Annotated in this window: 57 protein-coding genes, 1 pseudogene and 1 riboswitch (1 of these 59 only partly in view); of the genes and pseudogenes, 23 read left to right on the top strand and 35 right to left on the bottom strand. The window is 64.6% G+C overall.

Going from position 1 to position 54,348, the window contains the following annotated elements; genetic code table 11:
- A protein-coding gene (locus tag JQ604_RS37375) for a sigma factor-like helix-turn-helix DNA-binding protein (RefSeq protein ID WP_349631185.1) crosses the window boundary here: on the top strand, positions 1-203 show its 3' portion. 163 nt of this gene lie to the left of the window's left edge; the window shows 203 of its 366 coding nt (coding positions 164-366); its start codon lies off the left edge, out of view; it ends in the stop codon at positions 201-203.
- Positions 204-422: 219 nt separating this feature from the next.
- The gene (locus tag JQ604_RS37370) at positions 423-713 is read left to right on the top strand and encodes a hypothetical protein (RefSeq protein WP_212365748.1); all 291 of its coding nucleotides are present in this window, start codon (positions 423-425) and stop codon (positions 711-713) included.
- A gap of 54 nt (positions 714-767) precedes the next feature.
- Here the strand turns inward: JQ604_RS37370 and arfB are convergent, their stop codons facing one another.
- The 7 genes from arfB to ileS all read right to left on the bottom strand — a co-directional run bounded on the left by arfB (position 768) and on the right by ileS (position 10,987).
- On the bottom strand, positions 768-1,187 hold the full coding sequence (gene arfB / locus JQ604_RS37365; RefSeq protein ID WP_212365747.1) for an alternative ribosome rescue aminoacyl-tRNA hydrolase ArfB: 420 nt from the start codon (positions 1,185-1,187) through the stop codon (positions 768-770).
- Between the two features lie 108 nt (positions 1,188-1,295).
- A complete protein-coding gene (locus tag JQ604_RS37360; RefSeq protein WP_212365746.1) occupies positions 1,296-3,452 on the bottom strand; it encodes an FG-GAP-like repeat-containing protein in 2,157 nt (718 codons plus the stop codon).
- Between the two features lie 202 nt (positions 3,453-3,654).
- Complete coding sequence (locus JQ604_RS37355) at positions 3,655-4,968, bottom strand: M16 family metallopeptidase (protein ID WP_249159228.1); 1,314 nt, start codon at positions 4,966-4,968, stop codon at positions 3,655-3,657.
- Between the two features lie 50 nt (positions 4,969-5,018).
- Complete coding sequence (locus tag JQ604_RS37350) at positions 5,019-6,410, bottom strand: M16 family metallopeptidase (protein WP_212365744.1); 1,392 nt, start codon at positions 6,408-6,410, stop codon at positions 5,019-5,021.
- Between the two features lie 267 nt (positions 6,411-6,677).
- Positions 6,678-7,388: a hypothetical protein gene (locus JQ604_RS37345; RefSeq protein WP_212365743.1), complete on the bottom strand. Its 711-nt coding sequence runs from the start codon at positions 7,386-7,388 to the stop codon at positions 6,678-6,680.
- 117 nt (positions 7,389-7,505) lie between these two features.
- Entirely contained in the window at positions 7,506-8,000 is a 495-nt protein-coding gene (lspA, locus tag JQ604_RS37340; RefSeq protein WP_212365742.1) for a signal peptidase II, read from the bottom strand.
- Positions 7,997-10,987, bottom strand: a complete 2,991-nt coding sequence (gene ileS, locus JQ604_RS37335; protein WP_212365741.1) for an isoleucine--tRNA ligase — start codon at positions 10,985-10,987, stop codon at positions 7,997-7,999. Before ileS ends, lspA begins: the two co-directional genes overlap by 4 nt.
- 252 nt (positions 10,988-11,239) lie before the next feature.
- On the opposite strand from ileS, the pseudogene JQ604_RS41790 reads away from it, so the two are divergent.
- The 3 genes and pseudogenes from JQ604_RS41790 to JQ604_RS37325 all read left to right on the top strand — a co-directional run.
- Positions 11,240-11,407 (top strand): annotated as a pseudogene (locus tag JQ604_RS41790) (NepR family anti-sigma factor); the annotation flags it as partial.
- Positions 11,402-11,608 carry an MbcA/ParS/Xre antitoxin family protein gene (locus JQ604_RS41785; protein WP_249159224.1) on the top strand — a complete coding sequence of 69 codons (207 nt, stop codon included), beginning with the start codon at positions 11,402-11,404 and terminating at the stop codon, positions 11,606-11,608. The pseudogene JQ604_RS41790 and the gene JQ604_RS41785, both read left to right, overlap by 6 nt.
- Positions 11,609-11,616: 8 nt before the next feature.
- The gene (locus JQ604_RS37325; protein WP_212365739.1) at positions 11,617-12,057 is read left to right on the top strand and encodes an RES family NAD+ phosphorylase; all 441 of its coding nucleotides are present in this window, start codon (positions 11,617-11,619) and stop codon (positions 12,055-12,057) included.
- Positions 12,058-12,072: 15 nt separating this feature from the next.
- Here the strand turns inward: JQ604_RS37325 and JQ604_RS37320 are convergent, their stop codons facing one another.
- Both JQ604_RS37320 and JQ604_RS37315 read right to left on the bottom strand, forming a co-directional pair.
- Positions 12,073-12,612: a sugar O-acetyltransferase gene (locus JQ604_RS37320; protein WP_212365738.1), complete on the bottom strand. Its 540-nt coding sequence runs from the start codon at positions 12,610-12,612 to the stop codon at positions 12,073-12,075.
- Entirely contained in the window at positions 12,609-13,589 is a 981-nt protein-coding gene (locus JQ604_RS37315) for a bifunctional riboflavin kinase/FAD synthetase (RefSeq protein WP_212365737.1), read from the bottom strand. Before JQ604_RS37315 ends, JQ604_RS37320 begins: the two co-directional genes overlap by 4 nt.
- A gap of 223 nt (positions 13,590-13,812) precedes the next feature.
- Between JQ604_RS37315 and JQ604_RS37310 the strand changes: the two genes are divergently transcribed.
- The gene (locus tag JQ604_RS37310) at positions 13,813-14,208 is read left to right on the top strand and encodes a response regulator (protein WP_016844467.1); all 396 of its coding nucleotides are present in this window, start codon (positions 13,813-13,815) and stop codon (positions 14,206-14,208) included.
- 120 nt (positions 14,209-14,328) lie between these two features.
- On the opposite strand, the gene JQ604_RS37305 is transcribed toward JQ604_RS37310, so the two are convergent.
- The 7 genes from JQ604_RS37305 to uvrC all read right to left on the bottom strand — a co-directional run bounded on the left by JQ604_RS37305 (position 14,329) and on the right by uvrC (position 21,424).
- Positions 14,329-15,183, bottom strand: coding sequence for a TIGR01459 family HAD-type hydrolase (locus JQ604_RS37305; RefSeq protein WP_212365736.1), 855 nt, complete (start codon positions 15,181-15,183; stop codon positions 14,329-14,331).
- Between the two features lie 15 nt (positions 15,184-15,198).
- Positions 15,199-16,671: an EAL domain-containing protein gene (locus tag JQ604_RS37300; protein WP_212365735.1), complete on the bottom strand. Its 1,473-nt coding sequence runs from the start codon at positions 16,669-16,671 to the stop codon at positions 15,199-15,201.
- Positions 16,672-16,867: 196 nt separating this feature from the next.
- Positions 16,868-17,827 carry a 50S ribosomal protein L3 N(5)-glutamine methyltransferase gene (prmB, locus tag JQ604_RS37295; RefSeq protein ID WP_212365734.1) on the bottom strand — a complete coding sequence of 320 codons (960 nt, stop codon included), beginning with the start codon at positions 17,825-17,827 and terminating at the stop codon, positions 16,868-16,870.
- A complete protein-coding gene (locus tag JQ604_RS37290) occupies positions 17,827-18,294 on the bottom strand; it encodes a molybdenum cofactor biosynthesis protein MoaE (protein WP_212365733.1) in 468 nt (155 codons plus the stop codon). The genes prmB and JQ604_RS37290 overlap by 1 nt, the downstream gene beginning before the upstream one ends.
- Before the next feature lie 62 nt (positions 18,295-18,356).
- Complete coding sequence (gene moaD / locus JQ604_RS37285; protein ID WP_212365732.1) at positions 18,357-18,608, bottom strand: molybdopterin converting factor subunit 1; 252 nt, start codon at positions 18,606-18,608, stop codon at positions 18,357-18,359.
- A complete protein-coding gene (pgsA, locus tag JQ604_RS37280; RefSeq protein ID WP_212365731.1) occupies positions 18,605-19,243 on the bottom strand; it encodes a CDP-diacylglycerol--glycerol-3-phosphate 3-phosphatidyltransferase in 639 nt (212 codons plus the stop codon). Before pgsA ends, moaD begins: the two co-directional genes overlap by 4 nt.
- A 90-nt stretch (positions 19,244-19,333) precedes the next feature.
- Positions 19,334-21,424 (bottom strand): excinuclease ABC subunit UvrC, encoded by a 2,091-nt coding sequence (gene uvrC, locus JQ604_RS37275; protein ID WP_212365730.1) that lies wholly within the window; start codon positions 21,422-21,424, stop codon positions 19,334-19,336.
- Positions 21,425-21,694: 270 nt separating this feature from the next.
- Here uvrC and JQ604_RS37270 point away from each other — a divergent pair, with 270 nt between their 5' ends.
- Positions 21,695-22,309, top strand: coding sequence for an outer membrane protein (locus JQ604_RS37270; RefSeq protein ID WP_212365729.1), 615 nt, complete (start codon positions 21,695-21,697; stop codon positions 22,307-22,309).
- Positions 22,310-22,375: 66 nt separating this feature from the next.
- Here JQ604_RS37270 and JQ604_RS37265 read toward each other — a convergent pair whose 3' ends face one another.
- The 5 genes from JQ604_RS37265 to JQ604_RS37245 form a co-directional block, all read right to left on the bottom strand.
- Complete coding sequence (locus tag JQ604_RS37265; RefSeq protein WP_212365728.1) at positions 22,376-23,350, bottom strand: tripartite tricarboxylate transporter substrate binding protein; 975 nt, start codon at positions 23,348-23,350, stop codon at positions 22,376-22,378.
- Between the two features lie 215 nt (positions 23,351-23,565).
- Positions 23,566-23,778, bottom strand: a complete 213-nt coding sequence (locus tag JQ604_RS37260; protein WP_212365727.1) for a cold-shock protein — start codon at positions 23,776-23,778, stop codon at positions 23,566-23,568.
- Positions 23,779-24,068: 290 nt separating this feature from the next.
- The gene (locus JQ604_RS37255; protein WP_212365726.1) at positions 24,069-24,929 is read right to left on the bottom strand and encodes a 23S rRNA (adenine(2030)-N(6))-methyltransferase RlmJ; all 861 of its coding nucleotides are present in this window, start codon (positions 24,927-24,929) and stop codon (positions 24,069-24,071) included.
- Between the two features lie 144 nt (positions 24,930-25,073).
- Positions 25,074-25,763, bottom strand: coding sequence for a ribonuclease T2 family protein (locus JQ604_RS37250; protein WP_212365725.1), 690 nt, complete (start codon positions 25,761-25,763; stop codon positions 25,074-25,076).
- Positions 25,764-25,866: 103 nt separating this feature from the next.
- On the bottom strand, positions 25,867-26,331 hold the full coding sequence (locus JQ604_RS37245) for a hypothetical protein (RefSeq protein WP_212365724.1): 465 nt from the start codon (positions 26,329-26,331) through the stop codon (positions 25,867-25,869).
- Positions 26,332-26,497: 166 nt separating this feature from the next.
- Here JQ604_RS37245 and JQ604_RS37240 point away from each other — a divergent pair, with 166 nt between their 5' ends.
- Both JQ604_RS37240 and JQ604_RS37235 read left to right on the top strand, forming a co-directional pair.
- Entirely contained in the window at positions 26,498-26,788 is a 291-nt protein-coding gene (locus tag JQ604_RS37240) for a hypothetical protein (protein ID WP_212365723.1), read from the top strand.
- Positions 26,789-26,833: 45 nt separating this feature from the next.
- Positions 26,834-27,361 (top strand): DUF3617 domain-containing protein, encoded by a 528-nt coding sequence (locus JQ604_RS37235; RefSeq protein ID WP_212365722.1) that lies wholly within the window; start codon positions 26,834-26,836, stop codon positions 27,359-27,361.
- 897 nt (positions 27,362-28,258) lie between these two features.
- Here the strand turns inward: JQ604_RS37235 and JQ604_RS37230 are convergent.
- Positions 28,259-28,975: a hypothetical protein gene (locus tag JQ604_RS37230; protein ID WP_212365721.1), complete on the bottom strand. Its 717-nt coding sequence runs from the start codon at positions 28,973-28,975 to the stop codon at positions 28,259-28,261.
- The gene (locus tag JQ604_RS42245) at positions 28,972-29,361 is read right to left on the bottom strand and encodes a DUF4189 domain-containing protein (protein WP_212365720.1); all 390 of its coding nucleotides are present in this window, start codon (positions 29,359-29,361) and stop codon (positions 28,972-28,974) included. Before JQ604_RS42245 ends, JQ604_RS37230 begins: the two co-directional genes overlap by 4 nt.
- 264 nt (positions 29,362-29,625) lie before the next feature.
- Here JQ604_RS42245 and JQ604_RS37220 point away from each other — a divergent pair, with 264 nt between their 5' ends.
- The gene (locus JQ604_RS37220; protein ID WP_212365719.1) at positions 29,626-30,759 is read left to right on the top strand and encodes a helix-turn-helix transcriptional regulator; all 1,134 of its coding nucleotides are present in this window, start codon (positions 29,626-29,628) and stop codon (positions 30,757-30,759) included.
- Between the two features lie 363 nt (positions 30,760-31,122).
- Here JQ604_RS37220 and JQ604_RS37215 read toward each other — a convergent pair whose 3' ends face one another.
- From JQ604_RS37215 to JQ604_RS37205, 3 genes are all read right to left on the bottom strand, one after another.
- Positions 31,123-32,508: an ATP-binding protein gene (locus JQ604_RS37215; RefSeq protein WP_212365718.1), complete on the bottom strand. Its 1,386-nt coding sequence runs from the start codon at positions 32,506-32,508 to the stop codon at positions 31,123-31,125.
- 181 nt (positions 32,509-32,689) lie between these two features.
- Positions 32,690-33,418, bottom strand: coding sequence for a response regulator transcription factor (locus JQ604_RS37210; RefSeq protein WP_212365717.1), 729 nt, complete (start codon positions 33,416-33,418; stop codon positions 32,690-32,692).
- Positions 33,415-33,957: a MarR family winged helix-turn-helix transcriptional regulator gene (locus JQ604_RS37205; RefSeq protein ID WP_433996322.1), complete on the bottom strand. Its 543-nt coding sequence runs from the start codon at positions 33,955-33,957 to the stop codon at positions 33,415-33,417. The genes JQ604_RS37210 and JQ604_RS37205 overlap by 4 nt, the downstream gene beginning before the upstream one ends.
- 329 nt (positions 33,958-34,286) lie before the next feature.
- Here JQ604_RS37205 and JQ604_RS37200 point away from each other — a divergent pair, with 329 nt between their 5' ends.
- The 6 genes from JQ604_RS37200 to JQ604_RS37175 all read left to right on the top strand — a co-directional run bounded on the left by JQ604_RS37200 (position 34,287) and on the right by JQ604_RS37175 (position 39,437).
- Positions 34,287-35,369 carry a branched-chain amino acid aminotransferase gene (locus tag JQ604_RS37200; protein WP_212365716.1) on the top strand — a complete coding sequence of 361 codons (1,083 nt, stop codon included), beginning with the start codon at positions 34,287-34,289 and terminating at the stop codon, positions 35,367-35,369.
- A gap of 125 nt (positions 35,370-35,494) precedes the next feature.
- Positions 35,495-36,385 (top strand): branched-chain amino acid aminotransferase, encoded by an 891-nt coding sequence (locus JQ604_RS37195; protein ID WP_212365715.1) that lies wholly within the window; start codon positions 35,495-35,497, stop codon positions 36,383-36,385.
- 250 nt (positions 36,386-36,635) lie between these two features.
- Positions 36,636-37,163, top strand: a complete 528-nt coding sequence (locus tag JQ604_RS37190; protein WP_212365714.1) for a YegJ family protein — start codon at positions 36,636-36,638, stop codon at positions 37,161-37,163.
- Positions 37,164-37,213: 50 nt separating this feature from the next.
- The gene (gene hisS / locus JQ604_RS37185) at positions 37,214-38,713 is read left to right on the top strand and encodes a histidine--tRNA ligase (RefSeq protein ID WP_212365713.1); all 1,500 of its coding nucleotides are present in this window, start codon (positions 37,214-37,216) and stop codon (positions 38,711-38,713) included.
- Positions 38,714-38,831: 118 nt separating this feature from the next.
- Positions 38,832-39,032: a tautomerase family protein gene (locus JQ604_RS37180; protein WP_212365712.1), complete on the top strand. Its 201-nt coding sequence runs from the start codon at positions 38,832-38,834 to the stop codon at positions 39,030-39,032.
- Between the two features lie 12 nt (positions 39,033-39,044).
- The gene (locus tag JQ604_RS37175; RefSeq protein WP_212365711.1) at positions 39,045-39,437 is read left to right on the top strand and encodes a thioesterase family protein; all 393 of its coding nucleotides are present in this window, start codon (positions 39,045-39,047) and stop codon (positions 39,435-39,437) included.
- A gap of 111 nt (positions 39,438-39,548) precedes the next feature.
- Here the strand turns inward: JQ604_RS37175 and proC are convergent, their stop codons facing one another.
- Together proC and JQ604_RS37165 are read right to left on the bottom strand one after the other, a co-directional pair.
- Complete coding sequence (gene proC, locus JQ604_RS37170) at positions 39,549-40,313, bottom strand: pyrroline-5-carboxylate reductase (protein ID WP_249159222.1); 765 nt, start codon at positions 40,311-40,313, stop codon at positions 39,549-39,551.
- A gap of 241 nt (positions 40,314-40,554) precedes the next feature.
- A complete protein-coding gene (locus tag JQ604_RS37165) occupies positions 40,555-41,055 on the bottom strand; it encodes a YbjN domain-containing protein (RefSeq protein WP_212365709.1) in 501 nt (166 codons plus the stop codon).
- A 415-nt stretch (positions 41,056-41,470) separates the two neighbouring features.
- Positions 41,471-41,622: riboswitch (FMN riboswitch) on the top strand.
- 78 nt (positions 41,623-41,700) lie between these two features.
- Here JQ604_RS37165 and JQ604_RS37160 point away from each other — a divergent pair.
- The 3 genes from JQ604_RS37160 (at position 41,701) to JQ604_RS37150 (ending at position 44,617) form a co-directional block, all read left to right on the top strand.
- Entirely contained in the window at positions 41,701-42,267 is a 567-nt protein-coding gene (locus JQ604_RS37160) for a 6,7-dimethyl-8-ribityllumazine synthase (RefSeq protein WP_212365708.1), read from the top strand.
- 239 nt (positions 42,268-42,506) lie between these two features.
- Complete coding sequence (locus JQ604_RS37155; protein ID WP_212365707.1) at positions 42,507-43,598, top strand: serine hydrolase domain-containing protein; 1,092 nt, start codon at positions 42,507-42,509, stop codon at positions 43,596-43,598.
- A 212-nt stretch (positions 43,599-43,810) separates the two neighbouring features.
- A complete protein-coding gene (locus JQ604_RS37150; RefSeq protein ID WP_212365706.1) occupies positions 43,811-44,617 on the top strand; it encodes an SDR family NAD(P)-dependent oxidoreductase in 807 nt (268 codons plus the stop codon).
- Between the two features lie 129 nt (positions 44,618-44,746).
- On the opposite strand, the gene JQ604_RS37145 is transcribed toward JQ604_RS37150, so the two are convergent.
- The 7 genes from JQ604_RS37145 to JQ604_RS37115 all read right to left on the bottom strand — a co-directional run bounded on the left by JQ604_RS37145 (position 44,747) and on the right by JQ604_RS37115 (position 51,090).
- Positions 44,747-45,700, bottom strand: a complete 954-nt coding sequence (locus tag JQ604_RS37145; RefSeq protein ID WP_212365705.1) for a ribose-phosphate pyrophosphokinase — start codon at positions 45,698-45,700, stop codon at positions 44,747-44,749.
- Positions 45,701-45,868: 168 nt separating this feature from the next.
- Positions 45,869-46,483: a hypothetical protein gene (locus JQ604_RS37140; RefSeq protein WP_212365704.1), complete on the bottom strand. Its 615-nt coding sequence runs from the start codon at positions 46,481-46,483 to the stop codon at positions 45,869-45,871.
- A 100-nt stretch (positions 46,484-46,583) separates the two neighbouring features.
- Positions 46,584-47,516: a MerR family transcriptional regulator gene (locus JQ604_RS37135; protein ID WP_212365703.1), complete on the bottom strand. Its 933-nt coding sequence runs from the start codon at positions 47,514-47,516 to the stop codon at positions 46,584-46,586.
- 73 nt (positions 47,517-47,589) lie between these two features.
- Entirely contained in the window at positions 47,590-48,357 is a 768-nt protein-coding gene (gene pgeF, locus JQ604_RS37130; protein ID WP_212365702.1) for a peptidoglycan editing factor PgeF, read from the bottom strand.
- Between the two features lie 3 nt (positions 48,358-48,360).
- Positions 48,361-49,479: a class I SAM-dependent methyltransferase gene (locus JQ604_RS37125; protein ID WP_212365701.1), complete on the bottom strand. Its 1,119-nt coding sequence runs from the start codon at positions 49,477-49,479 to the stop codon at positions 48,361-48,363.
- Positions 49,480-49,481: 2 nt separating this feature from the next.
- A complete protein-coding gene (gene lgt, locus JQ604_RS37120; RefSeq protein WP_212365770.1) occupies positions 49,482-50,342 on the bottom strand; it encodes a prolipoprotein diacylglyceryl transferase in 861 nt (286 codons plus the stop codon).
- A gap of 16 nt (positions 50,343-50,358) precedes the next feature.
- Positions 50,359-51,090 carry a dienelactone hydrolase family protein gene (locus JQ604_RS37115; protein WP_212365700.1) on the bottom strand — a complete coding sequence of 244 codons (732 nt, stop codon included), beginning with the start codon at positions 51,088-51,090 and terminating at the stop codon, positions 50,359-50,361.
- A gap of 184 nt (positions 51,091-51,274) precedes the next feature.
- Between JQ604_RS37115 and JQ604_RS37110 the strand changes: the two genes are divergently transcribed.
- From JQ604_RS37110 to ychF, 4 genes are all read left to right on the top strand, one after another.
- Complete coding sequence (locus tag JQ604_RS37110; protein WP_212365699.1) at positions 51,275-51,535, top strand: accessory factor UbiK family protein; 261 nt, start codon at positions 51,275-51,277, stop codon at positions 51,533-51,535.
- 184 nt (positions 51,536-51,719) lie between these two features.
- Positions 51,720-52,439 carry a 50S ribosomal protein L25/general stress protein Ctc gene (locus JQ604_RS37105; protein ID WP_212365698.1) on the top strand — a complete coding sequence of 240 codons (720 nt, stop codon included), beginning with the start codon at positions 51,720-51,722 and terminating at the stop codon, positions 52,437-52,439.
- Positions 52,440-52,497: 58 nt separating this feature from the next.
- Positions 52,498-53,091 carry an aminoacyl-tRNA hydrolase gene (pth, locus tag JQ604_RS37100; RefSeq protein WP_212365697.1) on the top strand — a complete coding sequence of 198 codons (594 nt, stop codon included), beginning with the start codon at positions 52,498-52,500 and terminating at the stop codon, positions 53,089-53,091.
- A 55-nt stretch (positions 53,092-53,146) separates the two neighbouring features.
- A complete protein-coding gene (gene ychF, locus JQ604_RS37095) occupies positions 53,147-54,244 on the top strand; it encodes a redox-regulated ATPase YchF (protein WP_212365696.1) in 1,098 nt (365 codons plus the stop codon).
- Positions 54,245-54,348: the final 104 nt, after the last annotated feature.

Raw genomic sequence — 54,348 nt, 5'->3', positions numbered from 1 at the left:
CGCGAACCGAAAGCGCGTCGGGATGGCTCTATGGCGCGATCCAGTCACTGCCGGAGCATTATCGTGAGGTCATCCTGCTGCGGGACATCGAGGAATTGTCGATCGACGAGACCACTGAGGTGCTCAGCCTCACCCGCGAGAGCGTGAAGGCGCGCATCCATCGCGCGCGGCTGATGATCCGGGAATATCTGGTGCGCGATTAACCTTCGAGGCGAGCGGAACTCGCGCTGCCAAATATGCGGACGACAATTCCGCGAAATGACCGCGAAAACCCTGCACGATCACCACACGGCGTCGTTTGCATGGCCTGCGCGCCGTTTGCGAACAAACTTGAAATCCGCACGATGGGCAGTCCCGGCGCAGCAAGCGGCGCGCCCGCGCCGAGCGACTGATCTCGTGACTTAGATATCTGGGAGTAATGGATGAAGCTGGCGAAAACCACTGTGCTCGCACTCGCCGTCTCGGCTGCAATGGCCGGTCCCGTCCTGGCGCAGGGCCTGTCGACGGACACGCAGACGCGCGGCGCGCAGGGCAGAACCACGACACAGCCCAGCGGAATGTCCGGCAGCGGCGACGAGGACATGGAGGCGACGACGCCGACATCGCAGCAGAAGGGCGTCAACGCCAAGCCGAGCCCGAAGGGAACGGTCGGGGCGGGGCACGGTTCCACGAAGGGCACCGGTGCCGACACCACCGGCAGCAAGCGCTATTGATCGGATCAGGCGGAGGCGGCCCTTGTGGTCGCCTCCGCTTCTCTCAGTCATCTCTTAATCGTCAAAACCACGCGAGCCGCGGCCGGCCTTGACGTCGCTGCGGCGTTTCTTGCCTTCCAGCCGGCGCTGCTTGGAGCCGAAGGTCGGCTTGGTCGCCCGCCGCGGCGTCGGACGCACCATCGCCTCCTGCAGCATCGCGAGCAGCCGCTCGATTCCATCCGCACGGTTGCGCTCCTGGGTGCGGAAGCGAAACGCCTGGATCACGATCACGCCGTCCTTGGTCATGCGGCTGCCGGCCAGCCGCGCCAGCCGCTCGGCGGCATCCGGCGGCAGCGCGATCTTGCTGGTGTCGAAACGGAGCTGGGCCGCGGTCGAGACCTTGTTGACGTTCTGCCCGCCTGGACCCGAGGCGCGGACGAATACGATCTCGATATCGTCCTCGTCGATTGTAAGGTCGCGGGAGACCCGCAGCATGGCGTCACCAGGAAAGAAATGCGCGGAAGGCGCGCTCAGGCGTCATTCACGCCCGGAACGGACGCGTATGTAGCACGTTCGCGGCGCGGATGCATCGCGACGATGCGCTCAGACAGTCAAATGCCAGTTGACGTTGTCATAGATGACAAATTGCGCGTTGCTCGTCACCTGCGTGCCGTCCATCACCCATGAGGCGACGCCGCCGGTGCTGCCGTTCTCGAACACCAGATCGGATTTTCCGTCTCCGCTGAGGTCGCGCACGGCATCAAAATGCCAGCCGGCGGCGGCGTTGATGACGCCGATCTGCGGGTTCGCCGCGACCTGGGTGCCGTTCATCTGCCAGATCGCCACGCCGTGAGTGGTGTCGTTCAAGAACAACAGATCGGTCTTGCCGTCGCCGTTGAAGTCGCCGGTGTCCTGAAAATGCCAGCCGGTTGCGATCGTGCCGATCTGCGGGTTGGCGGTGACCTGGGTGCCGTCCATCTGCCAGATCGCGACCCCGTGGGTCGTATCGTTGAGCATCAGCAGGTCGGTCTTGCCGTCGCCGTTGAAATCGCCCGTTGTGGCGAAGTGCCAGCCGGCGGCGATGGTGCCGATCTGCGGGCTCGCGGTGACCTGGGTGCCGTCCATCTGCCAGATCGCAACTCCGTTGGTCGTGGAGTTCAGAAACAGCAGGTCGGTTTTTCCGTCGCCGTTGAAATCACCGTTGCCGGCATAGCCCCATCCGGCGGTCGCATTGATGGTCCCGATTTGCGGGTTGGCCGTGACCTGGGTGCCGTCGATCTGCCAGACCGCGACGCCATGGGTCATGGAGTTCAGGAACAGCAGGTCGGTCTTGCCGTCGCCATTGAAATCGCCGGTGCCGGTATAGCTCCAGCCGCCGGCGGCGTTGTAGGTGCCGATCTGCGGATTCGCCGTAACCTGGCCACCGTCCAATAGCCATTCGGCAACGCCGTGGGTCGTGGAATTGATGAACAGCATGTCGGTCTTGCCGTCGCCGTTGAAATCGCCGTTCCCGATGTAGTTCCAGCCGGCGGCTGCATTGATGGTGCCGACCGTCACGCTCGCCGATATCTGGGTGCCGTTCATCTGCCATTCGAAGACGGTGTGGGCGGCGTTGCTGATCGTCATCAAGTCGGATCTGGCGTCGCCGTTGAAGTCGTTCACCGCCTTGTTCGGAACACCGATGAAGTCGTCGAGATTCAAATTGGCCTTGGTGACGCTCTGCAGCGTCAGGGTATCGCCGTTGCCGAAGTTGAAGACGGTGTCGGCGCCGGATTGGCTGGCGTGTCCCAGTGCGTGGGCGAGGGTGGTATGAAATGCGCTCAGATCGATCCGGTCGTCGGTGTGAGCGCCAGCGACGAAATCGGTGATGATGTCGGAGCCGTCGCTCGGACCGAACACGAAGAGATCATCGCCCACGCCGCCGGTGAGCGTGTCGTTGCCGGCACCTCCCGCCAGCGTATCGTTGCCAAGCTCGCCCCGCAGGTGATCGTCACCGCCGCCGCCGTAGATCACGTCTTTGAGCTCGGTGCCAAGAATCCATTCGCTTGCGCCGGTGCCGTTGAAAGTGACCGTCAGGGTCGCGGCGTTGAAGCTGTGGGGGATGTCGGCCGTACCGTAATAGTATTGCGATGCGGCGACATCGACGGTGCCGAGCGAAACCGTCGTGTTCGGACGATTGTACGACATGACGGTGTAGGTGGCGTTGTCGTGCGCCGGATCGATCGTCGGCGTGCCTTCGAAAGGATGCTTGAACCCGAGCGCGTGGCCGATTTCGTGGAGCGTCACCGAATAGCCGCCGTGCGTGGGCGACATCGCGACGTCGTTGCCGGCATAGAGCGCGGCGTTCAGGAAAACATCGCCACCCAGCGTGTTGTAGCTCAGGCTGTAGACTTTCGTGCCGTTGACTGTGGTCCACTGAACATACGGATTGTAGCCCAGTCCTGCGGCCTGCTGACCGTTGGCGGCGAGCTGGCCGGTCATGTCATACATGTTGAAGCGGATCTGCCCGCCGACCGCTTCCGGGACTTCGATGAATGAAATCCCGCTCGCCGCCGCCCACACGTCCAGGGCCTGGCGAATATCGTTCTTCTGGGCCTCGGAAAATGCCGTGAAGCTTGGCCGGGCCGTGCTGTCATAGGACGCCGGCGCGGAGTTGAAGCTGTAGGTGACGACGACCGGCGTGCCGAGCGGCGCGTCGGTATTCCACCGCGCCGTCTGTACCGTTCCGGTAATCGAGAGAATGTCGTTGTCGACGGCCATGCCAGCCCCATTTCCGGAGCCGGACACAATTTCCCACGGCCAGCGGTCACCCTGCCGTGTACAATCCCCAACGCCCCGGCGGGACGATATTAAGGCTCATTTGCGGAGTCAATCAGAGCGCGAACGCTGCCGCGCCTGCACGGGACGGTTCAAGTCGTTGTGCGATCGGGCGTGCGTCAGTTGCTAGCCTTAGTTGCTAGCCTTAGTTGCTAGCCTTGGGCGCCGCCGCCGCCGGCTGCGCAGCGGCCTGCGGGGCGCGGCCGACGATCACGGTCAGCAATCCGTCGCCCCAGAGCTTCTTGGCGACGCGCTTGGCGTCGTCCAGCGTCACAGCGTCGACGATGGCGTTGCGCTTCTCGATATAGTCGATCGGCAGCTTGTCGAGCTGATATTGCAGCATCGCCTGCGCGAGCTTCGAGGACGTATCGAGCGCCAGCATCTGCGAGCCCTTCAGATAGGATTTCGCCTCATCCAGCTCCTTCTGGGTCGGGCCTTCCTCGGCGATGCGGCGGATTTCCGTTTCGATCGCATCCACGGTTTCTCCGGCGCGGTCGGCGCGGGTGCCGGTGTTGCCGAAGAACAGCGCGGAATGATCCATCCAGAGCAGGGTCTCGTAGACGGAGTAGGCGAGCCCGCGTTTCTCGCGGACCTCCTTGTAGAGCCGCGACGACAGCCCGCCGCCGCCAAGAATGTGGTTCACCACATAGGCGGCCATGAAGTCCGGATCATGCCGGCGGACGCCGGGGCCGCCGAAGGTGACGACCGTCTGCGGCACGTCGAGCGGGATGAAGGCGCGCTGCGGCGGCTTGGTCGCCACCACGTCGGGGACCGGCACCAGATCGGCCTTGGCGGGCAGGCCGCCAAAGGTCTTGTCGAGCAGTCTGCCGAGCGTGTCCGGATCGACGTCGCCGACCACGGCGACCCGCAGCGTATCCTTGGCGATGATGCGGCGGGCGTAGTCCTTGAGGTCGGCAATCTCGATCTTCGGCACGCTCTCCAGCGTGCCGCTGGCCTGCCGGCCATAGGGATGATCGCCGAACGCGACCTGCAGGAACTTGCGTCCCGCGATCGAGCTCGGATTGGTGGACTCGCGGCGCAGCGTCGACAGCACCTGGCCGCGGATGCGCTCGACATCGACGGGGTCGAAATGCGGCGCGCTCAGCGCCGAGCGCAGCAGCTCGTAGGCCTCGTCCTTGTTGTCCTTGAGCATGCGCAGGCTGCCGCGGAAATTGTCCCGCGTCGCCGAGAAGCTCAGCTCGATGGCGCGGCGTTCGAGCCGCTCATGGAAGGTCTTGGAATCGAGATCGCCGGAGCCTTCATCGAGCAGGTCGGCGACCATGTTGCCGACGCCGGGCTTGGCGGTCGGATCCTGGCTGGCGCCGCCGGCAAAGGCATATTCCATCGCGATCAGCGGCACGGTGGCATCCTGGACGAACCAGGCCTCGATGCCACCGGGCGACACCAGCCGCTGGATTTTCGCAGCCGCCTGCGAGGGCGCGACGGAGAGAAGCGTCATGGCGGCGCAGGCGCCGCCGATCAGGGCTGCACGGCGGGTGAGGGCAGTAATCACGAGCGCTTCTCCTCGCGTTTCGGCGCAGCATCCTTGATGAGATAACCGGTGACCGACCGCTTCTTGTCGAGCCATTTGGCGGCGGCATCGCGCACCTGCTCGGCGGTGACGGCGCGGATGCGGTCCGGCCAGCTCCTGATGTCGTCGATGCTCAGGCCCGTGGTCAGCGCGCCGCCATACCAGCGGGCCAGCGTCGCCTGGTTATCCTGGGCGTAGATTGCTTCCGCGATCAGCTGGGTCTTCACCCGCTCCAAATCCTCGGCTTTCGCGGTGTTCTGCGCGACGTCTGCTATCACCTTGTCGAGCGCTTCCTCGATCTGCGCGAACTCGACGCCGGGCTTCGGCGTCACCGAGATCGAGAATTGCGAGGGGTCCAGCGCGGTGCCCTGATAGCCGGCGCCGGCAGCGATCGCCAGGCCCTTGTCGAGCACCAGCGAGCGGTGGAGATAGGAGTTGGCGCCGCCGCCCATCAATTGCGCGAGCACGTCGAGTGCCGGGCTTTCGCCGGCAGCGGCGGTCGAGGCCGACGGCACCAGGTAATTGCGGCGCAGGCCGGGCTGCTCGACCCGCGGATCGGACAGCGTCACGGTGCGCGGCGCCGCCGGCGTCGGCTCCTGCGGCCGCACCCGCTTCTCGGGGATCGCGGGCTGCGCCGGGATCGGGCCGAAATTCTTCTCCACCAGCGGGCGGATATCCTTGGCGTCGACGTCGCCGGCGATCACCAGGATCGCGTTGTTGGGCGCGTAGAAGCGCTTGTAGAAGGCGAGCGCATCCTCGCGGTCGAGCTTCTCGATCTCCTGGCGCCAGCCGATCACCGGGCGGCCGTAAGGGTGGTTGAGATAGAGCGCGGCCATGATCTGCTCGGTCAGCCGCGCTTCCGGATTGTTGGCGACGCGCATGTTGAACTCTTCGAGTACGACGTCGCGCTCGGGCAGCACGTTCTCGTCCTTGAGGATCAGGCCGGTCATGCGGTCGGCCTCGAACTCCATCATGCTTGCGAGCTGCTCGCGCGGCACGCGCTGGAAATAGCCGGTGTAGTCGACCGAGGTGAAGGCATTCTCGTTGCCGCCGACCCTGAGCACCGTCTGCGAGAACTCGCCGGCCGGATGCTTGGCGGTGCCCTTGAACATCAGATGCTCGAGGAAATGCGCGAGCCCCGATTTGCCCGGGGTCTCGTCGGCGGAGCCGACCTTGTACCAGATCATCTGGGTGACGACCGGCGTGCGGCGATCAGGGATCACCACCACCTGCAGGCCGTTGCCGAGCGTGAAGCTTGCCGGCCGCTCCGACGTCACCGTGGTCTGGGCCCAGCCATTGCCGATCGGAAGCGCGAAGGTGAGAGCGAATGCGGCAGCGAGCGAGGCGACGGAGCGGCGTGCTGACATCATGATTCCTGTGGTGACCGGACCAATCGCCGGGATGCAAAAAGCGGCCCATCGTAGACCGATTGGCCAGGCCAGGACGTCACGAAGCGGCGAGGCAAACGCCTCTCCGCATCACGGAATCCTCAGGCACCGCGTTTTCCAGCGAAGTGGACACCGGTTCGCGTGAAGAAAAGGCGTCAAAACATGAATCTACAGCCCCGTTTCGATTCAATCGGAACGGAGACGGCTCTAGAGAAGCAGGCAGGGTGCTGCGGACCGACGTCAAGGCGGCTACTGAATTTCTTTGCCGGTCTGGATGTCGTATTGACCGCGCTGGGCCATCGGCTTCTGCGGACCGATCCCGTAGGAATAGTTCGCCGACGGGGTCTGATAGCCGGGCGGCGGCTCGGTCAGGTTTTCGCGCGTCGGCTCGCCCTTGAACTGGGCTTCCTCGTTGGTGTTGCCCTTGAACATGCCGAGCAGGCCGCCGGTGTAGCCGAGCTGTTCCGGGCTCAGCATCGGGTTCTTGGTCACGCCGGGCTCGATCGGATCGTTGCTGGTGCGGGCGGTCTGCTGCTTGCGGCCGGCCTCGATCTCGGCCGGGGTCAGCGGCTGCGCCAACTCGCGCGCCTCCTTCTTGCGCTCGTTCTTGCGCGCCGCGATCGCGGCGTTGCGCTTGGCCACATCAGGATCCTTCGGCCAGTTCGGCGCGGTCGCCTGGGTGGCGGAGGCGGGCGGCGGCAAATCGAGCTTCGGCGGCACCACCAGCGGCGAGCGCTCGCGATACTCGATGCCCTTGTTGGCCATGCTCTTGGCGCCGACACCGGTCATGATGTTGTCGATGATGCGCTCTTCGAAGGTCATGCCGTCATCGTCATCATCGTCGCCGGCACGGGCCGCGCCCGTCATCGCCAGCGCGATCCCGGCGGCCACCAGCGCCAGGCGCAGGGTGCGCTTGAGCACGGGCCGGGAGGTTTCGATCAGGGCTTCGGTGTTGCGCATCGCGCCATTCCCATCTCAAATTTCTGCAAGGCGTTTTTCCATAAGCCGATCACTGGCTTAGGCTCAGCTCCGCCGCATGCGGGCAATAAACCGCTGACCGGACCCTATCGGCCGGGATCAGGGCGCTTTTGCGGCGGGTACCCCCAGGAAGGAATCATACAAGAGGGCGGCCACACCGGCAACGATGGCCACATCGGCCAGGTTGAAAACGTACCAATTATAGACATTTCCGCCGATCTCGACGTGAAACAGGGCAAAATCGACCACCGCGCCATAGGCGAAGCGGTCGATCGCATTGCCGATCGCCCCGCCGATGATCAGGCCGAGCGCCACGGTGGCGAGCAGGGTGCGCGACCGCGCCATCCAGATCGCCAGCACGACCACCGCGACCGCCTTGACCGTCCCGAGCGCGATCTGGGCCATCGGGTTCTCGCTCTGGAGCCAGCCAAAGCTGATCCCGACGTTCCAGGCCAGCACCAGGTCAAAGAACGGCGTGACCCGGACCGCGCCGCGATGGGCAATGTCGAACACGAATAGCAGCCACAGCTTCGAGGCCTGGTCGGCGATCAGGGTCGCGACCGCCGCAAGCACGCCGGCATGGAGCGGCTTCAAATGCTGACCCCCAGCGCCTTCCATTCGCGCAGCGCCTGCGCGTCGCGCGGCGTGACGTCGGGATACTCGGTGTCCGCGCCGACATCGGGCCGGATCTTCCAGGAGCGGGCGCATTTGGTGCCGACGGCCTTTTCGACCACCACGGCAACGCCTGCGACCGAGTCCAGACGGAACGCGTTGGCCGGGGCCTCGCCCTCCCGCACCTCGTAGCTCGAGGTGATGCAGACCTCGGCGAGGTCGACGTCGAACAGTGTCGCCAGCGTCGCCCGGTCGGAGACGTAGATGATCGGCGAGGCCTCGAGCGAGGAGCCGATGTTCTTGGCGGCGCGTTCGAGCTCGAGCGCGCCGGTGACGACACGGCGCACGTCGCGGATGGTTTCCCATTTCGCGGCCAGCGCATCGTCACGGAAGCCGGCGAGATCGTTCGGGAATGTCTGCAGGTGCACCGACGGACTGCCGCCCGGCCGGTACATCCGCCAGGCTTCGTCCGCGGTGAAGCTGATGATCGGCGCCATCCATTTCAGGATCGCATCGCACAGGATGTCGACGGTGGTGAGCGCCGATTTGCGAATCGTCGACGACGGCGGTTCGCAGTACAGCCCATCCTTGCGGATATCGAAATAGAACGCCGACAGATCGGCATTCATGAAATTCGACAGCGAGGCGACGACGGTCTTGTAGTCGAAGCTGGCATAGGCCTCGCGCACCACGGCATCGATCTCGCTCAGCCGATGCAACATCAGCCGCTCGAGCTCGGGCATATCGTCAAAGGCCACTTCGTCCGACGGCTTGAAGTGATGCAGCGTGCCGAGCATCCAGCGGATCGAGTTGCGCAGCTTGCGATAGGTCTCGATGGTGTTCTTCAGGATCTCGGGGCCGATGCGCTGGTCGTCGGCATAGTCGGTGGCGCAGACCCAGAGCCGCAGGATGTCGGCGCCGGAATCCTTGATCACCTTCTGCGGCTCGACGGTGTTGCCGAGCGACTTCGACATCTTGCGGCCGTTCTCGTCGAGCGTGAAGCCGTGGGTCAGCACGACGTCATAGGGCGCCCGGCCACGCGTGCCGGCACTCTCCAGCAGCGAGGAGTGGAACCAGCCGCGATGCTGGTCCGAACCTTCCAGATACATCACGGTGTCGTTGCCACCGTCGATCTTGCGGACGATGTTGCCGAGCTGCGGAAAACTCTGGCGGTCTTCCAGCACGAAGGCATGGGTCGAGCCGGAATCGAACCAGACGTCGCAGATGTCGTCGACCTTCTTCCAGTCTTCCTTTGCGCGGGACCCGAGGAAGCGCTCGCGGGCGCCGTCCTTGTACCAGGCGTCGGCGCCTTCCTCCATGAAGGCCTCGGTGATGCGCTGGTTGACGACCTCGTCCCGAAGGATCTCGGCCGAACCGTCGCCCTTCTCGCGCACGAACACGGCGATCGGCACGCCCCAGGCGCGCTGGCGCGAGATCACCCAGTCCGGACGGTTGGCGATCATGCCGTTGATGCGGTTCTGTCCCGCCGGCGGCACCCATTGCGTCACCGAGATCGCGTGCAGCGCGCGGGCGCGCACCGTGTCGCCCTTCTTCGCATGGCCGTTCTCGACGATGTCCTTGTCCATCGCGATGAACCATTGCGGTGTGTTACGGAAGATCACCGGCTTCTTGGAGCGCCAGGAATGCGGGTATTGATGCCTGAGACGGCCGCGCGCCAGGAGCTTGCCGGCCTCGACCAGCGCCTTGATCACGGCCTCGTTGGCGTCGCCCTTCTCGCCCTTGTCGTTGATCACGCGTTTTGCGGTGAAGCCGGGCGCCTGCGCGGTGTAGGCGCCGTTCTCGTCGACGGTGTAGGGGATCGTGGTGTTGATGCCGCGTGCGTCCAGCTCACGGGTGTGCGCCGTCCAGACGTCGAAGTCCTCGCGGCCGTGGCTCGGCGCGGTGTGCACGAAGCCGGTGCCGGTGTCGTCGGTGACGTGATCGCCGGCGAGCAGCGGCACGATGAAGTCGTAGCCGCCGGCAAGACCCTTCAGCGGATGCGAGCATTCGACTGCATCGAGCGTGTCGCCGGGGAGATCGCGGACCTTCTTGTAAGCGGTGACGCGCGCCTGCTTGAACACGCCGTCGGCCAGCGCGTCGGCGAGGATCAGGAGATCGCCGGTCGTGGCCCAGTTGTCGGCGGGCGCATCAGTGACCTCGAACAGGCCGTAGGTGATCTTCGGCGAGAAGGAGATCGCGCGGTTGCCGGGTAGCGTCCAGGGCGTGGTGGTCCAGATCACGACGGAGGCATTGGCGAGCGCGCCATGCGCCGGCGAGGTGACCGGGAATTTCACCCACACCATGTCGGAGGTGTAGTCCTCGTATTCGACCTCGGCCTCGGCCAGCGCGGTCTTCTCGACCACGCTCCACATCACCGGCTTGGAGCCGCGATAGAGCGTGCCGTTGGCGGCGAACTTCATCAGCTCGCGCGCGATCTGCGCCTCGGCCGGATAGGTCATCGTCTGGTAGGGATGGTCCCAGTCGCCGATGATGCCGAGCCGCTTGAACTCCTCGCGCTGCACATTGATCCAGTGCGTGGCGTAGGCGCGGCACTCTTTCCGGAACGCCACCATCGCGGTGGAGTCGCGAAAGTCAGGCTTCGGCTTGCCCTTGGAGCGGTAGTTCTCCTCCTCGATCTTCCATTCGATCGGCAGGCCGTGGCAGTCCCAGCCGGGGACATAGTTGGAGTCGAAGCCGAGCATCTGCTGGCTCTTGGTCACGACGTCCTTGAGGATCTTGTTCAGGGCGTGCCCGATATGGATGTTGCCGTTGGCATAGGGCGGGCCGTCATGCAGCACGAATTTGGGCCGCCCTTCCGACGCGCGGCGCAGCCGGTCGTAGAGCTCGATGTCGTTCCAGTATTTGAGGATTTCCGGCTCGCGCTGGGGCAGGCCGGCGCGCATCGGAAACTCGGTCTGCGGCAGGTAAAGGGTTTTGGAATAGTCGGGATTTTGCGGCTTGTCGGACATAAAGGCTCTGATCTGGCTCGGAAAGGCGCGAAAACGCGATCAATCGCGGGTGAAACGAGGACATCCCGGTCTTGCGCCGAGCGTGAAGCTCAGGCGGAAGCCGGGCCGCTAATCCGTATGATGCGCCGCGAAAACATGGGGGCTTTCCATAGCAGCCGGGCGGGCAAATCGCAAAGCCTGCACGGCACCCGACGTAATCACCGTTGCGGATTTCGCCAACAATACTAATCTATTGATTACTGGAGAGAATTCATGAGTGCCAAACCTTCTGAGGTTTACGAGACCCTCAAGGACCTCCGCCGACAAGGCGACGGGCCCGAAATCCAGTCGAGGATAGGGCATCAGCTCAGGGGGATGCACGATGACATCGTGCAACCGGGGATACCCGATAGTTTTGCCGAACTCGCTAGAAAACTGGATGAGGCAAATCTGATCCGAACACTGGAGATCAAGAGTGTCGCCCACCGGATATTTGGCGACGCGCAGAAGGCCGAATCCTGGCTCCAGCGGCCCAATGCATCGCTGTCAGGTCAAAAGCCGGCCGACCTTCTGAGTGACGAGCTTGGGACGGCCGTCGTTCGCGAGATGCTCGAACAAATCGATCATGGAATCTTTGCCTGAGCTATCCGATGGAGCTCTGGCGGATATCAAATTACGCCGATCTTTCCGGGATAGGAGGCCTAAGGGCCGCGGGACGATGGCATTCGCAAGGCAGGCGGATCGTCTATCTCGCCGATCACGCGTCCAGCGCGCTCCTGGAAATGCTGGTTCATATGGACCGCGATCTGATTCCAGCGACCTATCAATTGTTGCGCGTCGTCGTCCCCAGCGACGTTACCGTAGAGATCGTCGATGCCGAGTTGCCGACGGATTGGCGGTCAAATGCGGTGATGACCCGAGACATCGGCGACAAATGGCTCGATCGCGCAACGTGTGCCCTATTGCGCGTGCCATCCGCAATTAGCGGGAAGGGCGACAACTTCCTCCTGAACCCTGCACATCAAGACGCGGCCAGGATCACTGTGGCAGAAATTATCAGAGCGCCATTCGATTCGCGCCTACTCCCCTGAAGTGGTGCGGGTATCCTATCGCGGCCGGGCCGGGTTTCCTGCCACCGTCGCGCCGGGGGCGACATCCCGGGTGACCACGCTGCCGGCTCCGATCAGCGCGCCGTCACCGATGGTGACGCCGGGCAGGATGATGGCGCCGCCGCCGATCCAGACGTCGCGGCCGATCCGTATCGGGCGGCCGAATTCGAGCCCGGAACGGCGGGTCTCGGCGTCGCGCGGGTGGTCGGCGGTGTAGATCTGCACGGCCGGCCCGATCTGGGTGCGGTCGCCGATCTCGACCTCGACGACGTCGAGGATCACGCAGTTGAAGTTGAGGAAGACGCCGTCGCCGACGCTGATGTTGCTGCCATAGTCGCAGAAGAACGGCGCGCGGATCATCGCGTCCTTGCCGACCCGGCGGAAGCGCTCACGCAGCATCACATGCTGTTCGCCTGGCGACAGCGCGGAATTGTACCGTGCCATCCATTCCTTCGCCATGGCATGTTCGGCGGCGAGTTCCGCATCCGGGCGATAGAGTTCGCCCGCCAGCATCTTTTGTTTTTCGGTCTTGCTCAATCGATGGTCCCGAGTTTTGGAAACGCGTCGGGCGCCGACGCGAGGGCCGCGCGCGCGGCGGCGCTGTCGTTGTCCATCTGACGGATCAACGCCTCGATGCTGTCGAATTTAAGTTCGTCGCGGATGAACGAGATGAAGGCGACGTCGAGTGTCTGACCGTAGAGATCGCCCTTGAAGTCGAACAGGAACACTTCGAGCAGCGGTGCGCCATTGTCGAACGTCGGGCGGCGGCCATAGCTCGCGACGCCGTCGATCCGCACCTGGTCGTTTCCTTGCCCTCGGCCGACCCGCACCGCATAGATGCCGTGCTTGAGCGCGCAGTTCTTGTCGAGGCGGATATTGGCGGTGGGATAGCCGAGATCGCGGCCGCGCTTCTCGCCATGGATCACGGCGCCGGTGACGAACCAGGGGCCCGACAGCATCGTGGTGGCATCGGCGATCTGGCCCTCGGCCAGCGCCATGCGGATGGCGCTGGAGGACACCGGCCGCTCCTCGATGTCGACATGGGCCTGGACGTCGACCTCGATGCCGAGCCGCGGCGCCTCGCTGACGAGCAGGCTCGGCGAGCCGACCCGGCCCTTGCCGAAATGAAAGTCGTAGCCGACCGCGATCCCGCTGACGCCGAGCCGTTCGATCAGGTCATGGTGAATGAAATCTTGGGCCGAGGTGCCCGCGCGGATTTTGTCGAAAGTCATCACGACAGCACCGGCAAGCCCGGTCGCGGCCAGAAGCCGCAGCTTGTTGGTCTCGTCCGTCAGGCGGAATTGCGGGCTGTTCGGGCTGAAGAAGCTGCGCGGATGCGGCTCGAACGTCACTGCCAGCGCCGGCTTGCCATGGGCCTGGCCCATCCGCAAAGCCGAGCCGATCACGGCGCGGTGACCGAGATGAACGCCGTCGAAATTGCCCATGGCCACTACGGCCCCGCGCGGAATCGCGTCGGGAGGAGTGTTGTCGCGGATAACGGTAAATCGAGTCATTTCCGGAAGTCTTCAGGAATTCTTAAGCATGAAAGATAGGTATCGACCGTGACGCGGCGGCGGCTCGGAAGTCAAGCCGGCGGCAATCGCATCAAAACGGACGCAATCCCGTTCCGCCGGGTTAACGCGCTGTTTAACGCCTGCTGCTAGAGCTTGCATCGGAGCTACGGGTCGTTCCGGCCTGTCTGTCATTGTTGCGTTAGCGTCGTTTGGGGGAAAGAAGATGGCGGTTGATTTGTCCATGCCGGTCCTGGTGGTCGATGACTACAGCACCATGATCCGCATCATCCGGAATCTCCTCAAGCAACTCGGCTTCGAGAACATCGATGATGCTTCCGACGGCTCGGCCGCGCTGAACAAGATGCGCGGCAAGAAGTATGGCCTCGTGATCTCCGACTGGAACATGGAGCCGATGACCGGCTACGACCTGCTCAAGGAAGTCCGCGCCGATCCCAATCTGGCGACCACGCCCTTCATCATGATCACGGCGGAATCCAAGACCGAGAACGTGATCGCCGCCAAGAAGGCCGGCGTGAACAACTATATCGTCAAGCCGTTCAACGCCGCGACGCTGAAGACCAAGATCGAGGCGGTCTTCCCGGACATGGCGACCGCGTAAGCGTCGCGTCCCCACCGAATTTGAAAAGCCCGGGCCTAGGCCCGGGCTTTTTGTTTTGCTCTTTTTCTGGACGCGTTTTCTTCGCGCGAACCGGAAGCCACTTCGCTCGAAAACGCTATGTTACCAGCGCAGCTCGCGCATCAATGCGCGGGGCGGGTGGCCGAACAATTCCTTCACCGAGGCCGGGTCGAGCTGCTCGATGCCCTCGAACTCCTCGGAATGGATGCCGCGGGTGACGAACAGCAGGTCGATGCCGAAGCCATGCGCGCCGGCGAGATCGGTGCGCACGGAATCGCCGATCGCGAGCACCCGGCCGAGCTCGGTCGCGCGCCCGCGATGCTGGGCGGCCAGCTCCATGGCGCGCTCATAGATCGGCCGGTGCGGCTTGCCGTAGAAGATTACCTCGCCACCGAGCTCGCGGTAGAGCTCTGCGACTGCGCCGGCGCAATAGATCAGCCGGTCGCCGCGCTCGACCACGATGTCAGGATTGGCGCAGACCAGGGTGAGCTTGCGCTCGCGCGCCTTCAGCAGCGTGTCGCGATAGTCCTCGGCGGATTCGACTTCATCGTCGAACAGGCCGGTGCAGATGATGTAGTCGGCCTGCTCGAGCGGCACCATCGTGGCGTCAAGGCCGCGATGGATCGAGCTGTCACGCTCCGGACCAATCCAGAAGATCTTCTGGCCGGGATGGCCGGCGACGAACTGGCGGCTGAGATCGCCGGACGAGACGATCGCGTCATAGGTCTGGTCGGCGACGCCGAGCTTGCGCAGCTGCCGCTGCACGGAATCCGCCGGCCGCGGCGCATTGGTGATCAGGATGACGGTGCCGCCCTGCTGGCGAAAATTGTGCAGGGCCTCGCACGCCTCGGGGAAGGACTCCAGGCCGTTGTGCACGACGCCCCAGATGTCCGACAGCACGACGTCGGTCTCGCCGACGAGGTCGCGCAGCCGCTCGGCAAATCGCAGCGAGGTCATGATCGGTTCAGCCCGTTAGCCGGGGCCAACCGCGCGGCGCGCCAGCGCGGCATTGCCTGAAGTCCGCGGCGGCGGCTCCATGGCCGTGCCTGGGACGGGAGCTGGATTGCTGGCACCATTGGGTTCCTGCGGCTTGGTCGTCGGGGCTCCGGCGGTAGCAGATGCCCCTTCGGGCCGCAACGGCCGCGGCGGCGCGAACAGGAAGCCCTGGCCGAAGCGGACGTCGAAATCGAGCAGGTCGACCACGGCGCGCTCGCCCTCGATCTTCTCGGCGATCAGGTCGATGCCGTAACGGCCGAGCAGGTCGGAGAGATCGGAAGGGTGGATATCCGAGGCCGAGCTCTGCATGGGATCGAGCAGCAGCGAGGCCGGCACCTTGATGAAGCGGACGCCGCGATCGGCGAGCTCGCGCGGCTCGAAACGGAGATCGCTGACATGGTCGACCGAGAAGCGGTAGCCGCGCTGCGACAGCGCAGCCAGGCTCTCGCTCTCGGCGGGACCGAGATTGCGGAACATCACCTGCTTGAATTCCAGCACCAGCGACGGCGCCAGCGCGCGGTTGGCTTCGAGGAAATCCAGGCACTGGTTGAAATTGGCAGGATTGGTCAGCGTCGCGGCGGAGACGTTGCAGAACACGCCGACATCCTTGTTGCGCACCATCAGGCGGCGCAGCACCTGGACACAGCGCAGCATCACCATGTGGTCGATGCGTCCGATCAGGCCGCCGGCCTCGGCAACGCCGATGAAATCGTCGGCGGCGAGGATCTGGTCGTGGGCGTCGCGCAGCCGCGTCACGGCCTCGTAGTAGCGCACCTTGCGCTGCGGCAGCGTCACCATCGGCTGCAAATAGATGTCGAGGCGGTTCTCCTCGATGGCGTTCTTGATGGCGCCGAGCAACTGCGGCTGGCTGCGCGCGATCGCAGGCTCGACGGCAGGCGGTGCGATGCCAAGCGGTGCGATGGCCGGCGCCGGCATGACGGGTGCCTGAGGCGCCGGTGCAAAGACGGCCGGCGCCATTTCGCGCGGGGGATCGAACACGGCGCTGTGCACCGGCACGGGCGGCGGGGCCGATGCTTCAACTGCTGACGACAGTATGTCGTCGTGGCTGGCCACGGAGGCGGCGAGCTGCTTGACCAGCACGCCGAGCTCGCTGATCTCGCCGACCACGGCCTGCATGCGGTCGTTGCCGGCGGAATTGGACGACACCAGCCGGCCCTCGACGGCGGCGAGGCGGCGGCCGAATTCGGCAACCTGGCGGGCGAGGTCGGCGGTGCCGCGCGACAGATCGGCGATCTGGCCGCCGACATCGGTGCGGTCGCGCAGCCGCATCGAGACTGCGTTGTAGAGCACCAGGAAGGTCAGCGCGGTCAGCGCCACGATCGCGGATTCCGAGCCGCTGATCCCCGCCACCGCATAGAGCACGAGGCCGAGCGAGGCCGAAACCAGCACCATGCAGATGGCAATGAAGATCGTCGAAATGCGAATCATGTCGCGCGCTGCGCCCTCAGTCCGAACTCACCCCGGTCCGGGAAACACGGGTGCCCCACAATCATGGCCTAAACGTTGCGCCCCCCAAAGGCGTTGCAACCTTAGCATCAATACTGATTCGCCGGGCCAGCCTTCTTTGGAACCGGCTGGAACTGCACATGATTTTCGTGTGCGTCGATTGATGCGGGAGGCGGTGTCAGAGGTCGGCGGCGGCGATCCAGAACACTTCGCCCTCGGAGTCCTCGGTATCGAGCCAGAGCAGCGGCAGGTTGGGGTAGGCGGCTTCGAGATTGTCGCGGCCGCGGCCGATCTCGCAGAGCAGGCCGCCGCCCGGCGTCAGGTGCTGCTTCGCCTCATCGAGGATGCGCCTGACGATGTCGAGGCCATCAGGCCCGCCGTCGAAAGCGAGCTTGGGTTCGGCGCGGCATTCGCGCGGCAGCGCGGCCATGCCCTCGGCGTCGACATAGGGCGGGTTGGAGATGATCAAATCGTATCTGACGTCGCTGAGCGGCTCGAACAGATCGCCCCGATGCAGCGTCAGGCGGTCCTCGAGTCCGTGATCCCCGACGTTGCGCCCGGCGACCGCGAGCGCGTCCCTGGAGATGTCGACCGCATCGACCTCGGCATTGGGGAAGTTGCGGCTCGCCAGGATCGCAAGGCAACCCGAGCCGGTGCAGAGATCGAGCACGCGTTCGACCTTGGTGGGATCGCCGATCAGCGAGGTACCGTCGTCGTCGCCGCCGAAATGCGAATCCAGCAGCTCGCCGATGAAGGAGCGCGGCACGATGGTGCGCTCGTCGACATAGAACGGCAGCCCGCGCATGTAGATCTTGTTGACGAGATAGGCCGCCGGTTTCCGCGTGCTGACGCGACGCGCGATCAAATCGAGGATGCGCCTGCCCTCGGCATTCGTGACCCGTGCGCCGGCAAAGCTCTCGAACTGGTCGGGATGCAGATGCAGCGTCTCGCAGACCAGGAAGGCGGCTTCGGCGACGGGATCGGTGGTGCCGTGGGCGAACACGATCTTCGCTTCATTGAAGCGGCTCACCGCATAGCGGACGTAGTCGAACAGCGTGTGGAGTTCGCCTGCGCCGACGGCCGGCGCCTTCGCCGCGGCGGGGCGGCGCTTCGCGGGTGACTTGCCGGATTTGGCCATCAGGATTTGGTCCAGCGCGCGGCAGCCACGTCGTCATGGTCCTGCGCCTCGATCCAGTTGGTGCCGCGGGCGCTTTCCTCGCGCTTCCAGAACGGCGCGTTGGTCTTCAGGTAATCCATCAGGAATTCGGCGGCCTCGAAGGCAGCCTGCCGATGCGCCGACGCGGTCACCACCAGCACGATGTTCTGACCCGGCTCGATGCGGCCGAAGCGGTGGATCACGGTCAGCCCCTGCAGCGGCCAGCGCGCCAGCGCGTCATCCGCGTGGCGCTGGATTTCCGCTTCCGCCATATCAGGATAATGCTCGAGCGTCAGTGCCGCGATCGGCTCGCCCTGCTCGGCGCCGCGGCAGATGCCGCTGAAGCTGACGACAGCGCCGACGTCGGTGCGGCCCTGGCTCAGCGCCGCGATCTCGCGCGCGACATCGAAATCGGCCTCTTGAATGCGGATGGTTGCGCTGACGGTCATGATGACACTTTTATTTGACGCGTTTTCTTCACGCGAACCGGTATCCACTTCGCTCGAAAACGCTATCCACCAGTCATCGGCGGAAAGAACGCGATCTCGCGCGCGCCGGCGATGGTCGCGTCCGCCTTGACATGGGCATGGTCGATCGCGGCGCGGATCACCTTCGGCTTCTCGAAGGCATAGGCGTAGGCCTCGCCCTGCGCCGTCAGCCAGCCGATCAGATCGTCGACGGTGCGCACGTCCGCCGGCGGCTCGATGGTCTCTTCCGCCTTGCCGATGCGCTCGCGCACCCAGGCAAAATATTTCACCTTCATCCCTCATCCTCCTTGATGAGGTGATGGATGCCGGCACGGAAGTAATCCCAGCCGGTGTAGATCGTGAAGATCGCCGACATCCACAGCAGCACGATGCCGGTCAGGGACACGATCGGGCCGAGGCTGGCCGGCGCGACCTGGTCGCCGGCTTCGCCCGCGAGCAGGAAGCCGATCGCGACCAGCTGGATGGTGGTCTTCCATTTGGCGAGCTTGGTGACGGGGACGCTGACCCGCAGCGCCGCGAGATATTCGCGCAGGCCCGAGACCAGGATCTCGCGGCACATGATCACAACCGCGGCCCAGAGCGACCAGTTGTTGATGGTGCCGTCGGCGGCCAGCACGAGCAGGCAGGAGGCGACCAGGAGCTTGTCGGCGATCGGGTCCAGCATGCGCCCGAAGGCCGATTGCTGATTCCAGATCCGGGCGTAGTAGCCGTCGAGGTAGTCGGTGACCCCGGCCGCAATGAAGATCGCGACCGCGACCCAGCGCAGCCAGAGCGGGCCTTCCTTGGACTGCATGAAGATGCAGCCGATCACCACCGGAATGGCGAGGATCCGGGCGCAGGTGAGGATATTCGGTAGGGACAAGGTCTTGGTCTGTCCCTTGGGTTGTCCCTGGGTCGTGGCGATGTTCATTCGTCCTACCAATACCGCTCAGGCGAGAAGGTCAACCGTGCGGACTCAACTGCCCGGGAGCGGCGACGTGCTGATGACTTGTCTTTTCCTTTAACCCGGTTGGGCGTGGAAAAACTCGAAAATCTTGCGGGCACTTTCGGCGCTGACCCCGGGAACCTTGCCAAGATCGGCGATCGAGGCCCGTTCGATCTCCTTTAACGTCCCGAAATGATGGAGCAAGGCACGTTTGCGGGATGGTCCGATGCCCGGAATCTCCTGCAAGCCGGCCTCGCGGATATCCTTTTTCCGCAGCTTGCGGTGCGAGCCGATCACGAAGCGATGGGCTTCATCGCGCAGCCGCTGGATGAAGTACAGCACGGGGTCGCGCGGCTCGAGCTTGATCGCCTCGCGGTCCGGCATGAACAGGGTCTCGCGGCCGGCGTCGCGGTCCGGCCCCTTGGCGACCGCCATGAGCGACACCTGGGTCAGGCCCAGATTTCCAAAGATTTCCCTGACCGCATTGAGCTGGCCGCGACCGCCGTCGATGATGACGAGGTCGGGCCATTGCGGAAACGAATCGTCATCCGCCCTGGCCTCGGCCGCGTCGTCCTCCGGCGGCTTCAACAGCCGCTTGAAGCGCCGCTCCAGCACCTCGCGCATCATCGCGAAGTCGTCGCCGGGAGTGATGCCTTCCGACTTGATGTTGAACTTGCGGTACTGGTTCTTCATGAAGCCGTCGGGCCCCGCCACGATCATCGCGCCGACCGCGTTGGTGCCCTGGATGTGGCTGTTGTCGTAGACCTCGATCCGCTTCGGCGTATGCGGCAGGCCGAGAGTCGTGACCATGCCCTCCAGGAGCCGGCTCTGCGTTGCTGTGTCCGCAAGCTTGCGGCCGAGCGCCTCGCGCGCATTGGTCAGCGCGTGGGCGATCAGCTCCTTCTTCTCGCCGCGCTTCGGCACGGAGACCTCGACCTTGTATCCGGCCTTGACCGCGAGCGCATCGGCGAGCAGGGCGCACTCCTCGATCTCATGCGAGAGCAGGATCAGTTTCGGCGGCGGCTTGTCGTCGTAGAACTGGGCGAGGAAGGACGACAGCACCTCCTCGGGCGTGAACGTCTTCTCCGCGCGCGGGAAATAGGCGCGGTTGCCCCAGTTCTGGCCGGTGCGGAAGAAGAACACCTCCACGCAGGAATAGCCGCCTTCCTGGTGGATCGCGAACACGTCGGCCTCTTCGACCGTGCGCGGATTGATGCCCTGCTGCGACTGGATCGCCGACAACGCGGCGAGGCGGTCGCGATAGACCGCGGCGGTCTCGAACTCCATCTCGTTCGAGGCCTTCTCCATCTCGCTAGCGAGCAGTCCCTTCACCGCATGGCTGCGGCCGGACAGGAATTCGGTCGCCTCGCGCACCAGCTCGGTATAGCCGGGGAAGTCGATCTCGCGGGTGCAGGGGCCGGCACAGCGGCGGATCTGATACAGCAGGCACGGCCGCGTCCGGCTCTCGAAGAAGCCGTCGGTGCAGGAGCGGATCAGGAAGGCGCGCTGCAGCGCCGTGATAGTGCGGTTGACGGCGCCAGCGGAGGCGAACGGTCCGAAGTAGCGGCCAGGCCGCGATTGCGCGCCACGATGCTTGAGGATCTGCGGCGCCCAATGGTCGCCGGTGAGCAGGATGTAGGGAAACGACTTGTCGTCGCGCAGCTGCACATTGAAACGCGGCCGCAGCTGCTTGATGAGGTTGGCCTCCAACAGCAGCGCTTCGGTTTCCGTCATGGTCGAGACGATCTCGACGTTCACGGTCGCCGCGATCATGCGCAGGATGCGCGCCGGCAGCGGCGCGTTGACCCGCGCATAGGACGCGAGACGCTTTTTGACGTTCTTGGCCTTGCCGACATAGAGCACGTCGTTGGCGGCGTTCAGCATGCGGTAGACGCCGGGTGAGGTCGGCGCCAGCTTGACCGCGTTCTCGATCGCGGCGTGCCCGATCCCGAGCGTGCCCTCGGCGATCATCTCCGAACCCTCGTCCGATGCACCCTCGTCCGACGCATCGGGCAGGCGCCCCTCATCGTCCTCGTCGGCGCCAGCCGTCGCGGGATCGAGATCGGGAGAGGCCAAGCCCGCCTCATCGGGCGGAGAAGCGGATTGGGAACCGCGCCGCGCTTTTCGGCCAGGCGGCTTCGGACCGTCGGTAGAATCGTGAACCATGGACCTGAATTTAAGGGCTGCGGGCTGTCGTCGCCAGCACTGCGACAAGGGTCAAAACGGGGCCTTTCGCAGGGGCTTAGGCGACGCGCCGGACGGGGCCGGGTTGGCCGCTAACACATTGTTAAGACTGATGAGCGGGCGGTAACGGGGCTTAACAGGCCTTTAACTTAAAACTCTCGATAAATCTGATCGAAATAAAGGGGAATTCCGTAACCATGGCGGCCGCATCGGGCCGCCGGGTCACGGCAGTTGCGTGGTGGAGAAGGACCGATGACCCGGCTGGTTTTGCGCGTGCTGGCGCTGCTCGTTTTGGCCTGGACGACGTCCGCGGCCGCGGCCGACCTCAACTACGGGCGCTATACCGTGAACCAACCGCTGAACGCCTATAGCTGGGCCGGCCCCTATCTCGGCGGCAATCTCGGCTATGGCTGGGGATCGGTCGACAACAACCCGACCAAGCCGTCCGGTTTCGCCGGCGGCGTGCAGGCCGGCTACAATTTCCAGAACGGCCCGTGGGTGTTCGGCCTCGAGGGTGACATCCAGGCGACCGCGGCGGACGACACCTTTGCGCCCTGGAAGTTCTCCAATCCCTGGTTCGGCACCCTGCGCGGCCGCGGCGGCTACGCCTTCAACAACGTCCTGTTCTACGTGACCGGCGGTCTCGCTTTCGGCGAGCTGCGCGCCGAGACCTTCGGTCTGTCTGAGTCGCACACCAGTGCCGGCTGGACCGTCGGCGCCGGCGCCGAAATGGGCTTTGCGCCGAACTGGAGCGCCAAGATCGAATATCTCTATGTCGACCTCGCCAACAGCAACTTCGTCGTCACCGGCGCTTCCAACGGCTATCGCTTCGGCCTGATCCGCGCCGGCATCAACTATCACTTCTGAGAACAAGAAACCGTTGTCTTCTCACTCCCGGCCGCCGTCCAGCGGCCGGGATTTTTTTTGTCCCGCTCACTCGGCCCTGAGGCCGGCCTGCCTGACGACCTTGGCCCATTTCCCGGTTTCGTCAGCGATGAGCTTGCCGAAATCGGCCGGCGAGCCCGCGATGATGTCGCCCGAGATCGCGGCAAGACGGGACTGCATCGCAGGATCAGCGAACGCCGCGTTGATCTCGCGATTGAGCCTCGCCACGATCTCGGGCGGCGTCTTGGCGGGCGCGGCGACACCGTACCATTGGCTGGCTTCATAGCCTGACACGGTGCTGCCGACCGTCGGCAGATCCTTCAGCACCTCGGCATGTGAGGCGCTGGTCAGGCCAAGCGCGCGGAGCTTTCCGCTTCTGATGTAATCGGCGGTCCCGGGTGCTGCCGCGAACAGCAACTGCACCTGGTTGGACAGCAGGTCGCTCATCGCCTGGCTCTGGCCGCGATAGGGCACGTGGGTCATGGTCACGCCGGTCATGGTCATGAACAGCTCGCCTGCCATATGCGGCGCGCTGCCGACGCCGGCCGAGGCCATGTTGATCTTGCCGGGATTGGCCTTGGCGTAGGCGATCAGCTCGGCAATGTCCTTTGCCGGGAATGACGGATGCACCAGCGCGACCATCGGCACCTCGATCACGCCGGCGACCGGCGCCATGTCGCGCAGGAAGTTGAATTTGAGGTTGGGATAAAGCGTGGCGTTGACCGCGTTCGGCAAGGTCGCGAGCAGCAGCATGTGGCCGTCGGGGGCGGCATTCACCACGGCTTCGGTCGCGATGTTGCCGTCGGCACCGGTGCGGTTCTCGACGATGAAGGGCTGGCCAAGCCGCTCCGACAGCCATTGCCCGATCAGGCGCGCGGTGATGTCGACGCCGCCGCCGGCGGCAAAGCCGGCGATGATGCGCACGGGGCGATTGGGGTAAGCCGATTGCGCCGATGCCGCGCGCGCAGCAGCGATCAGTCCCGTCGTGCCACCAACGAGACGGAGGAAATCGCGCCGGTTCATGCTGTCCATCCCCATCGGTCTTGTTCAGGGGAGTCCTAGCACGAAATGATCCGCGCACGCGTCGATCGAGCGCTCACGCTGATGCGGAGTCCGCCAGGGCGGCGGCCACATTGTGCAGGCAATCACAAGCCAAGCGCCGTCATACGCTCGGCCTGGCAACTCACACGCAAAACGTCATTCCACGTCGTCGCGAGACTTTTCGTCGCGAGCCTTTGTCAGCTCACGACCAGATTGACCGCCTTGGGGCCTTTGCCCTTCTTGTCCGGTTCGACTTCGAATGAAATGCGCTGTCCTTCAGCCAAATCCTTCAGTCCAGCCCGTTCGACGGCTGTGATGTGAACGAACACATCGCGACCGCCATCATCAGGCTTGATGAAGCCATAGCCCCGCTCTCCGTTGAAGAACTTGACTGTCCCAGTCATGGCCATCGGGAAAACTCCCTCCCCGTATTGCTTCACCACCACGCGCACATCGCGTAGCGGTTGACCGACATTCGCTTGTCGGAAGCTTGGCCACCTGAGCTGATCGGTGTCACGTCACCGAACCGCCTGGATTTTATCTCGGCCTTGTCACTCCGCCGCAACCATTCGCGGAAGCGGAACGTAAAGCCAGTCATCACAGGATGAGCATAATACGGTTCCGCGCGGATTGCCTACGCCCCAATCCTACTTTTTGGGGGTAAGCCCGCGACCGGCTGATGTCGCGACGACGGATCGATTCAAGGCTTAGGCGTCTCGAGCCTGAACCGTGCCACACCGCCGAGGCCGAGCGGTTTTTCCAACTCGAGCAGGATCGTTTTGAGTTCGGATGCGAGCGTCCAGGGCGGATTCACGATCAAAAGCCCTGACGACACCAGGGCGCCATCGCTCTCTTGCGGTGCGACACTGAATTCCAGGCGCAAGCATTTGCCGGCCGGCTTGCTGGCTTCGCACGCTGTCGCGACGGCGCGTGCGAGCTCGTCGGTGGCTCGCCGTGCTTTAACCGGATACCAGATCAGGTAGCTGCCGGTCGGCCATTTCGCGAATGCGTTCGAAAAGCCCTTGGCGAGCCGCTCGAACTCGTCCTTGGCCTCGAACGGCGGATCGATCAGCACCAGGCCGCGCCGCTCGTTCGGCGGCACGAAGGCGGGCAGCGCGGTCCAGCCGTCGAGATCGACAACCCGCGCCTGTGTATCCTTGCGCAATGCACTGATGAGTTGCTTGCGCGCGCCAGGCTCGAGCTCGCAGGCGGTGAGGCGATCCTGCGGCCGCAACAGCGCGCGCGCGATCAGCGGCGAGCCGGGATAGGCCTTCAGCTCGGCCTGCGGATTGAAGGCCCTGACGATGTCGAGATAGGGCGCGACCAGCGGCCATGCCTGCTCGGAGAAGCGGGCCTGCATCAGCCGCGCAATTCCGGTGCGCCATTCGCCGCCCCGTTCGGCTTCCTCGGAGGTCAGGTCGTAGAGTCCCGCGCCGGCGTGGCTGTCGATGACGCGGAAGGCGGCCGGCTTCTCCTGCAGATAGATGAGGATGCGGACCAGCACGATGTGCTTGATGACATCGGCGAAGTTGCCGGCGTGGAAGGCGTGGCGGTAGTTCATGCCGACAGCACTACGCTACACCAGCGCAATCGGCAAAGGCTCCCAGAGCCGTTTCCGTTCCGATTGAATCGGAACGGGGCTCTAGATTCTAGTTTTGACGCGTTTTCTTTACGCGAACCGGTGTCCACTTCGCTCGAAAACGCTCTAACCCCCGCGCACCGGCGGCATCAGGACCTGATCGCGGCGGCAGGCGCGGCGGTCGATCTCCTCGCAGGCGCGGAACTGGAGGTCCTTGCTGAGGCAGATCCGCACCTCGCTGAGGCGCTTGCTGTCGCAGGTCACCGAGATCGCCGAACTGGAGAGGCCCGGATTGACCTTGATGAAGGCGCTTTCCAGCTCCTCGGGCGCGACCATCTTCGGCTCCGACAGCTGCAGATATTCGTCCGGAATCTTGATCGCGGCGCGCGCTTTCCGGATGCTCTCGAAATAGGCGCGGGCGCCGAGGCCGGAGCAGGTGCCGTGCTTGTCCCACTCGTTGAAGACGAGGCCGGGCGCCGGCATCAGGTCGAGCATCGACGACATGATGTTGCGGTCGAGCCGCGGCGAGGGCCGCTGGCAATATTCCGGGAAGCCGCGCTCATATTGCGGCCACAGCCCGTGCACCACGAAGGAGAAGGGGCGGCCGCCGCACTGCACCTGGGTGTTGCGCCCGTTATTGCCGCGCTCGCTGGCCTGTTCGCAGAACGACGGCGACCAGGACAGCGACAGCACGTAGAAATCGAACTCGCCCGGCGCGTTCTGCCGGCGGTCCTGCGCCGGCGCGGCCGTGGCGTGGAGGAGAAAAGAAGCGGCAACCGAAATCAGCAATCGGGAAATCGTAGCGAACCGCAGCATCAAAACGCTCCCTTACGCGACCGTTGGAGTCTAGCAGGGGAACCGGAACATTTCAAGAACAAAATGCAGGTGGCCCGGCAGCCGGATCGAAATCACCCGACGATCAGGGCCGCGCGGCCTTGCAGGCGGGGTTGTAGGCCCAGTTGCGGTCGAGCCCGACCACGCACCATTCGACGCCCTGGCCGTAGCCCGCGAAGCCGCCGTCCTCGATGATCGAGTAGTTCACGACGCGCAGCTTACCGTCGCTGATCATGACGTCGGCGGTACAATAGCGGCGCGGAATGTTGTCGGACTGCCAGGGCCGGAAAGCGGCCTCGCGAATCCGGCCATAGCCGGTAATCGCCAGCGGCGAATTCCAGAAGCTGCTTTCCTTTTCCTGGAATTGGTAGGCGATGGTCGGCATTGCCTTCTCGCAATCGGCCAGACGGCCGTCATAGCGCGGGCCGGACAGCCAGAAATTCAGCTCCAGCGGATTGGCGGCCTGCGCCGTCGGGGCAAATGCCAGCAGACCGAAGGCGAGGGCCATAGCAGTGCCGAGCTTTTTGGCCGAGAACGAGACGTTGCGCATGGGAATCCACCCGATCATCCAAGTGCTGGGGACGGTGCCGTGAAGCCCCGGCAAGGTCAAGTGCAACGCGGCAACACCTGCGGAGAAGTCCACCTTTGGGGGGCTGGGCGTTCTTTTCAGCGCCGCCGGCGCACTCTATGTTGGCGCAAGCGAAATGGAGTCTGAGATGCGAACGAAATTGGCCGCGTGCCTGGTTGCCGTCTGCGGGATGCTGGCCTCGGTCCCGGCACAGGCCGATTGGACCCCGCCGTTCAAGGCCAATGATACCGGCGGCATCATCGCCTACACCCTGGCGACCCAGAGCGACGCCCGCCAGCTCGCGGTCGACCACTGCGCCCTCTACGGCAAGGTGGTGAAATTCCTCGCGGTCCAGGCCTATCCGGGCGGCTACATCTCGTTCGCCTGCCGCTGGGTGCCCTATGGCTCCACGGCGCGGCCGGTCCGCACGCTCTACTAGGCCGCTGCAACGGACGACGACCTCACTCGGCCGGGAGCCACGCGCATGACGCGACAGCTTGCTTTGCTCGGTTCGGCGGTTTGCCTGGTGCTGTCGGCGGGAGCGGCCTTCGCGGTCGATCTCCCGATCCGCAAGGCCGGGCTGTGGGAGATGAAGATGGTGCGTACCGGCGGGCCGCTGCCGGAAATGACCATGCAGCATTGCACCGACGAGACCACCGACAAGCAGATGAGCAGCGCCGCCTCGCCGATGGCCAAGGAGATGTGCTCGAAGCAGGACATCCAGAAGACCGCGACCGGCTATGTCACCGATTCCGTCTGCGGCATCTCCGGCGTGAACGTGACCTCGCATGCCGAGATCACCGGCGACTTCAACTCCGCCTACACGATCAAGACCACCTCGCACGCCGAGGGCGGGCCGTCCGGCAAGCACGACACCACCATGACCATCGAGGCGAAGTGGCTCGGCGCCTGCAAGGCAGACCAGAAGGCGGGCGACATCATCATGCCCGGCGGCATGAAGATGAACGTCAAGGACATGGACAAGCTCAAGGGGCTGCTGCCGAAGAAGTAGGGCGTTCGCGGTGTCATCACCCGCGCATGCGGGTGATCCAGTATTCCAGAGACGGTTGTGATTGAGCCGATGGGCCGCGGCGTACTGGGTCGCCCGGTCCTTGTGCGCAATCGCGCACAGGCCGGGCGATGACAATTGAGTGTGAGGATACAGCTTCGCATTCTCGCGACATGATTTGTCCGAGTCTTTCATCTCGTTCCGCCCTCTCTCGAATACCGAGGGCGCAGGGAAGACCGGGTGCACGCCGCACCCGCGGTCTCGCGTGCAATCGTGCACAAAAAAGTGCGCACGCGAGCATACAGGTTCGGCGGAGGCATCCGGCCTTCCCTGCGCGATGGCTTTACGGCTTATACGTGCTCGCCCTGGTGAGACTCTGCTTTTGTGCCACCATCATCCGCGATCGGCTTTGGACCTCTCGCGGGCTTGCCACCAGCATCGGGGCGGCAGGCCCACACGACTTCACCGTCCGCCTTGCGCACACACGCCTGTTGCACGCCCGGCGGCCACCGCATCGTCACCCACGTTCGTGGCGTTCGCGAGCGCCCCTCGTGTCGGGTGAGACGGGCGCATTATTAGCATAATCAGAAGTTCATGTAAAGGGAAATATTTTTCGCGCTGCCGCTTGACACGTTCTGGCTATGCGAGCTGATTTGCCCGTCGTGCTGAATTTGCAACAGTTGGAATTCCGCTGCGGTGCCGATGTCGTTGGCCCGATCGTGATCGACGACAGGGGCCGGTCTCGGCTGCGTCGGCGCACGCGACGGACCCATTAGGCGCGCAGCATGGACTCGAATGCCCGGTCGCACTTCATCCCGAACGAGCCATCCGCATCGTCACAGGACCCAAATGGGTCCATGCTGGCCGGTTGCTCCGTGCCCGCAGTTTGGTGCGGTACATCTACGGGAAAATCTCAAACGTTCGTCCTTGTTTTACAAAGTCGTCGCTCGAGGGTGCGCAAAAAACGACGATGTCTGCCGATTCGATCAGCACCTTCAACAACACGAAATAGGTTGAGTAATCCGGGCCTGAAACAGGCTGATCAGTAGATATCTTCCATCCCTTGGCGGTGAGTGCTTGTCGGGCCGCCGACCGAGCAGCGTCCGAGCCTTTAGCGGTAAGAAGCACCACGTTCTTTTCGTTGTGACCGGTTTTCGGCTTCAGTGTGCTGCACCCGGGAAATGAGGGCAATTCGGGCGCGGCTTGCGCACTTGGGGGTTGCTCCGCCGGCTTGCCTGCGGAGACAGGTGGCACCACTGCCGCGACGCGATTGTTGTCTTCAGCCGCCGACGGTGATTTGTCCTCCGGCTTCGCCCGGCCGAACAATCCGGAAATGCCGGTGATGATCCTGGAGGCGGTCGACGGGTTGCCCGTCACGCCAAGAGCCCTGAGCTCGGCATTCGCGGCTCTCCATTCGTCGAAGTCGGGCGGGCAGATGTTTACGGCTTGTGTAAACCGCCGCACGGCTTCATCTTTGGACCCACCCCGAAGAGACAACTGTCCCATGAAGAAGTTTGCCTGGCACTTCTTGTAGGGGACATTGGCGGCGGCGATGACGTCTGCCGGAGTGCTCCGGCCAAGATACAGCCCGACAATCGGTGCTGGCCAATCCGTCATGTCGAGCGTCTTGGTCGCGTCCGACAGCTCGCTGGGGGCATTGTTGCCGTTGCGCGGACCCTGCAGGATGACTTGGCGTACTTGGTGCAGGCAGCGATGGCCCTCTGATTGGCGTCGGGCTGGTCGTCACCCCCGTTGATCGCCCACGCGCCGTCACTGGCCACGGCAAGGACAGCACAGCCGTTTCTCACGCTTATTGTCTTGCAGCTGGCGGCGCCGCAGCTCGTTGAAGCTGCCTGTTCGGCGTCCTCCTTGGAGTTTTTGTCCTTGGCGATCCCAACCGCTTTGGAAGCCTGTGAATAGGCGATTGCGGCGTACAGATCGCCTTCAGCCAGAACGGGTTCGGCGAAAAGCAAAAGCGCTGCCGCGGCCAAAAAAATTCTCATTCGTCTCGTTTGTCATCAAAACGATTTTGGGCAGCCACTCTATCCAGCTTGCCCAGGGGACCGCATGACCCAAACGGTCCTCTTTGGCAGCTTCACCCTGGACTTGAGACCACGCACGTCGGGCGGCTCCTGCTGCTCGAGCCGCTGTTGGGACGCCTTCCGTAGAAGTACGGGGCAAAGTCGCGACGAATCCGGCCTGCCAGCCGTTGTTGAGCGGTAAGCCTCATGTAATCTGAATGAGTTCTCTCCGACTCATCGGACCCCATGCCCGCTGCCACCGACCGCCTCCTCGCCGCCGTCGAAGCGATCTACGACACGGCACCCAACCCGTCACTCTGGCCATCCGCGCTTGGCAAGATCGCCGACTGCTTCGATGACGCCGGCGCGATCCTCGAATGGCGAAAGGAGGATGCGACGTTCGGAGTGATTGTCTCCGAAAGCCTCGCAGTTGCGGCCCGCGACTACGAGGCCCGGTGGGCGCAGCACAATTTCAAGGGTGAACGCGCGATCCAGGCCGGCCTCCACTTCAGCGGCGATCCCATCGCGGATCGGCACGTTGGCCCGATCGACGATGCTTACCTCAATCATCCCTTCCAGAAGGAGTTCCTCGTCAAACACGGCCTGGGCTGGTTTGGCGCGGTGGGCGTGTCGCCGGATCCACGGATCGCCGTCGCGCTCAGCGTGCAGCGGGATGTCGCCAAGCCGCAATTCTCCGACGCTGAACTCGATCTCGTCGCCACGCTCGGGCGCCACATCGAGAAATCCCTGCGGCTGTCGATCAGGCTACTTGATACCGAACTTGCCAATCTCGGGCTCGGCGACGCGCTCGCCCGGATCGGCATCGGCGTGTTTGCGCTGGACTGGTCGGCGCGCGTGCTGTTCGCCAATCCGGTGGGGAAGAGCTTTCTCGGCGAGGCGTTCGACCTCGTGAACGACCATCTGCGCGTTCGCATGGCGGCAAGCCGGGCGCCGTTCGAAACCGCGATGACGCAAATGCTGCGCGCCGAGGCGCGCGACCTGCTGGCCGAGCCGAAACCCATTCTGGTCGGGCCGACAGCTGCGGGCCGGCGTTTCGTCATCTACCTGCTGCCGATCACGGCCGGCGCACTTTCAGGCTACGATTTCCTGACCCACACGAGGGCGATCGTGCTGGCGATCGAGCAGAAGTCCGCCGAGCCGCCCGACCCGGCGGTCGTGCGGGACATTCTGGGATTGACGCTCGGGGAAGCCAGGATCGCCGCTCTGGTGGGGTCGGGCATTCCTCCGAAACAGGCGGCGACCCGTCTCGGCATTGCCGAGGACACGGCACGCAACGTCCTGAAGCGGGTGTTCGAGAAGCTCGATATCTCCCGGCAAAGCGAACTTGCGGTGCTGCTCGCACAGCTGGTCTTGTGGTGATGTCGAACCGTCGCGGCGCCTGCTGGCGCTGATGCTGACCGCGCCGTCCTGGATCGGCCCGGAGGCCGATTGGGAAAGGGCGTGCACGCTCGTGCACGGCCCCTGTTCTCGGTGGTAGCCCGCGCGCAACAGGACCGTCTGAAACCAGGCTGGTAACTCATTTGGGCTATGACGGCGGCCGCGCCGTGTGGTGTTTATCGACGACGGGATTTTGCATCACCTTCCCGGGGCCAGGAGCAACGCCGCCTGCAGACGTTTCAAGCAGGCGGCGTTGTGCTTTTTGTCGGTGCTCACGCAACCGAACATGCGGCACAAAGTCGATGGGTATCGCTCCCGTTCCACCCATCCTACCGAAGCTGCGCGCTACACCGGCACCCGCACCGCCGCCCGCAATCCTCCCATCGGACTATCCCCGAGCGTGATGTCGCCGCCGTGCGAGCGGGCGATGTCGCGGGCGATGGCAAGGCCCAAGCCGGTGCCGCCTTCGTCCTGGTTGCGCGCGTCGTCGAGGCGGAGGAACGGCTTGAACACCTCCTCGCGCATGTTGGCGGGAATGCCGGGGCCGTCATCGTCGACGGTGACGGTGAGGTAGCGGTGATCGCGGTGGCCGGTGATCGAGATGGTGTCGGCGTGGCGCGCGGCATTGGAGACGAGGTTGGCGAGGCAGCGCTTGAACGAGGCCGGCTTCACGGTGACGACCGGCAGCCCGTGGAAGGCGACGGTGGCGGCATGGCCGTGGCGCTCGGCGTCGCTGCGCAATTCCTCCAGCGCCTGCGCCATGTCGGTCGGCTGCGCGATCTCGCCGGAATCGCCGCGCGCGAAGGCGAGATAATCCTCCAGCATCATCGACATCTCGTCGACATCCTTGCGCATCGCGTCGATCTCGGGGCCTTCGCCGAGCAGCGCGAGCTCGAGCTTGAAGCGGGTCAGGATGGTGCGCAAATCGTGGCTGACGCCGGCGAGCATCGCGGTGCGCTGCTCCATGGTGCGCTCGATGCGGCCCTTCATCTCGAGGAAGGCCTGCGCCGCGCGCCGCACCTCGCGCGCGCCGCGCGGCCGGAAGTTTTGCGCCTCGCGGCCCTTGCCGAAACTCTCGGCCGCATCGGCAAGCCGCAGGATCGGCTTGATCTGGTTGCGCAGGAACAGCACCGCGACGATCAGCAGGATCGTCGACGTGCCGAGCATCCAGAAGATGAAGATCTCCGAGTTCGAGGCATAGGCCGCGCTGCGCTGGGCGAAGATGCGCATCACGGTGTCGTCGAGCTGGACGCGGATCTCGACCAGGTTCGAATTGCCGACGGTATCGATCCAGAACGGACGGCTGATCTGCCGCCCGAGCTGCACCGACAGCGTCTGGTCGAGCAGCGAGAAGAACGGCTTCGGCCCGGGCGGCGGCATGTCGCCGGGCGGCAGGAAATCCACCACCAGCTGCAGCCGCTGGCCGATGCGCTTGAGCTGCCCGCGATCCTTGTCCTGCGGGTAGCTCTTGTAGACGTCGATCAGCGCGGCGATGTCGGAGACCACGGCGGCCGACAGCCGCCGCGTCACCGTGTTCCAGTGCCGCTCCATGAACACGAAGGCGACCACGGTCTGCAGGATCACCATCGGCACGATCATGATCAGGAGCGCGCGGGCATAGAGGCCGGTCGGCATCCAGCTCTTGAACGCGTTGCCCATCCAGCCATTGACCCGCGAGACGCGTCGCGACGCGTTGCGGATCAGGGTCAGGCCGGTGTCGATGGTGCTCATGCGCGGTGCCTATTCACCTCTCCCTTGGGAGAGGTCGGCGCGTAGCGCCGGGTGAGGGGTTACGGTCTCTCGTTGGAGCGGCGCCCCCTCACCCGATTTGCTGCGCAAATCGACCTCTCCCCGCTGGGGAGAGGTGAACCGAAGCCGCGGCCACGCCGATTCAACCAACATTCATCCTTCCTCAAGGCGCGGCCACCAGGCGATAGCCGATGCCGCGCACGGCCTGCAGGAACAGCGGGTTGGCCGGATCCTGCTCGATCTTGCGGCGCAGGCGATTGATCTGCACGTCGACGGCGCGCTCGTTCACGGTTCCGCCGCCGGTCAGTGCGGCGCGCGGCACGGTGTCGCCGGGATTGGTGGCGAGGATGCGCAGCATCTCGCGCTCGCGGTCGGTGAGGTGCACGATCTCCTCGCCCTGGCGCAGCTCGCTGCGCTCGATGTGGAAGATGTAGGGGCCGAACGCGATCTGCTCGACGGCTGCGACCTGCGGCGGCGCGGTGCGCTTGAGAATGTTGCCGATGCGCAGCACCAGCTCGCGCGGTTCGAACGGCTTTGCGACATAGTCGTCGGCGCCGATCTGCAGGCCCTCGATCCGGGCCTCGGCCTCGTGGCGCGCGGTCAGCATGATGATCGGCACCGAGGAGGAGGTGCGGATGAAGCGGGCGAGATCGAACCCGGTCTCGCCGGGCATCATCACATCAAGGATGAGCAGATCGAAATGCAGGCCCTGCAGCTTGGCGCGGGCGTCGCTCGCGCTCATCGCCGTGGTGACGCGATAGCCCTCGTTGCCAAGGAAGCGCGACAGCAGATCGCGAATGCGGCGGTCGTCGTCGACCAGCAAGAGATGCGGCGCATCGTCGGCGAGCGGTGCAGGCTGACGCATCAGGGTTGCAGTCTGGGCCAATGTCATTCCCTCGTTTTTCTGCCGCCGAAGATCGCCTCCAGCACCTTGTCGGGATCGTCGCGGTCGATCATCGCGCGCAGGAAGGTCCGTACCGTCTCGACGCCGGCCGGGTCGATGCCCGTGATGGCGCGGTTGATGCGGTCGGTCTGCAGGCCGGCGAGCTTGCCGACCAGCGCCTCGCCCTTGAGCGTGGCGTAGAGCAGGCGTTGCCGGCGGTCGTTGTTGCCGGTCTTCTGCACGATGTAGCCCTCATCGAGCAGCTGCTTGAGGACGCGCCCGAGCGACTGTTTGGTGATGCGCAAGACGTCGAGCAGGTCGGCGACCTTCAGGCCGGGATAGCGGGTGACGAAGTGGATCACCCGGTGATGGGCGCGGCCGAAGCCGAACGCCTCGAGCTCCTGGTCGGCGTCGCCGACGAAGTCGCGATAGGCGAAGAACAAGAGCTCGATGATGTCCCAGCGCAGGTCGCGCGCGGCGGCGGGCGGGTGATCGCTTCCCCGCGAATCGGGTTGGGCAGCCATGCCTGAGAAATTTATGTCAGCCATATTGACGTATCTTGGGTTCAATGTTACAAAACAGACCATCGCGGCGAAACTTTAAGTCGTCTCGCTCGTGACAGCGTTTGAGGCGGCCTGAGAAAGCCAACAACGGCGGCTTGGGCCGCGAATGGGACGACCGTACGATTGTCGAGCGGCATTTCGGCAAACATACTGGACTTCAGCACTCCGCAAAAGCATGTCTAAACGACGCGCTGGCGGGGAAAGCCTGCCCATTTGGCTGGCGGTGTGACGCCCAGACCGACTAAACCAGCAGCCCGGAGAGGCAAACCGGCGCCACCATCCGCGCCGGTTCCGACAGCGGAAAGCAAGAGACCATGAGCTTGAAATTCGACATCCAGCCAGCAGCCAACCCGACCTCCGAAAAGGAGCGCGCGGCCAAGCTCGTGGACCCCGGCTTCGGGCGGATTTTCACCGATCACATGGCCGTGGTCCGCTACAGCCAGTCGAAGGGCGGCTGGCATGACGCGCGCGTCGAGGCCCGCGCCAGTTTCCAGCTGGATCCGGCTGGCGCGGTGCTGCACTACGCCCAGGAGATCTTCGAGGGCCTGAAGGCCTACCGGCGCGATGACGGCGGCATCAACCTGTTCCGCCCCGATGCCAATGCCCGCCGCTTCAAGGTTTCCGCCGACCGCATGGCGATGGCCAAGCTACCCGAGGACGTCTTCATCGACGCGGTCGAGCAGCTCGTGAAGATCGATCGCGCCTGGGTGCCGGGCGGCGAGGGCAGTCTCTATCTGCGGCCGTTCATGCTGGCGAGCGAGGTGTTCCTCGGCGTCAAGCCGTCGGCCGAATACATCTTTGCGGTGATCGCCTCGCCGGTCGGCTCCTACTTCAAGGGCGGGCCTGCGCCGGTCTCGATCTGGGTGTCGGAGAATTACACCCGTGCTGCGGTCGGCGGCACCGGCGCGGTCAAATGCGGCGGCAATTACGCGGCGAGCCTGCGCGCGCAGGCCGAGGCGATCGATCATGGTTGCGACCAGGTCGTGTTCCTCGATGCGGTCGAGCGCCGCTATATCGAGGAACTCGGCGGCATGAACGTGTTCTTCGTGTTCGACGACGGCTCGCTCTCGACCCCGCCGCTCGGCACCATCCTGCCCGGCATCACCCGCGACTCCATCATTGCGCTCGCCAAGGACGCCGGCACCAAGGTGCGCGAGGAGCCCTACACGATCGACCAGTGGCGTGCGGATGCGGCGAGCGGCAGATTGAAAGAGGCGTTCGCCTGCGGCACCGCGGCGGTGATCTCGCCGATCGGCAAGGTCTGCTCGGCAAGCGGCGATTTCACGATCAGCGGCGGCGCCGCCGGCCCGGTCGCGATGGGCCTGCGCAAGAAGCTGGTCGATATCCAGTACGGCCGGACCAACGATCCGCATGACTGGATCCGCAAGGTCATCTGACCGGTAGCGGCGGTGCTGAGCCGCCGCTGCGACTGACCAAGATTTCCTGATTGAAGCACTGACGGCGCGCGTCTTCTCGGCGCGTGCGAGGTCGTGCGCGCGTTCAACAGCACCGGGAGAGAGCCATGGGAATTTCGTTCGACAACATCGACGGCGTCATCTGGTACGACGGCAGGCTGGTGCCGTGGCAGGACGCCAACGTCCACATCCTCACCCACGGCCTGCATTACGCGAGCTGCGTGTTCGAGGGCGAGCGCGCCTATGGCGGTCGTGTCTTCAAGAGCACCGAGCATTCCGAGCGGCTGAAGCGATCGGCTGACATCCTCGACTTCGAGATACCGTTCTCGGTCGCCGAGATCGACGCCGCCAAGCAGCTCGTGATCGACGCCAACAAACTGCCCGACGCCTATCTCCGTCCGGTCGCCTGGCGCGGCTCGGAGATGATGGGCGTGGCGGCGCAGACCAACACCATTCATCTGGCGATCGCTGCGTGGAATTGGCCGAGCTATTTCGATCCGGCGACGAAGCTGAAGGGCATCCGGATGTGTCTCGCCGAATATCGGCGGCCCGATCCGGCGACGATCCCGGCGCTGGCGAAAGCCTCGGGCCTCTACATGATCTGCACCATCTCAAAGCACAAGGCGGAGCGCGCCGGCTATGCCGATGCGATGATGCTGGACTGGCAGGGCAGGGTGGCCGAATGCACCGGCGCCAACATCTTCTTCGTCAAGGACGGCGCGATCCACACTCCGATCGCCGACTGCTTCCTCGCCGGCATCACGCGCGCCACCGTGATTGATCTGGCCAGGCGCCGCGGCATCGCAGTGATCGAGCGCCGCATCATGCCGGACGAGCTTGACGGCTTCTCCGAATGCTTCATCACCGGGAGTGCCGCCGAGGTGACGCCGGTGGCGGAGATCGCCGACTGGCGGTTCACGCCGGGGAGGATCTCGGAACTGTTGATGAATGATTATGCGGCCGAGGTGCAGCCGAAGGGGAAAGCTGCCGCGGCGTGAGTGAGGGGCGCAGGCTCAAGCACTCCCTCGCCCCGCTCTTGCGGGGAGAGGGTGGGGTGAGGGGCTCTTCGTTCCGCAAACACTGAGTGCGCGGCAGGCATCGTGCCATGCCCCTCACCCGAAATTCGCTATGCGAATTTCGACCTCTCCCCGCAGAAGGGCGGGGAGAGGTGAAGAGACGACATGAACGCACTCTTGCCTCAACACGACAAAACCCGAGACATCAAAATCCTCGGGGCACGTCGCGACCATGGCCATCACGCTCACCCAGCCCATGAAATGGGCGCTCCTCGTCGTCGTCGCCGCGACATGCGGCTTCGGCCTGCTGACGATCGGCCCGAAGCCCGAGGTCGAAGCGCAGGACCGTTCGCCCGTGATCGACGTCCGCAACACCGATCCGGAGATGATCGCGGCGATCGGACGGGCGCGCGCGAGCCTGCCGACGTTTTGGGCCTCCTACGATGCGCCCAAGCCGACCGAGAGCGGCCACTCCCTCAAGGTCCGCTTCCCGACCCATGGCAACAATGGCGAGCACATCTGGATCGCCGAGGTGAAGAAGACCGCAAACGGCCGCTATTCCGGCGTGTTCGCCAACACCCCGCGCGACCTGCCCGGCCGGAAGGCCGGCGATGCGGTCGCGTTCGCCGATGCCGATATCTCGGACTGGATGTTCATGCGCAACGACAAGATCGTCGGCGGCGAGACCATCAAGCCGATGCTGAAACGGATGCCCAAGGCCGACGCCGACGCGCTCCGGGCGCGGCTGGAGAGCCCGTAAGAGGCACCGGCCGGGTTGCCCCACCGCGGCTTGGCTGATACCACCCCGCCATGGCCGAGAAACCCAAAAAACCGCAGAAATTGAAGGCGCGCCTGCCGCGCGGGCTGGAGGACCGTGGTCCCGCCGCGATCGCAGCGACGCGCCAGATGGTCGAGACAATCCGCGCCGTCTATGAATTGTATGGCTTCGAGCCGGTGGAGACGCCGGCGATGGAGTACACCGACGCGCTCGGCAAGTTCCTGCCGGACCAGGACCGCCCCAACGAGGGCGTGTTCTCGTTCCAGGACGACGACGAGCAGTGGATCTCGCTGCGCTACGATCTGACCGCGCCGCTCGCCCGCTACGTCGCGGAGAATTTCGACGCGCTGCCGAAGCCGTATCGCTCGTATCGGTTCGGTTACGTCTTCCGCAACGAGAAGCCCGGCCCCGGCCGCTTCCGCCAGTTCATGCAGTTCGATGCGGACACGGTGGGATCGGCGACGCCTGCGGCGGATGCCGAAATCTGCATGATGGCGGCGGATACGATGGAGGCGCTCGGCATCGCGCGCGGTCAGTACGTCGTGAAGGTGAACAATCGCAAGGTGCTCGATGGGGTACTCGAATCCATCGGGCTCGGCGGCCAGGAGAACGCCGGTCGCCGGCTGACCGTTCTGCGCGCCGTCGACAAGTTCGACCGCCTCGGTGGAGAGGGCGTGCGCGCGCTGCTCGGCGCCGGCCGCAAGGACGAGAGCGGCGACTTCACCAAGGGCGCTGATCTCGCAGCTGACGCGATCGAGCGCGTGCTGGTGTCGACCGGCCCCGAGACCGGCACGAACGAAGAGATCGTTGCGAAGCTGACGGATGTTGCGACCACGGACATTGGCAAGGCCGGCGCGAGCGAGCTGAACGAAATCGCGGCGCTGGTTGGTGCGTCCGGCTACGGCGATCGCGTGCGCATCGATCCCTCCGTCGTCCGCGGCCTCGAGTACTACACCGGCCCCGTTTACGAAGTTGAGCTGCTGCTCGAGACCAAGGACGAGAAGGGGCGTCCGGTGCGCTTCGGCTCGGTCGGCGGCGGCGGGCGTTATGATGGCCTCGTGTCGCGCTTCCGCGGCGAGCCGGTGCCGGCGACCGGGTTCTCGATCGGTGTGTCACGGCTGCAGGCGGCGCTCACGATGCTGGGCAAGCTCGACACCAGGCCGGCATTCGGTCCGGTCGTGGTGACGGTGTTCGGCGGCGAGATCGCCGACTATCAGAAGATGGTCGCGACGCTGCGCAATGCGGGCATCCGGGCCGAGCTCTATCTCGGCAATCCCAAGCACAGCATCGGCCAGCAGATGAAATATGCCGACCGCCGCAACGCGCCCTGCGCGATCGTGCAGGGCTCGGATGAGCGGGCCAACGGAAAAGTCCAGATCAAGGACCTGATCCTTGGTGCGGGGCTGACCGAGATCAAGGATCGCGAAGAGTATTTGAAGAAGCAGGCCGAGGCTCAATACGAGGTCGATGCGAGCCGGCTGGTCGAGGCGGTCCGCGAGGTGCTCGCCCGCCATGACGTGAGCTGGGGGTAGCTATTCCCTGTCATGCCCGGGCTTGTCCCGGGCATCCACGTCTTGTTTGATAGAGGCGATCGTGAATGGCCGGGATAAGCCCGGCCGTGACGAAAGAAAAAACAACGAGGAGACCAAGATGCCCGAGATCACCATCAGCATGGCCGCCGGCCGCACCGATGAGCAGAAGGCCGGCATGATGCGCGACATCACCAAGGCGCTGGTGACGAATCTCGGCGTCGACGCCGAGGCCGTCGTGATCCAGATCAACGAGGCCCCGCTGCATCACAAGATGAAGGGCGGCAAGACTTTTGTGGAGCGCAAGGCCGCGCAGAAATAAGCCGGCGGCCTCATGGACGCGCGCGACTCCATCACCATTGGCATGAGCGCCGAGCGCATCCTCGTGGTGCCGCCGGAGCGGACGGTTGGACATTTCGTTCCGGGCATGCCGATGGTGTTCGCGACGCCGATGATGATCCTGGAAATGGAGATGGCGTCGGGCGACGCCATCCGCGACGCGCTGCTGCCGGGATGGGTCACCGTCGGAACCGAGGTCGACATCCGCCATCTCGCCGCAAGCCTGGTCGGCGCCACGGTGCGGACCATTTCACGCGTGATCGCGGTCGAGCGCCGCGTCATCCGCTTCGAGGTCGAGGCGTTCGAAGGCGCGCGAAAACTCGGCGAAGGCCGCCATGCGCGCGGCCTGATCAATGTCGAGCATTTCAACAAGCGGCTGGGGGCGTAGCCGCGGGCGCGATGCCGTAGGGTGGGCAAAGGCGCGTAGCGACGTGCCCACCATCCACGGCGTGCTCGTGAAGGTGGGCACGCTACGCTTTGCCCACCCTACGGCACCGCCTTATTTCGCCAGCTCCTTCGACCGCTTCGTCGCAGCCGCGATCGCTTTCGTCATCAGCGGCTGTAGTCCTTCCGTCGCCATCAGCACCTCGAGCGCGGCGGCCGTGGTGCCGCCGGGTGAGGTGACGTTCTGCCGCAAGGTCGCCGACGGCAAATCCGAGCGGTGCAGCAATTCGCCGGAGCCGGCGACGGTGGCGCGCGCCAGCGTCGTTGCAAGCTGCTCGGGCAGGCCGGCCGCAACGCCGGCGCGGGCGAGCTCTTCGGCGAGCAGGAAGACGTAGGCGGGGCCGGAGCCGGAGACGGCGGTCACCGCGTCCATCAGGCTTTCGTCATCGACCCATTCGACCAGACCGGTGGCGCGGAGCAGCGCATCGGTGGTGGCGCGCTGCGCTGAGGTGACGCTCTTGGCGGGCACCGCGACGGTGATGCCGCGGCCGATCGCAGCCGGTGTGTTCGGCATCGCGCGCACCACCATTCCGCCGCAGACGTCTTCCAGCGCTGCGATCGTCGTGCCCGCCATGATCGAGACGACGAGCGTCGCGGAGCCGACGAAGGCTTTCAACGCCGCGCCGGCCTCGCGAAAGGATTGCGGCTTCACCGCAACCACCAGCGTGTCGACGGTGCCGATATCCGCAGGTGACGGATTGATGCGGACGCCCTTGGCGGCGAGCGCGCTGATCTCGGCAGATGCGTACGGGTCGATCACGATGACGCGATCGGGCGCAAGTCCCTGCGCCAGCCACCCCGTCAGCATCGCGCCGCCCATCTTGCCCGCGCCCGCGAGCGCGATGGTGCCGGTGGAATTCTTTAAAGTGTTGCTGTCCACGGGCGCCTCCACAAACTCACTTGTCGTCCCGGCGAAGGCCGGGACCCATAACCACGAATGGTTCTAGTGAAGCGGGATTAGGCCCACAAGCAGTTTGCTTAAGCCTCTGACGTCACGGCGTATGGATCCCGGCCTTCGCCGGGACGACATCGAGGGTGTGGTAGCGCTGGCGTTAAATGACTTACGCCTCGCCCTCGGTATCGAACATCGCCGCGCTCATCGCCTCCGCGGCCGACTTGCCGGCCCAGACCACGAACTGGAACGCCGGGTAGTAGCGCTCGCAGGCGTGGATGGCGTTGACCAGCATGGCTTCGCATTGTGCGGTGGAGGCGGTCATGCCGCCCGGCAGCACCAGCGCCTGACGATGCATGATCATGCCGGTGTGGGCCCACAGATCGTAATGGCCGACCCAGAGCTGCTCGTTGATGGCGGCGATCAGCCGCTGCACCTCGGCCTTGCGCGCCTGCGGAATCTTCATGTCGAACGCGCACGCCAGATGCAGCGCCTCGATCTCACCCATCCAGGTGAAGGAGAGCTGATAGTCGGTCCAGTCGCCCTTGGAGACGATCGTCACCTCGTCTTCGCCGGAACGCTCGAACGCCCAATTGTTCGTCGCCGCGATGTCTTCGACCACCGCGAGCGGATTATTCCGGGAATCGATTATGCCTTCGAGGAGGGACATGCCGTCTCGACCCTTGTTCTTATGATCTCGTTGATACGCACATTGGATCGGCCCGCGCGACACGCTGCGTCGTAGCCGAGTGCAGTCCTTGAGGTGGGCCTTCCGGTCGGCCCGTGAACTGACGGGGATGAAGTGATGTGATTTGCGGAATCTGCGCAACCGACCGCGGAGTCGTTCCACAAGGAAAGCGGGCACCGTCCACAGTTCATCGCGCCGCCCCCATGATTTTGAGAACAAATCGGAATCGGATTTGGCAGCGTAACGATTTGTTAACTTTTTGACGGCGGCGAGATGGCGCAAATGGTACGAGATTCGCCTTGTACACATGGCCTTATGACGATTCCTGATGCCAAAGCGGCTTGCCCAGCTGTCGCCGTTTGGTCATATTTGTAAACAGGTCGTCCAGCCGGGCGGCCGATGTTCTCAGGGCGGGGCGAAAATCCCCACCGGCGGTAAGGGTGTCACAGCCCAAGCCCGCGAGCGCCTTCCTCAAGGAGTGAGGAAGGGTCAGCAGATTCGGTGCAACTCCGAAGCCGACGGTTACAGTCCGGATGAAAGAGAACGGTTGCGGCGGCCCTCGCGATTTTCGCGCGGGCCAATGTCGTTGTCCGTGTGCCCTGATTCTGGTCCTGAAAGAGGAAAGCCATGAATCAGATGTTGCAAGACCCAGACGTCCAGACCTCCCAAACCGAAAATGTCGCCAAGACGCCGGAGCATCCGCCGGCGGTCGATCATCCGCGGTTTGCAAAACCGCAGCGCGTTGCCTTCGTGCAATCGTCCTGGCATCGCGACGTGGTGGAAGAATGCCGCATCGCGTTTCTGAGGGAGATCGAGGCGCGTCACATCACCAATGTCGACGTGTTCGAGGTGCCCGGCTCCTTTGAAATCCCGCTGCATGCGCAGATCCTGGCGAAGACGCGGCGCTACACCGCGATCGTCGCCGCAGGCCTCGTCGTCGACGGCGGCATCTATCGCCACGAGTTCGTCGCCGACACCGTGATCAAGGCGCTGATGGATGTGCAGCTGCGCACCGAGGTGCCGGTGTTCTCCGCGGTGCTGACGCCGCAGCAATTCCACGAGACCGAGGTGCATTACGATTTCTTCCGCCGCCACTTCGCCATCAAGGGCGTCGAGGTCGCGGAGGCCTGCGCCAACACGCTGCTCAGCCTGGAGCGGCTGCGCGGCCAGGTCGCTGCGGGAATTGCGGGCTAAAGCGCGATCAGATTGGGTTGAGCTGGGGCCGCGTCGGAAGTTCACCTCTCCTTTGGGAGAGGTCGGCGCGCAGCGCCGGGTGAGGGGTTACGGTCTATCGAGAGAGCAAGAACCCTCGCCCGGATTGCTTCGCAATCCGACCTCTCCCCGCTGGGGAGAGGTCGATCGAAGTCGCGGTCATGCCGATTCAACCAAAACCCATCGTGCGCTAGTATGGACGGTGAAGAGGAGACGTGCCGATGCCTCACCTCGATCGTCGTTGCTTGCTGGCCGTCCTCGGCGCCGTGCTTGCCGCGCCGCGCTCCGTTTTTGCGGCTGACGCATTCGCAAGCATTGCGGAGCGCCTCGCGGAGGCCGAGCGCGCCGGGAAAGTGTTCGGCCTGCACGCGCTGCTGCTGAGCCAGGGCGGCAAGCTCGTGTTCGAGCATTATGTGCGGGGCCAGGACGAGCAATTGGGCCGGTCGCTGGGTGAGGTCGTGTTCGGCCCCGATGTGCTGCATGATCTGCGCTCCATCTCCAAGAGCGTGGTCGCGCTCGCCTATGGCGTTGCGCTCGCAGCCGGCAAGGTGCCGCCGCTCGAGGCCAGGCTCTATGAGCAATTTCCGGAGTATCCCGATCTCGCGCGCCAGCCGGGCCGCGACCGGATTACCATCCATCACCTGCTGTCGATGACGCTCGGCCTCGAATGGGATGAGGTCACGATTCCCTATGGTGATCCGCGCAACGGCGAAACGGCAATGGAGGCGGCCGCCGAGCGCTACCGCTTCATCCTGGAACGGCCGATCGTCGGCGAACCCGGTGTGAATTGGACCTACTGCGGCGGTGCCACCGCGCTGCTCGGCCGTCTGATCGCGAAGGGGACCGGCGAAGCGCTGCCGGACTATTGCCGCCGTGTCCTGTTCGATCCGCTCGGCTTCGGTCCATCCCACTGGGCAATCGGCAAGGACGGCGAGCCACGCGCCGCCTCAGGCGCGCGCCTGTTGCCGCGCGACCTCGTGAAGATCGGCCAGCTCATGCTCGCGGGCGGCGTCTGGAACGGAACGCCGGTCGTTCCCGCCGACTGGGTGACGCGCGTGACCACGCCGGTGGTCCCGATCGGCAATGGCCGCAGCTACGGCTGTCACTGGTACGTCGGCGACTACGCTCCCCCGGGACGGGAGAGCTTGCATTGGTTCGGCTGTATCGGCTGGGGCGGCCAATATTTGCTGGCGTTTCCCGCCCGCGACCTTGTCTTGGCGCTTCACTGCGGCAATTACCGGAAGCCGACAGCCGAGCAGTTCGGCGTGATGCGCGTCGTGGTCGGCGAGATCGTGCTGCCGAGTCTTGTTTGAGGGACGGTAAGGGAAGTTCGTCCTTGGTCTGTCGTCGCGTTCGGCTAAAGCGCGATGAGATTAGGTTGAAACGTCATCGCGCTTCAGCTCTTTGTTTGAGCATGATCTCCGCGCAAACGCGTTCCGCGTTTGTCGCGAGGGAAAACCGCTTCGCACTTTTCCGGATCATGCTCTAAGCTGTCCGGCATCAATCACCGGACAAGAGTGATCACATGACCAAGGAAGGCAATTCCGACTGGCTCGGCCTGTCCGGCCTCGTCGCTGTCGTCACCGGCGGAGGCGGCGGCATCGGCCGCGCCACCGCGCTCGGCTTTGCGCAGGCCGGCGCCAAAGTCGCCGCGATCGATCGCGACGAGCGCGGCCTCGAAGGTACGCGCGAAAAGCTTCGCGAACTCGGCGACGGGCATCTCGTCGCGACATGCGACACGACCAGTGTCGAGAGCGTTGCCGCGGCGGCCGCGAAGATCGAGAACGCGCTCGGGCCGTGCGGCATCCTCGTCAACACCGCCGCGGTGCTGCGTCCGGGTGGGCTCGACACGCTGTCGCTGGCGGAGTGGAACGCGGTGCTGGCGGTCAATCTCACCGGCTACTTCATCTGCGCGCAGGCCTTTGGCGCGCAGATGCGTAAAGCGCGCCGCGGCAGCATCGTCCATATTGCCTCGATCGCCGCCAGCAACGCGCAAGGACAGAGCGGCGCCTACAGCGTCAGCAAGGCCGGCGTCGTGATGCTGTCGCAACAGCTCGCCGCCGAATGGGGGCCGACAGGGATCCGCAGCAATGTCGTGAGCCCGGGCCTCGTGATCACGCCGATGAGCCAGGCGTTCTACGATACGCCGGGGGTCACCGAGCGGCGCACCGCCGTGGTGCCGATGCGCCGGATCGGCGCGCCGCAGGACATGGCGGATGCGATCCTGTTCCTGGCGAGCGACCGCTCATCCTATGTCAACGGCGAGGAGATCATCGTCGACGGCGGCTATGCGCGCACGCTGATGAGCCACGTGCCGCGGCCGGGGTTCTAGAGGCACAGGCGCTTTTGATGGGGCGTTGATGGGTAGGGTGGGCAAAGGAGCGCAGCGACGTGCCCACCATCACGAGCACGCCGGGAATGGTGGGCACGGCGCAAGAGCGCCTTTGCCCACCCTACAAGATCAATCGAACAGGCTCGACACCGACTCTTCCGCAGCGGTGCGGCCGATCGCTTCGGCGATCAGGCCGGCGATCGAGATGGTGCGGATGTTCGGCGCCTTGTTGACGGCTTCGGTCGGCAGGATCGAGTCGGTGATGACAAGCTCCTTCAACTGCGACGAGGCGATGCGCGCGGCGGCGCCGCCCGACAGCACGCCGTGGGTGATGTAGGCCGAGACTTCCCTGGCGCCGTGCTTGATCAGCGCCTCGGCCGCGTTCACCAGCGTGCCGCCGGAGTCGACGATGTCGTCGACCAGGATGCAGTTGTAGCCGGAGACGTCGCCGATCACGTTCATCACCTCGGACTCACCGGGACGCTCGCGGCGCTTGTCGACGATGGCGAGCGGGGTGTTGATGCGCTTGGCGAGGCCGCGGGCGCGCGCCACGCCGCCGACGTCGGGCGAGATCACCATCGTCCTGGAGAGGTCGAACCGGTCCTTGATGTCGCGCACCATCAGCGGCGCTGCGTAGAGGTTGTCGGTCGGGATATCGAAGAAGCCCTGGATCTGACCGGCATGCAAATCGAGCGTCATGACGCGGTCGACGCCGGCATGGGTGATCAGATTGGCGACCAGCTTGGCCGAGATCGGCGTTCGCGAGCCGGAACGGCGATCCTGCCTGGCATAGCCGAAATAGGGGATCACAGCCGTGATGCGACGCGCCGAGGAGCGGCGCAGCGCGTCGGTGATGATCAAGAGCTCCATCAGATTGTCGTTCGCCGGAAACGACGTCGACTGCACGATGTACATGTCCGAACCGCGGACGTTCTCCTGGATCTCGACGAAGATTTCCATGTCGGCGAAGCGCCGAACCACGGCCTTGGTCAGCTCGATGCCGAGCTCCCTGGCGATCCCCTGTGCCAGCACAGGATTGGAGTTGCCGGCGACGAGCTTGATTGATCCGTTCTTGGCCGACATCGAAATTTCCTCCCGCGCTTTGCTGGATACGACGTTGAGCATCTCAAGTCCCTACAAAACCAACGGGTTTTTGATGGGCGAGGGAATATCAGGCAGCCGCCTCGGCTGGCAACCCACGGAGGCGGTTTTCCCGGTCAAAAAACGGCCATATCCGGGATACCGCGGGGGTTAGTTGGCGGAATAACCGAGCGCCACGGTCTCGGGCGTGGTGACCGCCGGGCCGCTCGCGACGGCAGGTCCGCGGAGGCTCGGGGCAGGCGCGGGTGCACCCGCAGGGCCGCCATTGATCATGCCGGAGAGGCCGGCAAAACCGGCTTGCGCGATCTTGCGCAGGATCAGGTCGTCGGCGGCAGCCCAGGCGTCGCGTCCGGCCTTGCCGGCGGGTTCCTCACCGGACAGGCGCAGCGCGCGCTGCTGATTGCTGTCGTAGACGTCCCAGACCCAGGAGATCACGGTGCGGCCGCGCACCACCTGCGCCGACAGATAGCTGCGCACGCGATAGGCCGCGCCGCCCTCGCGCGAGACGACCGACAGGCTGCGCAGCTTGGATTCGCTGTCGAGCACACCGACCATGCGGTCGAACACTGGTGGCGGCGGGCCATCGATCGATTCGAACGCGATCGTGGGTCCGCTGCCGGTGCTGGCGGCCATCGCGTAGGAATCCGCGGTCGCACCGCCACCGGCGCAACCGCCGAGCGCACAGGTAATCGCAAGCAACGCCGCGGCGATCGCGGCCTGCACGATTGTCCCGGTTTGAGACCGGCCTGTTGACGCTTCCCTCATTAGGCCCTGCGATATCGTTAAAACCGCTTAACGTCTAGGGCAGGGAGAACACAGGGCTTAACGAATCACAGGACCGGTCCACAGGGCCGAAAAGCCCTGTTCAGTCAGCGAGATGATGCTGCATCGCCGCGGTGATCCAGGCCCATTCACGGTTTGGACTGCTGTTCGGCGACTGGCCGCGCATGATGGCGACGAGTTCCCAGTACCGCGCCGCGCGCCCATCATGCAGCGCATACTTGGCGCGCAGCCAGTTGCGGAAATCCAGATTGGGCTCGCGTCCGAGCAGCCGGGCCGATGTCTCCAGCCATTCGCGCGCGAGCGCCTTGCCGGTGTCCGAGGTCGGCTGAACGTCGTACGCGATCGCCTCTTTCGCCCTTGCCAGCATCGGCTCGCTCGCCTTCTGCCATGTCGAGGGATCGAGCACGCCACGATCCCAGACATCGCTGGCATTGGCGCGCATGCTGGCGACGAAGGAGGGATCGCCCAGGATGGTCGACAGCTCGATCCAGGCGTCGCACTGCTCCGGCGAGGGATCGTCGGGTAGTTCGGGCACGCTGGTCTCGATCATCTGGCGGATCCATTTCTGATCGATGTTGATGCCGTCGGACACTTTCTCGAAAAAGCGTTCGACGACGTTGCGGCGTTCGGTGCGGGACAGCTGCGTCATGGTCCAGAATCTCCTCAAATCTGCTTCGGTGAGTTGCGGTGAACGCAACGCAGCCCGCAGGGTCGAGGCGACGCGGCGCTGCGCCGCGATCTCGGCTTCCAGCGCCTCGAGGCGAAGCTTGAGCGCTTCGGTCAGCGAGAGCTCCTGGGACAGGACTTCGCGGATGCTCTCGAGGCCGAGACCGGCATCGCGCAGGCAACGGATCAGGTCGAGCCGAATGAGCTCGGCGTCGGTGAAGACGCGATAGCCGCTCGCGGTGCGGCCGGCTGGCGGCAGCAAGCCCTGGTCCGAGTAGAAGCGCAGCTTGCGGACGGTGATTCCGCTGATCCGCGCCGCCTCGCCGATACTGTAGGTGCGTTGTGTCATGTCCGCGTTGTCCGGCCTCCAGCAGGTGGAGAGTCAAGACCAACTGGGCATAATGATGATCGGAGGCTGAGACCTAGCCTTCCAGCGCGATCGCGTGGACCAGCCGTCCATAGTCGGCTTCCTTGCGATGGACCGAGCGGCGGTAGCTGTAGAAGCGCTCGTCGGCGTAGGTGTCGATGCCGAGATCGTCGATCATCAGCACGCCGGCGTTCTCCAGCCGCATCCGGATGAAGCCGGCGAGGTCGAACATCGCGTGGCCCTCGCGCTCGCCGGGCAGGAAGAATTTCCCGTTCTCGGCATCGGCGTCGATGAAGCGTTCGACGAACTCACGGCCGACTTCGTAGGACTCCTGCCGGATCAGCGGACCGATTGCGGCGACGATGCCGCCTCTGTCGGCGCCGAGCTTTTCCATCGCAGCGATGGTGGATTCCAAGATGCCCGTCAGCGCGCCCTTCCAGCCGGCATGGGCTGCGCCGATCACGCGCGCGCTGGGGTCGACGAACAGGATCGGGCCGCAGTCGGCGGTGGTGACGCCGAGCGCCAGTCCCTCGATGTTGGTGACGAGCGCGTCCGCCTTCGGCCGCGGCTGGCCGTTCCACGGACCGGTTGCGACCACGACGTCGGGCGAGTGCACCTGATGCACGCTGAGGAAGTGATCGATGGTGACGCCGAGTTGCTCGGCCATCCGCCGCCGGTTCTCGATCACCTTGGCCGGATCGTCATTGGAGCCGATCCCGCCATTGAGGCTGCCATAGATGCCCTCGGAGACGCCGCCCTCGCGGGAGAAGAAGGCATGGCGCAGGCCAGGCACGGCCGACAGCAGCGGGGATCCCACGGTCATTCGCTATTCCTCGTCGTCGTCAGGCTTGTCGCTGAGGCCGGCGATCGCGGTGATGCGCGGCTCGGAGACCGCCATCGCCTTGAACATCGAGCCCATGCCGCCGCGTCCGGAGTCGGTCAGCCGCTTCAGCGCGCCGGCGATGTCGGCGGAGACTTCCGGCGTCGCCTTGGCCATCAATCCGGCCGCGCGGGCTTCGACGCCGAGGCGCTTGAGGAAATCGCCCTGCGTCACCGGACCATGGACGCGCGCGCCCACATCTTCCGCCGCGCGCGAGAGCGCCTGGAAGTCGACATGCGCGGTGACGTCGGCCTGCCCCGGGGTCTTCAGGGGATCGGCGAAGCTGTGCCGTGCGATCGCCTGAAACGTATCGCCGGCATCGCTGCGCAGATGGCCGTAGTCGATCAGCAGCGCCGCGCCGTCCTGGTCGCGGACGCGCGAGGCGATCTTCATGATCTCATTGTCGGGCCGCCACTCGAACACAGCGCCGAGCGGGGCGGCGCGTACCAAAGGCGGCAGCAGCACGTCGAAGCGCGGCGTCGGATCGGGCGCGGCGGCGAAGTAGAGATTGCCGTTGGCATCCATCCCGACGGTGCGCTCGTGCCAGCCGGTCTCCTTGCGGACCATCTGGTGGATCGGCAGCACGTCGAAATATTCATTGGCGAGGATGACGGCCGGGCCTTCCGGCACGTCGTCGATCGTGTCGTGCCAGCTGATGTTGCGCACGCCCGACAGCGTCGCGCGCTGCTTTTCGCGCAGCACCGGATTGACTTCGACGAGATGAACGCTGATCGCCTGGTAGAGCGGCGGCAGCACGCGCAGCGCGCGCAGCGCGTCCGCCATCATGGTGCCGCGGCCGGGCCCGAGCTCGATCAGCCGCAACTCCGGCGGCGAGCCGATCGCACGCCAGATCGAGGCGCTCCACAGCCCGAGCAGTTCGCCGAACATCTGGCTGACTTCGGGCGCAGTGGTGAAATCGCCCTCGCGCCCGAGCGGATCGCGCGACAGATAATAGCCGTGGTCGGGATGCATCAGGCACAATTCCATGTAGCGCCAGACTGGCATCGGCCCGGCCGACTTGATCAGCTTTCTGATTTCTCCGAGCAGCGGAGTGGGTTCGGTCACGGCTATCCCTGAACGGAATTGGAAATTGGGCCCGGCGCCGATCCGGTCGCCCCGCGACGGACCGCAGCCGTGATGATCATAGCGCCGACGATGATCATTGGCACTGACAGCAGCATCCCCATGGTTAATCCGCCCCACAGGAATCCGAGCTGCGGGTCGGGCTCCCGGAACAGCTCGCTGGTGATCCGGGCGAGGCCGTAGATCGCGATGAAGCTGCCGAGGATCAGGCCGGGCCGCTTCAGCGCGCCCATCCGGATCATGACCGCCAGGATCGCAAACAGCACGATGCCTTCGAGGCCGGCTTCATAGAGCTGGCTCGGGTGCCGCGGCAGCGGGCCGCCATTGGGGAAGATCATCGCCCAGGGCAGGCTGGGATCGGCGGTGCGGCCCCACAACTCGCTGTTGATGAAGTTGGCGAGGCGGCCGAGGAACAGCCCGATCGGGCCGACTGCGGTGGTGATGTCGCCGAGCGACAGGATCGAGATGCCGTTCCGCCGCGCAAACCACATCACCGCGATGACGCAGCCCATGAAGCCGCCATGGAACGACATGCCGCCGTTCCACAGCTGGAAGATCTCGGCCGGGTGCTGGATGAAGAACGGCAGATTGTAGAACAGCACGTAGCCGGTGCGGCCGCCGAGGATGATGCCGAGCGTCACCCAGAGGATGAAGTCGTCGAGTTGCGGCAGCGTGATCGGCGCCGGCCCGCCCCACAGCCGCTCCTTCCTGACCAGCGAGCGCGCATAGACCCAGCCGATCACGATGCCGCCGATATAGGCGAGCGCATACCAGCGGATCGCGATCGGGCCGAGCGACAGCGCAATGGGATTGAAGACGGGGAAGTTGATCAGCAGGAACGGCATCATGCAAGGAAGCGAATCAAATGAGGTTGCGCCTGTATAGCGCAAGCAGGCGCTCCCAGTGCCGCTCGGCAGCGTCGCGGTCGTAGACCGGGCGCTTGGGGAAGGCGAAGCCGTGATGCGTGCCGGGATAGATCTCGACCTCGTTGCGCGATCCCTTCATGCCCTGCTTCACCTTCTCGATGATTTCCTGTGGCGCGTAGATATCGGTCTCGGCGCAGGCGAAATAAAGTTCGGCCTTGGTCTTGTTTGCGGCCAGATGCGGGCTGTCGGATTGATCGGTCGCCAGATGGGTGCCGTAGACCGAGGCGGCGGCCTTGACGCGATCGCCGAAATGCGTGGCGGCGTTCACCGCATAGCGGCCGCTCATGCAATAGCCGACGGTGCCGATGATTTTGGTGTTCGCCGCCTTCTGGGTCTCGGCATAGGCGAGCAGGCCCCTGGTGTCGTCCATGACCAGCGGGATGTTCAGCGAGTTCATCAGCGCGAACATCTTCTTGCGTTCCGGCGATTCCGGATCCGGATTGATCGGGCCGAGCTCCATCTCGCCGGAGCGGTAGTACATATTGGGCAGCATCACATAGTAGCCGGAGGTGCCGAGCCGGCGGGCCATGTCGCGCAGCTCTTCGCGGATCGCCGGCGCATCCATGTAGAAGATGATGACCGGGAAGGGGCCGCCGCGCTCGGGATGGGTGATGAAGGTGGTGGTCTTGCCGTCCTTGGTCTCGATGTCGACAGTGTGCTCGATCATGGGCGCTTCCGCTCGCGTTGGATTTTGCGATTTTTCGTTGTGTGTTCAATACGATTGCAAGGAAACGGGACCGTGACAAGGCAACCGGCGGAGCGGTCGGCCATGCGGCGCGGCCTTGAACCGCGCTGCGGGGATCGCCATTGTCTGCTACGACGGACGCAGCGAACGCGGAGAGTTTTGAGCAATGACCCAGACCAACAACCGGTTTTTCGACGAGATCGGCCGTCTGATGAACGATGCCGCCGGCGCCGCCCAGGGCGTCAAGCGCGAGGTCGATCAGGTCATGCGCAACCAGGCCGAACGCATCCTGCGCGACCTCGACGTGGTCAAGCGGGAGGAGTTCGACGCGGTCAAGGACATGGCGCGCCTCGCCCGCGAGGAGAACGAGGCGTTGAAGGCGCGAATCGCGGCGCTGGAAGCCAAGCTCGGCGGCTCGGCGGGATAATCCGCCGGCCCACGATTCCGTGCTCTTTCGGGCGGAAAAATCCCCTTCATTTCCTTGTCATTTCGCCCCTTTGGGGCTAAAAGCCCGCCACGTCCGCGGCCCCCGCACCCCTGGAGGCTTGCTGTGGACCTGAGCATGGGCCGCATTGCGGCCTTTAACTTTTTAAATACAAGGACTTAACGCTATGGCGACCGTCAAGGAATTGAAGGCGACCTCGCGTCCGCAGAGCGGCAAGGGGGCCGCCCGGGCAGAGCGTCGCGCCGGGAGAGTTCCCGGAGTGATCTACGGCAACAACCAGCCCCCCGTGACCATCTCGGTCGATGACCGTGACCTGCGTCAGCGCATCCTGGCCGGCCGGTTCCTCACCACCCTGTTCGACATCGAGCTCGAGGGCAAGAAGCACCGCGTGATTCCGCGCGACTATCACCTCGATCCGGTGAAGGACTTCCCGCTCCATGTCGACTTCCTGCGGCTCGGCGAAGGCGCGACCATCCGCGTCAGCGTGCCCTTGCACGTCGTCAACGCGGAAGGCGCTCCCGGCATCAAGCGCGGCGGCACCGTCAACATCGTCACCCACGCGCTCGAGCTCGAGTGCAAGGTCGACAACATCCCGCAATATATCGAAGCCGACGTCGGCAGCCTCGAGATCAGCCACTCGCTGCATCTCGCCGACATCAAGCTGCCCGCGGGCGTGAAGTCGCTGACCCGTGAGGACGCGACCCTCGTCACCATCGTGCCGCCGTCCGGTTACGCCGAAGAGCAGAAGGCCGCGGCTGCGGCAGCTGCCGGTGCGACCGCGGCTCCGGCTGCGGGTGCTGCGGCTCCGGCCGCGGCGGCTCCGGCTGCAGGTGCTGCGGCTCCGGCCGCCGCCAAGGCGCCTGCCGGCGGCGACAAGAAGAAGTAAGTGATCATGTCGGCGCGCGATCTCACTCCGGTCGCGCGCTGACACGGGACACCGTGCCATGCGCCTCTTTGTTGGTCTCGGTAATCCCGGAGCGAAATACGCCGCCAACCGGCACAATATCGGTTTCCTGGCGGTCGACGAGATCCAGCGGCGTCATGGTTTCGCACCATGGCGCCGTCGCTTTCAGGGCGAGACCTCCGAAGGCGTGCTTGGCCGCGACAAGGTCGTGCTGCTGAAGCCGACCACCTACATGAACGACTCCGGGCGCGCGGTGCAGGAGGCGGCGAACTTCTTCAAGATCGCAGCCGGCGACGTCACCGTGTTCCAGGACGAGCTCGAACTGCCGCCGGCGAAAGTGCGCGTCAAGGTCGGTGGCGGCATTGCCGGCCATAACGGCCTGCGATCGATCTCCGCACATATCGGCAACGAGTATCGCCGGGTGCGGCTCGGCATCGGTCATCCCGGCGTCAAGGAGCTGGTGCACAGCCACGTGCTGTCGGACTTCGCCAAGAGCGACCGTGCCTGGGTGGTGGCGCTCTGCGAGGTCGTCGCCGACAATGCCGCGCTGCTGGCGGCGGGGCAGGATGCTTCCTTCGCCAACAAGGTGCATCTGGCGATGCAGGCCAAGGGATTTTTCGACGCCAAGGACTGATGGCGCGAAGTAGGACTCAATCACGCGCGGTGAGCGCGAGAGATCGGAACGGACCATGGGATTCAAATGCGGAATCGTCGGACTGCCTAACGTCGGCAAGTCGACGCTGTTCAATGCGCTGACCGAAACCGCCGCCGCGCAGGCGGCGAACTATCCGTTCTGCACCATCGAGCCGAATGTCGGCGAAGTCGCGGTGCCCGATCCCAGGCTCGACAGACTGTCGGCGATCGCCAAGTCGGCGCAGATCATTCCGACCCGGCTGACCTTCGTCGATATCGCAGGCCTGGTCCGCGGTGCGTCGAAGGGCGAAGGCCTCGGCAACCAGTTCCTCGCGACCATCCGTGAGGTTGATGCGGTCGCGCATGTGGTGCGCTGCTTCGAGGATTCCGACATCACCCATGTCGAGGGCAAGATCGCGCCGCTCGCGGATATCGAGACCATCGAGACCGAGCTGATGCTCGCCGACCTCGACAGCCTCGAGAAGCGCGTCGACAATCTCTCCAAGAAGGCCAAGGGCAACGACAAGGACGCCAAGGAACAGCTTGACCTCGTCAACCGCGCGCTGGTGCTGCTGCGCGACGGCAAGCCGGCGCGTGCGCTGGAGCGCAAGCCGGAAGAGGAACGCGCGTTCCGCATGCTCGGCCTCCTGACCTCAAAGCCGGTGCTCTATGTCTGCAACGTTGAGGAAGGCTCGGCCAAGGACGGCAACAATTTCTCCAAGGCCGTGTTCGAGCACGCGAAGAAGGAAGGCGCGGTCGCGGTGGTGATATCAGCCAAGATCGAATCCGAGATCGCAACGCTGTCGCGCGAGGAGCGCGTCGACTTCCTGGAGACGCTCGGCCTCGAAGAGGCCGGTCTCGACCGCCTGATCCGCGCCGGCTACGAGCTGCTCCATCTCATCACCTATTTCACCGTCGGCCCGAAGGAAGCCCGTGCCTGGACCATCGACCGCGGCACCAAGGCCCCCGGCGCCGCCGGCGTGATCCACACCGATTTCGAAAAGGGTTTTATCCGCGCCGAGACCATTGCCTATGACGATTACATCGCCGGCAACGGCGAAGCCGGCGCGCGCGATGCCGGCAAGCTCCGGCTCGAAGGCAAGGAATACGTCGTCGCCGACGGCGACGTGATGCATTTCAGGTTCAATAACTGATCTCTTTCTTCCCCCTCTCCCGCTTGCGCTGTCCAATTCACACATCTTGCGGAGGAATTTGATCGCTGATTCCGTGAGTTGAGTGATGATTCGCGGGAGAGAGC

Source organism: Bradyrhizobium jicamae, from assembly GCF_018130695.1.
GTDB lineage: Bacteria > Pseudomonadota > Alphaproteobacteria > Rhizobiales > Xanthobacteraceae > Bradyrhizobium > Bradyrhizobium jicamae_B.
Note: the sequence above shows the minus strand (reverse complement) of the source record. Positions and strands in the feature narration are given on the sequence as shown.

What these genes read in the sequence shown, in the direction of transcription:
- JQ604_RS37370 (WP_212365748.1), top strand. Translation starts at nt 423, where the DNA reads ATGAAGCTGGCGAAAACCACTGTGCTCGCACTCGCCGTCTCGGCTGCA.
- arfB (WP_212365747.1), bottom strand. Translation starts at nt 1,187, where the DNA reads ATGCTGCGGGTCTCCCGCGACCTTACAATCGACGAGGACGATATCGAG.
- JQ604_RS37360 (WP_212365746.1), bottom strand. Translation starts at nt 3,452, where the DNA reads ATGGCCGTCGACAACGACATTCTCTCGATTACCGGAACGGTACAGACG.
- JQ604_RS37355 (WP_249159228.1), bottom strand. Translation starts at nt 4,968, where the DNA reads ATGACGCTTCTCTCCGTCGCGCCCTCGCAGGCGGCTGCGAAAATCCAG.
- JQ604_RS37350 (WP_212365744.1), bottom strand. Translation starts at nt 6,410, where the DNA reads ATGATGTCAGCACGCCGCTCCGTCGCCTCGCTCGCTGCCGCATTCGCT.
- JQ604_RS37345 (WP_212365743.1), bottom strand. Translation starts at nt 7,388, where the DNA reads ATGCGCAACACCGAAGCCCTGATCGAAACCTCCCGGCCCGTGCTCAAG.
- ileS (WP_212365741.1), bottom strand. Translation starts at nt 10,987, where the DNA reads ATGTCCGACAAGCCGCAAAATCCCGACTATTCCAAAACCCTTTACCTG.
- JQ604_RS37325 (WP_212365739.1), top strand. Translation starts at nt 11,617, where the DNA reads ATGGAGCTCTGGCGGATATCAAATTACGCCGATCTTTCCGGGATAGGA.
- JQ604_RS37315 (WP_212365737.1), bottom strand. Translation starts at nt 13,589, where the DNA reads ATGACTCGATTTACCGTTATCCGCGACAACACTCCTCCCGACGCGATT.
- JQ604_RS37310 (WP_016844467.1), top strand. Translation starts at nt 13,813, where the DNA reads ATGGCGGTTGATTTGTCCATGCCGGTCCTGGTGGTCGATGACTACAGC.
- JQ604_RS37305 (WP_212365736.1), bottom strand. Translation starts at nt 15,183, where the DNA reads ATGACCTCGCTGCGATTTGCCGAGCGGCTGCGCGACCTCGTCGGCGAG.
- JQ604_RS37300 (WP_212365735.1), bottom strand. Translation starts at nt 16,671, where the DNA reads ATGATTCGCATTTCGACGATCTTCATTGCCATCTGCATGGTGCTGGTT.
- prmB (WP_212365734.1), bottom strand. Translation starts at nt 17,827, where the DNA reads ATGGCCAAATCCGGCAAGTCACCCGCGAAGCGCCGCCCCGCCGCGGCG.
- JQ604_RS37290 (WP_212365733.1), bottom strand. Translation starts at nt 18,294, where the DNA reads ATGACCGTCAGCGCAACCATCCGCATTCAAGAGGCCGATTTCGATGTC.
- moaD (WP_212365732.1), bottom strand. Translation starts at nt 18,608, where the DNA reads ATGAAGGTGAAATATTTTGCCTGGGTGCGCGAGCGCATCGGCAAGGCG.
- pgsA (WP_212365731.1), bottom strand. Translation starts at nt 19,243, where the DNA reads ATGAACATCGCCACGACCCAGGGACAACCCAAGGGACAGACCAAGACC.
- uvrC (WP_212365730.1), bottom strand. Translation starts at nt 21,424, where the DNA reads ATGGTTCACGATTCTACCGACGGTCCGAAGCCGCCTGGCCGAAAAGCG.
- JQ604_RS37270 (WP_212365729.1), top strand. Translation starts at nt 21,695, where the DNA reads ATGACCCGGCTGGTTTTGCGCGTGCTGGCGCTGCTCGTTTTGGCCTGG.
- JQ604_RS37265 (WP_212365728.1), bottom strand. Translation starts at nt 23,350, where the DNA reads ATGAACCGGCGCGATTTCCTCCGTCTCGTTGGTGGCACGACGGGACTG.
- JQ604_RS37260 (WP_212365727.1), bottom strand. Translation starts at nt 23,778, where the DNA reads ATGGCCATGACTGGGACAGTCAAGTTCTTCAACGGAGAGCGGGGCTAT.
- JQ604_RS37255 (WP_212365726.1), bottom strand. Translation starts at nt 24,929, where the DNA reads ATGAACTACCGCCACGCCTTCCACGCCGGCAACTTCGCCGATGTCATC.
- JQ604_RS37250 (WP_212365725.1), bottom strand. Translation starts at nt 25,763, where the DNA reads ATGCTGCGGTTCGCTACGATTTCCCGATTGCTGATTTCGGTTGCCGCT.
- JQ604_RS37245 (WP_212365724.1), bottom strand. Translation starts at nt 26,331, where the DNA reads ATGCGCAACGTCTCGTTCTCGGCCAAAAAGCTCGGCACTGCTATGGCC.
- JQ604_RS37240 (WP_212365723.1), top strand. Translation starts at nt 26,498, where the DNA reads ATGCGAACGAAATTGGCCGCGTGCCTGGTTGCCGTCTGCGGGATGCTG.
- JQ604_RS37235 (WP_212365722.1), top strand. Translation starts at nt 26,834, where the DNA reads ATGACGCGACAGCTTGCTTTGCTCGGTTCGGCGGTTTGCCTGGTGCTG.
- JQ604_RS37230 (WP_212365721.1), bottom strand. Translation starts at nt 28,975, where the DNA reads ATGACGGATTGGCCAGCACCGATTGTCGGGCTGTATCTTGGCCGGAGC.
- JQ604_RS42245 (WP_212365720.1), bottom strand. Translation starts at nt 29,361, where the DNA reads ATGAGAATTTTTTTGGCCGCGGCAGCGCTTTTGCTTTTCGCCGAACCC.
- JQ604_RS37220 (WP_212365719.1), top strand. Translation starts at nt 29,626, where the DNA reads ATGCCCGCTGCCACCGACCGCCTCCTCGCCGCCGTCGAAGCGATCTAC.
- JQ604_RS37215 (WP_212365718.1), bottom strand. Translation starts at nt 32,508, where the DNA reads ATGAGCACCATCGACACCGGCCTGACCCTGATCCGCAACGCGTCGCGA.
- JQ604_RS37210 (WP_212365717.1), bottom strand. Translation starts at nt 33,418, where the DNA reads ATGACATTGGCCCAGACTGCAACCCTGATGCGTCAGCCTGCACCGCTC.
- JQ604_RS37205 (WP_433996322.1), bottom strand. Translation starts at nt 33,957, where the DNA reads ATGGCTGACATAAATTTCTCAGGCATGGCTGCCCAACCCGATTCGCGG.
- JQ604_RS37200 (WP_212365716.1), top strand. Translation starts at nt 34,287, where the DNA reads ATGAGCTTGAAATTCGACATCCAGCCAGCAGCCAACCCGACCTCCGAA.
- JQ604_RS37195 (WP_212365715.1), top strand. Translation starts at nt 35,495, where the DNA reads ATGGGAATTTCGTTCGACAACATCGACGGCGTCATCTGGTACGACGGC.
- JQ604_RS37190 (WP_212365714.1), top strand. Translation starts at nt 36,636, where the DNA reads ATGGCCATCACGCTCACCCAGCCCATGAAATGGGCGCTCCTCGTCGTC.
- hisS (WP_212365713.1), top strand. Translation starts at nt 37,214, where the DNA reads ATGGCCGAGAAACCCAAAAAACCGCAGAAATTGAAGGCGCGCCTGCCG.
- JQ604_RS37180 (WP_212365712.1), top strand. Translation starts at nt 38,832, where the DNA reads ATGCCCGAGATCACCATCAGCATGGCCGCCGGCCGCACCGATGAGCAG.
- JQ604_RS37175 (WP_212365711.1), top strand. Translation starts at nt 39,045, where the DNA reads ATGGACGCGCGCGACTCCATCACCATTGGCATGAGCGCCGAGCGCATC.
- proC (WP_249159222.1), bottom strand. Translation starts at nt 40,313, where the DNA reads ATGGGCGGCGCGATGCTGACGGGGTGGCTGGCGCAGGGACTTGCGCCC.
- JQ604_RS37165 (WP_212365709.1), bottom strand. Translation starts at nt 41,055, where the DNA reads ATGTCCCTCCTCGAAGGCATAATCGATTCCCGGAATAATCCGCTCGCG.
- JQ604_RS37160 (WP_212365708.1), top strand. Translation starts at nt 41,701, where the DNA reads ATGAATCAGATGTTGCAAGACCCAGACGTCCAGACCTCCCAAACCGAA.
- JQ604_RS37155 (WP_212365707.1), top strand. Translation starts at nt 42,507, where the DNA reads ATGCCTCACCTCGATCGTCGTTGCTTGCTGGCCGTCCTCGGCGCCGTG.
- JQ604_RS37150 (WP_212365706.1), top strand. Translation starts at nt 43,811, where the DNA reads ATGACCAAGGAAGGCAATTCCGACTGGCTCGGCCTGTCCGGCCTCGTC.
- JQ604_RS37145 (WP_212365705.1), bottom strand. Translation starts at nt 45,700, where the DNA reads ATGTCGGCCAAGAACGGATCAATCAAGCTCGTCGCCGGCAACTCCAAT.
- JQ604_RS37140 (WP_212365704.1), bottom strand. Translation starts at nt 46,483, where the DNA reads ATGAGGGAAGCGTCAACAGGCCGGTCTCAAACCGGGACAATCGTGCAG.
- JQ604_RS37135 (WP_212365703.1), bottom strand. Translation starts at nt 47,516, where the DNA reads ATGACACAACGCACCTACAGTATCGGCGAGGCGGCGCGGATCAGCGGA.
- pgeF (WP_212365702.1), bottom strand. Translation starts at nt 48,357, where the DNA reads ATGACCGTGGGATCCCCGCTGCTGTCGGCCGTGCCTGGCCTGCGCCAT.
- lgt (WP_212365770.1), bottom strand. Translation starts at nt 50,342, where the DNA reads ATGCCGTTCCTGCTGATCAACTTCCCCGTCTTCAATCCCATTGCGCTG.
- JQ604_RS37115 (WP_212365700.1), bottom strand. Translation starts at nt 51,090, where the DNA reads ATGATCGAGCACACTGTCGACATCGAGACCAAGGACGGCAAGACCACC.
- JQ604_RS37110 (WP_212365699.1), top strand. Translation starts at nt 51,275, where the DNA reads ATGACCCAGACCAACAACCGGTTTTTCGACGAGATCGGCCGTCTGATG.
- JQ604_RS37105 (WP_212365698.1), top strand. Translation starts at nt 51,720, where the DNA reads ATGGCGACCGTCAAGGAATTGAAGGCGACCTCGCGTCCGCAGAGCGGC.
- pth (WP_212365697.1), top strand. Translation starts at nt 52,498, where the DNA reads ATGCGCCTCTTTGTTGGTCTCGGTAATCCCGGAGCGAAATACGCCGCC.
- ychF (WP_212365696.1), top strand. Translation starts at nt 53,147, where the DNA reads ATGGGATTCAAATGCGGAATCGTCGGACTGCCTAACGTCGGCAAGTCG.